At 37.4% G+C, this 57,671-nt stretch carries 49 protein-coding genes and 1 tRNA gene (2 of these 50 cut by a window edge); 27 read left to right on the top strand and 23 right to left on the bottom strand.

Features of this window, described 5'->3' with window-relative positions; all coding sequences use genetic code 11:
- Together GWJ05_RS15140 and GWJ05_RS15135 are read left to right on the top strand one after the other, a co-directional pair.
- Window positions 1-398, top strand: the 3' portion of a protein-coding gene (locus tag GWJ05_RS15140; RefSeq protein ID WP_036936294.1) for a hypothetical protein. The gene continues 256 nt to the left of window position 1, outside the view; only the last 398 of its 654 coding nucleotides appear in the window; its start codon lies beyond the left edge, outside the window; its stop codon occupies window positions 396-398.
- A 13-nt stretch (window positions 399-411) separates the two neighbouring features.
- The gene (locus tag GWJ05_RS15135; RefSeq protein ID WP_036936297.1) at window positions 412-1,026 is read left to right on the top strand and encodes a fimbrial protein; all 615 of its coding nucleotides are present in this window, start codon (window positions 412-414) and stop codon (window positions 1,024-1,026) included.
- Between the two features lie 2,326 nt (window positions 1,027-3,352).
- Here GWJ05_RS15135 and GWJ05_RS15130 read toward each other — a convergent pair.
- Window positions 3,353-4,417, bottom strand: coding sequence for an ABC transporter ATP-binding protein (locus GWJ05_RS15130; protein ID WP_036936300.1), 1,065 nt, complete (start codon window positions 4,415-4,417; stop codon window positions 3,353-3,355).
- Between the two features lie 260 nt (window positions 4,418-4,677).
- Between GWJ05_RS15130 and GWJ05_RS15125 the strand changes: the two genes are divergently transcribed.
- The 3 genes from GWJ05_RS15125 to GWJ05_RS15115 all read left to right on the top strand — a co-directional run bounded on the left by GWJ05_RS15125 (window position 4,678) and on the right by GWJ05_RS15115 (window position 7,886).
- Complete coding sequence (locus tag GWJ05_RS15125; protein ID WP_052038488.1) at window positions 4,678-5,694, top strand: extracellular solute-binding protein; 1,017 nt, start codon at window positions 4,678-4,680, stop codon at window positions 5,692-5,694.
- 49 nt (window positions 5,695-5,743) lie between these two features.
- Entirely contained in the window at window positions 5,744-7,285 is a 1,542-nt protein-coding gene (locus GWJ05_RS15120) for an ABC transporter permease (RefSeq protein WP_036936302.1), read from the top strand.
- A 238-nt stretch (window positions 7,286-7,523) separates the two neighbouring features.
- Entirely contained in the window at window positions 7,524-7,886 is a 363-nt protein-coding gene (locus GWJ05_RS15115) for a hypothetical protein (protein WP_087802271.1), read from the top strand.
- A gap of 416 nt (window positions 7,887-8,302) precedes the next feature.
- On the opposite strand, the gene GWJ05_RS15110 is transcribed toward GWJ05_RS15115, so the two are convergent.
- The 4 genes from GWJ05_RS15110 to copM all read right to left on the bottom strand — a co-directional run bounded on the left by GWJ05_RS15110 (window position 8,303) and on the right by copM (window position 12,485).
- The gene (locus GWJ05_RS15110; protein ID WP_036936306.1) at window positions 8,303-9,334 is read right to left on the bottom strand and encodes a glycosyltransferase family 9 protein; all 1,032 of its coding nucleotides are present in this window, start codon (window positions 9,332-9,334) and stop codon (window positions 8,303-8,305) included.
- 288 nt (window positions 9,335-9,622) lie between these two features.
- A complete protein-coding gene (locus tag GWJ05_RS15105) occupies window positions 9,623-10,792 on the bottom strand; it encodes an iron-containing alcohol dehydrogenase (RefSeq protein ID WP_036936307.1) in 1,170 nt (389 codons plus the stop codon).
- Between the two features lie 242 nt (window positions 10,793-11,034).
- Entirely contained in the window at window positions 11,035-11,946 is a 912-nt protein-coding gene (locus GWJ05_RS15100) for an AraC family transcriptional regulator (RefSeq protein WP_036936309.1), read from the bottom strand.
- A 164-nt stretch (window positions 11,947-12,110) separates the two neighbouring features.
- Window positions 12,111-12,485 carry a CopM family metallochaperone gene (gene copM / locus GWJ05_RS15095; protein ID WP_087802273.1) on the bottom strand — a complete coding sequence of 125 codons (375 nt, stop codon included), beginning with the start codon at window positions 12,483-12,485 and terminating at the stop codon, window positions 12,111-12,113.
- A 289-nt stretch (window positions 12,486-12,774) separates the two neighbouring features.
- On the opposite strand from copM, the gene GWJ05_RS15090 reads away from it, so the two are divergent.
- From GWJ05_RS15090 to GWJ05_RS15070, 5 genes are all read left to right on the top strand, one after another.
- Complete coding sequence (locus tag GWJ05_RS15090) at window positions 12,775-13,560, top strand: class I SAM-dependent methyltransferase (protein ID WP_161681476.1); 786 nt, start codon at window positions 12,775-12,777, stop codon at window positions 13,558-13,560.
- A 202-nt stretch (window positions 13,561-13,762) separates the two neighbouring features.
- Window positions 13,763-14,182: a hypothetical protein gene (locus GWJ05_RS15085; protein ID WP_036936317.1), complete on the top strand. Its 420-nt coding sequence runs from the start codon at window positions 13,763-13,765 to the stop codon at window positions 14,180-14,182.
- Between the two features lie 460 nt (window positions 14,183-14,642).
- On the top strand, window positions 14,643-15,872 hold the full coding sequence (locus tag GWJ05_RS15080; RefSeq protein WP_036936320.1) for a sugar transporter: 1,230 nt from the start codon (window positions 14,643-14,645) through the stop codon (window positions 15,870-15,872).
- A gap of 133 nt (window positions 15,873-16,005) precedes the next feature.
- Window positions 16,006-16,338, top strand: a complete 333-nt coding sequence (locus GWJ05_RS15075; protein WP_036936322.1) for an SMR family transporter — start codon at window positions 16,006-16,008, stop codon at window positions 16,336-16,338.
- 33 nt (window positions 16,339-16,371) lie between these two features.
- Complete coding sequence (locus GWJ05_RS15070; RefSeq protein ID WP_036936325.1) at window positions 16,372-16,680, top strand: putative hemolysin; 309 nt, start codon at window positions 16,372-16,374, stop codon at window positions 16,678-16,680.
- 65 nt (window positions 16,681-16,745) lie between these two features.
- Here GWJ05_RS15070 and dsbB read toward each other — a convergent pair whose 3' ends face one another.
- On the bottom strand, window positions 16,746-17,270 hold the full coding sequence (gene dsbB, locus GWJ05_RS15065) for a disulfide bond formation protein DsbB (RefSeq protein ID WP_103004690.1): 525 nt from the start codon (window positions 17,268-17,270) through the stop codon (window positions 16,746-16,748).
- Window positions 17,271-17,444: 174 nt separating this feature from the next.
- Window positions 17,445-18,989, bottom strand: coding sequence for a sodium/proton antiporter NhaB (gene nhaB, locus GWJ05_RS15060; protein WP_036936329.1), 1,545 nt, complete (start codon window positions 18,987-18,989; stop codon window positions 17,445-17,447).
- A 233-nt stretch (window positions 18,990-19,222) separates the two neighbouring features.
- On the opposite strand from nhaB, the gene fadR reads away from it, so the two are divergent.
- The 5 genes from fadR to GWJ05_RS15035 all read left to right on the top strand — a co-directional run bounded on the left by fadR (window position 19,223) and on the right by GWJ05_RS15035 (window position 26,045).
- The gene (gene fadR, locus GWJ05_RS15055) at window positions 19,223-19,942 is read left to right on the top strand and encodes a fatty acid metabolism transcriptional regulator FadR (RefSeq protein WP_036936331.1); all 720 of its coding nucleotides are present in this window, start codon (window positions 19,223-19,225) and stop codon (window positions 19,940-19,942) included.
- Window positions 19,943-20,415: 473 nt separating this feature from the next.
- Entirely contained in the window at window positions 20,416-21,720 is a 1,305-nt protein-coding gene (locus GWJ05_RS15050; protein WP_036936333.1) for a D-amino acid dehydrogenase, read from the top strand.
- Between the two features lie 13 nt (window positions 21,721-21,733).
- Complete coding sequence (gene alr / locus GWJ05_RS15045) at window positions 21,734-22,846, top strand: alanine racemase (RefSeq protein ID WP_036936336.1); 1,113 nt, start codon at window positions 21,734-21,736, stop codon at window positions 22,844-22,846.
- A 49-nt stretch (window positions 22,847-22,895) separates the two neighbouring features.
- Window positions 22,896-25,199, top strand: a complete 2,304-nt coding sequence (gene hypF, locus GWJ05_RS15040) for a carbamoyltransferase HypF (protein ID WP_036936338.1) — start codon at window positions 22,896-22,898, stop codon at window positions 25,197-25,199.
- 93 nt (window positions 25,200-25,292) lie between these two features.
- Entirely contained in the window at window positions 25,293-26,045 is a 753-nt protein-coding gene (locus tag GWJ05_RS15035) for a MipA/OmpV family protein (protein WP_036936340.1), read from the top strand.
- A gap of 104 nt (window positions 26,046-26,149) precedes the next feature.
- On the opposite strand, the gene GWJ05_RS15030 is transcribed toward GWJ05_RS15035, so the two are convergent.
- Window positions 26,150-27,034 (bottom strand): D-hexose-6-phosphate mutarotase, encoded by an 885-nt coding sequence (locus tag GWJ05_RS15030; protein ID WP_036936341.1) that lies wholly within the window; start codon window positions 27,032-27,034, stop codon window positions 26,150-26,152.
- Between the two features lie 113 nt (window positions 27,035-27,147).
- Complete coding sequence (gene gapA / locus GWJ05_RS15025) at window positions 27,148-28,143, bottom strand: glyceraldehyde-3-phosphate dehydrogenase (RefSeq protein ID WP_036936343.1); 996 nt, start codon at window positions 28,141-28,143, stop codon at window positions 27,148-27,150.
- A gap of 343 nt (window positions 28,144-28,486) precedes the next feature.
- Between gapA and msrB the strand changes: the two genes are divergently transcribed.
- Together msrB and GWJ05_RS15015 are read left to right on the top strand one after the other, a co-directional pair.
- Window positions 28,487-28,924 carry a peptide-methionine (R)-S-oxide reductase MsrB gene (msrB, locus tag GWJ05_RS15020; protein WP_036936345.1) on the top strand — a complete coding sequence of 146 codons (438 nt, stop codon included), beginning with the start codon at window positions 28,487-28,489 and terminating at the stop codon, window positions 28,922-28,924.
- Between the two features lie 82 nt (window positions 28,925-29,006).
- Window positions 29,007-29,288, top strand: a complete 282-nt coding sequence (locus tag GWJ05_RS15015) for a YeaC family protein (protein WP_161681475.1) — start codon at window positions 29,007-29,009, stop codon at window positions 29,286-29,288.
- 121 nt (window positions 29,289-29,409) lie between these two features.
- Here the strand turns inward: GWJ05_RS15015 and pncA are convergent, their stop codons facing one another.
- The 3 genes from pncA to sppA form a co-directional block, all read right to left on the bottom strand.
- Complete coding sequence (pncA, locus tag GWJ05_RS15010; RefSeq protein WP_036936350.1) at window positions 29,410-30,054, bottom strand: bifunctional nicotinamidase/pyrazinamidase; 645 nt, start codon at window positions 30,052-30,054, stop codon at window positions 29,410-29,412.
- Between the two features lie 22 nt (window positions 30,055-30,076).
- Window positions 30,077-31,099 carry an asparaginase gene (ansA, locus tag GWJ05_RS15005; protein WP_036936353.1) on the bottom strand — a complete coding sequence of 341 codons (1,023 nt, stop codon included), beginning with the start codon at window positions 31,097-31,099 and terminating at the stop codon, window positions 30,077-30,079.
- Between the two features lie 244 nt (window positions 31,100-31,343).
- Window positions 31,344-33,200 carry a signal peptide peptidase SppA gene (gene sppA, locus GWJ05_RS15000; RefSeq protein WP_036936357.1) on the bottom strand — a complete coding sequence of 619 codons (1,857 nt, stop codon included), beginning with the start codon at window positions 33,198-33,200 and terminating at the stop codon, window positions 31,344-31,346.
- Between the two features lie 543 nt (window positions 33,201-33,743).
- Between sppA and GWJ05_RS14995 the strand changes: the two genes are divergently transcribed.
- The 3 genes from GWJ05_RS14995 to GWJ05_RS14985 are packed head-to-tail and all read left to right on the top strand — an operon-like array spanning window position 33,744 to window position 37,320.
- On the top strand, window positions 33,744-34,295 hold the full coding sequence (locus GWJ05_RS14995; RefSeq protein WP_087802279.1) for an NAD(P)H nitroreductase: 552 nt from the start codon (window positions 33,744-33,746) through the stop codon (window positions 34,293-34,295).
- A 15-nt stretch (window positions 34,296-34,310) separates the two neighbouring features.
- Complete coding sequence (gene selD, locus GWJ05_RS14990) at window positions 34,311-35,354, top strand: selenide, water dikinase SelD (protein ID WP_036936362.1); 1,044 nt, start codon at window positions 34,311-34,313, stop codon at window positions 35,352-35,354.
- 4 nt (window positions 35,355-35,358) lie between these two features.
- A complete protein-coding gene (locus GWJ05_RS14985) occupies window positions 35,359-37,320 on the top strand; it encodes a DNA topoisomerase III (protein ID WP_036936365.1) in 1,962 nt (653 codons plus the stop codon).
- Window positions 37,321-37,387: 67 nt separating this feature from the next.
- Here the strand turns inward: GWJ05_RS14985 and xthA are convergent, their stop codons facing one another.
- On the bottom strand, window positions 37,388-38,194 hold the full coding sequence (gene xthA, locus GWJ05_RS14980) for an exodeoxyribonuclease III (protein WP_161681474.1): 807 nt from the start codon (window positions 38,192-38,194) through the stop codon (window positions 37,388-37,390).
- A 448-nt stretch (window positions 38,195-38,642) separates the two neighbouring features.
- On the opposite strand from xthA, the gene GWJ05_RS14975 reads away from it, so the two are divergent.
- Window positions 38,643-39,506, top strand: coding sequence for a helix-turn-helix domain-containing protein (locus tag GWJ05_RS14975; protein WP_036936371.1), 864 nt, complete (start codon window positions 38,643-38,645; stop codon window positions 39,504-39,506).
- Between the two features lie 32 nt (window positions 39,507-39,538).
- On the opposite strand, the gene GWJ05_RS14970 is transcribed toward GWJ05_RS14975, so the two are convergent.
- From GWJ05_RS14970 to GWJ05_RS14960, 3 genes are all read right to left on the bottom strand, one after another.
- A tRNA-Tyr gene (locus GWJ05_RS14970) sits at window positions 39,539-39,623 on the bottom strand.
- A gap of 254 nt (window positions 39,624-39,877) precedes the next feature.
- Window positions 39,878-40,726, bottom strand: coding sequence for a formyltetrahydrofolate deformylase (purU, locus tag GWJ05_RS14965; RefSeq protein ID WP_036936372.1), 849 nt, complete (start codon window positions 40,724-40,726; stop codon window positions 39,878-39,880).
- A 38-nt stretch (window positions 40,727-40,764) separates the two neighbouring features.
- On the bottom strand, window positions 40,765-41,238 hold the full coding sequence (locus GWJ05_RS14960; protein WP_036936375.1) for a YchJ family protein: 474 nt from the start codon (window positions 41,236-41,238) through the stop codon (window positions 40,765-40,767).
- A gap of 149 nt (window positions 41,239-41,387) precedes the next feature.
- Here GWJ05_RS14960 and rssB point away from each other — a divergent pair, with 149 nt between their 5' ends.
- The 3 genes from rssB to GWJ05_RS14945 all read left to right on the top strand — a co-directional run bounded on the left by rssB (window position 41,388) and on the right by GWJ05_RS14945 (window position 44,759).
- A complete protein-coding gene (rssB, locus tag GWJ05_RS14955) occupies window positions 41,388-42,407 on the top strand; it encodes a two-component system response regulator RssB (RefSeq protein WP_087802281.1) in 1,020 nt (339 codons plus the stop codon).
- A 178-nt stretch (window positions 42,408-42,585) separates the two neighbouring features.
- A complete protein-coding gene (gene galU / locus GWJ05_RS14950) occupies window positions 42,586-43,497 on the top strand; it encodes a UTP--glucose-1-phosphate uridylyltransferase GalU (protein WP_036936381.1) in 912 nt (303 codons plus the stop codon).
- Window positions 43,498-43,751: 254 nt separating this feature from the next.
- The gene (locus tag GWJ05_RS14945) at window positions 43,752-44,759 is read left to right on the top strand and encodes an NAD-dependent epimerase (protein WP_036936384.1); all 1,008 of its coding nucleotides are present in this window, start codon (window positions 43,752-43,754) and stop codon (window positions 44,757-44,759) included.
- A 233-nt stretch (window positions 44,760-44,992) separates the two neighbouring features.
- On the opposite strand, the gene hns is transcribed toward GWJ05_RS14945, so the two are convergent.
- Window positions 44,993-45,397 (bottom strand): histone-like nucleoid-structuring protein H-NS, encoded by a 405-nt coding sequence (gene hns, locus GWJ05_RS14940; protein WP_036936387.1) that lies wholly within the window; start codon window positions 45,395-45,397, stop codon window positions 44,993-44,995.
- Between the two features lie 509 nt (window positions 45,398-45,906).
- Between hns and GWJ05_RS14935 the strand changes: the two genes are divergently transcribed.
- Window positions 45,907-46,503, top strand: a complete 597-nt coding sequence (locus GWJ05_RS14935) for a thymidine kinase (RefSeq protein WP_036936390.1) — start codon at window positions 45,907-45,909, stop codon at window positions 46,501-46,503.
- 1,239 nt (window positions 46,504-47,742) lie between these two features.
- Here GWJ05_RS14935 and adhE read toward each other — a convergent pair.
- Window positions 47,743-50,409, bottom strand: coding sequence for a bifunctional acetaldehyde-CoA/alcohol dehydrogenase (gene adhE, locus GWJ05_RS14930; protein ID WP_036936393.1), 2,667 nt, complete (start codon window positions 50,407-50,409; stop codon window positions 47,743-47,745).
- Window positions 50,410-50,922: 513 nt separating this feature from the next.
- On the opposite strand from adhE, the gene GWJ05_RS14925 reads away from it, so the two are divergent.
- Window positions 50,923-51,567 carry a YchE family NAAT transporter gene (locus GWJ05_RS14925; RefSeq protein WP_036936397.1) on the top strand — a complete coding sequence of 215 codons (645 nt, stop codon included), beginning with the start codon at window positions 50,923-50,925 and terminating at the stop codon, window positions 51,565-51,567.
- Window positions 51,568-51,655: 88 nt separating this feature from the next.
- On the opposite strand, the gene GWJ05_RS14920 is transcribed toward GWJ05_RS14925, so the two are convergent.
- The 5 genes from GWJ05_RS14920 to GWJ05_RS14900 form a co-directional block, all read right to left on the bottom strand.
- Entirely contained in the window at window positions 51,656-52,369 is a 714-nt protein-coding gene (locus GWJ05_RS14920; RefSeq protein WP_036936400.1) for an ABC transporter ATP-binding protein, read from the bottom strand.
- Window positions 52,359-53,195 carry an ABC transporter ATP-binding protein gene (locus GWJ05_RS14915; protein ID WP_036936403.1) on the bottom strand — a complete coding sequence of 279 codons (837 nt, stop codon included), beginning with the start codon at window positions 53,193-53,195 and terminating at the stop codon, window positions 52,359-52,361. The genes GWJ05_RS14920 and GWJ05_RS14915 overlap by 11 nt, the downstream gene beginning before the upstream one ends.
- On the bottom strand, window positions 53,188-54,018 hold the full coding sequence (locus GWJ05_RS14910) for an ABC transporter permease (RefSeq protein WP_036936408.1): 831 nt from the start codon (window positions 54,016-54,018) through the stop codon (window positions 53,188-53,190). The genes GWJ05_RS14915 and GWJ05_RS14910 overlap by 8 nt, the downstream gene beginning before the upstream one ends.
- The gene (locus GWJ05_RS14905; RefSeq protein WP_036936411.1) at window positions 54,018-55,061 is read right to left on the bottom strand and encodes an ABC transporter permease; all 1,044 of its coding nucleotides are present in this window, start codon (window positions 55,059-55,061) and stop codon (window positions 54,018-54,020) included. Before GWJ05_RS14905 ends, GWJ05_RS14910 begins: the two co-directional genes overlap by 1 nt.
- A 77-nt stretch (window positions 55,062-55,138) precedes the next feature.
- Window positions 55,139-56,704: an ABC transporter substrate-binding protein gene (locus GWJ05_RS14900; RefSeq protein WP_036936414.1), complete on the bottom strand. Its 1,566-nt coding sequence runs from the start codon at window positions 56,702-56,704 to the stop codon at window positions 55,139-55,141.
- Window positions 56,705-57,032: 328 nt separating this feature from the next.
- Here GWJ05_RS14900 and nirB point away from each other — a divergent pair, with 328 nt between their 5' ends.
- Window positions 57,033-57,671, top strand: partial view of a nitrite reductase large subunit NirB gene (gene nirB / locus GWJ05_RS14895; protein ID WP_036936417.1) — the start only. The gene runs 1,908 nt beyond the window's last position; 639 of the gene's 2,547 nt are visible here — the first part of the coding sequence; it begins with the start codon at window positions 57,033-57,035; its stop codon lies beyond the right edge, outside the window.

The following is a 57,671-nucleotide window of genomic DNA, read 5'->3' as shown; positions in this document are numbered from 1 at the left end:
TCGGTACAAGCGATGTTACGGGCTACACAAAAAGCATGAAGACATTTGGTTTCAATATGAACTGTGATGGTGATATCTATCAGCCGAGGCTAACCATTACCGCCACAAATCCTCAATATGATGAGCCTTCTCATGTGATGTACACAACGGATACAACGAATTCAGCGATGGGATTTGCGATTCAATTTAATAACGATAATACCGACAGAACGCAATTAAATCCAAGCATAACCCCCACCAATGGAATGATGATTAATGTGTCTGAAGTTAACCCGGGTAACGTAAAAGTTATTCGACTGAATGCATGGCCCACATTAATGCCTGATAAATCAATTAGGGATATTACGGGTGGGATGGATGTCAGAGGAACCGTGACGATTGAAGTGCGGTATAACTGAGAGAGGGGGCACAATGAAGCTATCCATATTCCCTGTTATTCGGCTGACGTTGGGGTTGTTCTGTATCATCCCGGGAGTGAGCTCTGCTGAAACGGTCGCGACGGCAGTCTATCATTTAAGCGCAAAGGTGACAGCATCAACTTGTGAAACACAATTGGCGACATTTAATCACGTTAGTCCCGATATTGACTTCGGTCTTTTAACTGCAGAAAGTCCGGAAAAAACAAAGGAAATAACTTTAGTGCTTGACTGTAGAATTTCTCCTTTTATGCCCCAGACCATAAAGCTCTCATTTGAGCCCTCTGCCACGGGTTATGTTGACCCCAATAACGAAGGAAGACTCTATTCAAGGGTATCAGGAAGTTCGCCACAATCGGTAGGAACAGGACTGTACTACGACTGGCAATGGGGTAATAACCTTAGCATAGATAATACAATTTCGGTAAATAAAATATTTCCCTATACGGCCATAAACCTCAGAGAAAACTCAACGAACACGTATACTCTAGTAGAAGGAGGCGATGTTTACGATTTTTCTATTCTTATCACTCGGAGAGTGAATGATTTTTCTGAGGTAACAGCAGGAGAGTATGAGACATCGGTGACAGTGAATATCAGTTATCAATGACATATGAAGATATAAATAGCCTAAGCGTAGAAAAACGGAGGAATGATGAACATCTCTGGGCGTTATGGCAACAAGTAGCCTGTTGGTTGTGGAAACAACTCAAACCGCAGGTGGATACCCTGTTTTGCCGAAATGTTGGCGAACCGATACTGCGGGATCTGTTCAGGCAATACTTATACTACAGCATAGAAGATGGTGGTGAAATAGAGACGCCTAAAGTTGGGATAGCGAGGAGCTGTTCGCTCAGCCCCTTGGTAGGAGCGAGTTTATTATACCATTATGACAGCGATTTTGGATAACGAGAGGGGATTTATTATGCTCGCTATATGGATGATTTTATGGTGCTTGCGAAAACCCGTTGGCATCTGCGTCGGAGTATTCAGTAGCTTAATGAATACATGGATATCGGTAGTTTTGAAGTACATCCGGATAAAACCTATATAGGCCGGATACAACACGGATTTGACGGGTTAGGTGTGTATTTTGATAGAACGGGTATCACCGGACTCAGTGAAAGAGCAATAAAACGGCATCGAGAACGGTGTCTGCGACTTTACGAGCAAGCATGTTGTGATGGACTGCCTGAGGCAGAGATTAATGAACGTGTGCAGGCATATCGGGCCCGATGGAAAAATATGTATGGGGATTGTTGGATTCTCAATAACAACGTATCAGTACGTAGCTAGCAAAGCGGTATGAGAAAAGGGGTACGTCATAACCAGTCGTTTCCTTTTCAATTTTGTTACTCCTATACGATAATTCGCCAATTACTGAAGCGAACTTAATTGCACTTTATTACCCATGAAATTAATAACTAAACATGGTAAGGGCATGATGACCCTCCTAAGGCCCGACCCGATAATGTAAGTCCTGGGACGACACGTCCTGTCTTTTATTGCCGATCTAGATGATATTGCCGATCTAGATGACTCACTAACATAGCTCTCGACGATCTCCATGTGATTTCTCTTTCGTTAAATCATATGGTCATTCTTTCTATCTAGATCTAATGTTTGGTGAGATGTTACTATCTCTACTACTTATGGAATGTTAAAAATATGCAATCGATCCTTAATTTTCTTTTTATGACACTCTCGTTAACCACCGTCCCTGTCTATGGTGCCTCCGTGGTTTTCCAACCCGTTAAACCTAATTTTGTTATGTGTGGCTGCACAGGAGTATTTGCCGATACTCGTACCACATGGGGAACAGCATATATGTTACCTACCCGCGCCCTCAGTACACATACTGCATCAATTACCACACTATCTTTAACACAAACTTCTGTCTCGATCTCCCCTCAATATCGTAATTACGGTGTATTTATCAATACGGGGACATCAAAAGGCTGGATTGACCAATCCACATACTTCTACAACCGCTCAACAATCGAACTCCTATATGTCCTATCGCACGATTACAAGGTACCCGATGTAGTGGGTAGGGTGTTATCAGCTTGGTCTTCCGACGCTGTTTCATCCGGGTGTTCACCTTCAAACACCCCCTCCCCATTACTCAGTGCGGCTAATTTGACAGATCTTGTTTTCGAAAACATTAACTTTTCCGAACCCATTGAAACTCGATTACTTCCTGGTAGACATACCGGAATGTATCAAATTGAAATTCCTGAATCGCTAACTGATCAGACTTGTTCATCTATGAGTCACCATTACTTTTAATAGATCCCGTGATTCTACGCTAAATCAGAATTTGATGAGGAGAGCGTGAAGGATGAAATTATTGCTTGCAAAGAAAAGGGTATAACAGCGCTATCTGGTGCGATTCATGTCTGGTAGCGCTTGCTAAGTTAGATTAAACCCTGTCTGGATTTCGAAAATTTATATGTGTTAAACCTGTTTTTTTATCAGTTATCTTATGAACAACATCCCGAACGCTGAAGTAAACAACTTCGCAATTGGGACTACTTACAGCAGGAGGTTTATATGAACCGGAAAGAGAGGTGGCATAGCGTCATTTTATTACAATAGGCGGCAATTTCCTTGAAAAACAGAGTGATGTACTATCAATCATGTTCAATAATTATCCGTTGCTTATCTACGCCCAGAGGGAAGAGAGAACAGCAAGTGAATACTGCGCGATCACTACATCTCCTTAATGTTGCACCTCACATTCCCATCAACACTAAAGGGTCGCTATACTGTTTATCACCAATTATTCCACGGAATCTAAATATTTGTGCCAAAATAAAAAGAAGAACTATAAAAATTAATAACCGATAATCAGGTTGTTTGGGAAAAAATAATATTTAATAAAAAGCTTTTATAAATATATTACTAGCCAATAGCAACAATAATAAATGAATGTATTATTTTGTGTAAAATAACCCTTTTGAATGAATACATAATAGGTAATACTCACCTACTTGTAATGGGGTTGTATTAATGATAGTTAAATCAAGGTATTGACCGTTAATACTAATGACAACATCACTAGTCATACCTTTAAATTGGTATTTTTCTAATACAACCATCACGCCTCTATGAGAAGGAACGGAGTTAATTTGATTTAAGGTGATATTTTCTGGCCGTAATATTATTTTACCGTGATGACCATCATAAGTACCATCAGATGTAACCGTAATTTCACCCAACAGGGTTATTACCTTTCCTGAATGGTATTCACCTTTTAATATATTGACATCACCAATAGAGTAGGCGGTGGAAATATCTACTGGGTAACGATAGATGTTTTGTGGGGTATCAATCTGCACTAATCTGCCTTCACGTAATATTGCAATATAGTCAGAACATTGTATAGCCTCTTCCCGATCATGAGTCACGATAATTGCTGATTGTCCCGTTTCCCTCAAAATATTTATGATTTCAGCGCGTAACTCAACACGTAACGCACTATCCATTGCAGAGAAAGGTTCATCAAATAGGATTAGTTCAGGTGATGGAGCTAATGCTCTTGCCAATGCAACTCGTTGCTGTTGTCCTCCAGAAAGTTCATGGGGCATAGACTGAGCCAATTCAGGTATCTTCATTAAATGAAGAATAGAATTAATTCGATTTTGTTCTAATGGCAGTTGACCTTTGCCATTTCCTAAACCATAAGCTACGTTCTGATAAACATTGAGGTGTGGAAATAAGATACCTTCCTGTACAACATAACCAATATGGCGATCTTTGGCATGCACGAAAGTTCCTGATGATGATAGTATTCTGTTATATAAGGTAATTTCCCCACTGTCGGGTCTTTCAAATCCGGCAATTAATCGTAGCAGTGTCGTTTTTCCACAGCCAGAAGGACCCAGTAATGAAAGGATTTCTCCTTTATTTAAAGTAAAGCTAATATCTTCGCTGACTTTTACTTTTCCATCAAAGCTTTTGTTAATGTTATGTAATGACAATACCGTGTTTTTATTCATTTTTTCCATCCCTGTTATTGTTTTATCAGAAAGATAGTAATAACTTATCTATTTGATTTTTAAATATTCTAGAATAGTTAATCACCGCTCCTCAGTCATATTTCATTCTCTGTTTAGCGATAAAGTCTATGGGCTTATTTATTAAATCAGAAAAAAGATGAGAGGTACGCCCACTCATAAAGTAAATAATTTATATTCTCATTCCCATTCTCATTATGATAAAGTATTTTGGTTTACAAATCGATACATGAGGCTAATAAATGAAAAAAAGGTATCAGCTGCTTATTTCATCACTTACACTCAGTGGTGTTTTATTTTCAGAAATCGCTCAGGCTGACTTGTTAATTTATAATGGGCAACATAAGGATGGCGGAATAGAACAGGTTGCTGCGGAATTTACACAAAAAACAGGGATCCCGGTTAAGTTAAAATACGGTAAGTCTTCCGAACTTGCCGGTTTACTGAAGGAAGAACAGGATAAATCCCCGGCAGATATTTTTGTTGCGGAAAGTACAGGACCTTTCCTGTCATTAAGTGCTGAAAAATTATTAGTACCCATTAATGCCGATGCGTTAACCAATGTGAATTCTGAGACTATCCCTTCCGCATCGAAACAGGATTTTGTTCCCATTGGCGTTCGTAGCCGTGTTTTGGCCTATAATCCGGATAAAGTTAAAGAAAGTGACATTCCTAAAACATGGACAAAAATGGTAAATGATCCTGCGTGGAAAAATCGTTTTTCTTATCACCCGGGATCAGGTGCGCTTGTTGATCAAATAGCCGTTTATAAAAAATTACATGGATTAGAGGCGACAAAAGCGTTTTTAGCTGCGATGAAAGAAAATGGTCAATCAATCAAAGGGCATATGGCTGCGTTAAAGAAAATCGATCAGGGTGATTTGGATGTTGCAATGATCAACCAATACTATTTATACCGTCTTTATAAAGAAAAAGGCGGTGCAGACAATGTTAAGGCAAAAATTTACTACATGCGTAATGGCGATGCAGATTCAGCATTAAGTTTTTCTGCTGCCGGAATATTACGTTCATCACAACATCAATCGGAAGCACAACAGTTTATCACTTTCTTAACGAGCAAGGCAGGACAGGAACTGTATGTCCAAAATTCGGCAGAGTGGCCGGCCAATACTCAGGCAGTATCGCCAGTGAGCTACTTAGTGAAACTTGATAGCCTGGATCCGCCTAAAACGTCATTTACAACTAAGGAAGAAAGTGATGAGGCAAAAGCGTTAATAAAAGAGGCTGGGATCCAGTAATACAATTAATCAGAAAAATTATTTTTTCAATGAGATAAAAGGAGCTGGTGTGTTTTTTCATACCAGAAAAACAAAACAACCGCCGTTACTTCTGGCGGTTGTTATTGTGATTATTACATTACCAATGTTATTACCCATTCTCTATATTTTACAGTATGGAATAACGTTAGATATTCATCAGACTTATCACCTTATTTTTCGTGCAGAAACATTTTTACTTTTACGAAATACGTTACTTTTGTGTTTTACAGTGACATTGATAAGTGTGTTATTAGGGGGACTATGTGCATTTTTACTTGAACGTTGTCAGGTAAGAGGAAAGAACTTACTCAGTGTATTAATTAGTTTACCTCTTTGTATCCCGGGTATTGTCAGTGGCTTCACCTGGTTTAGCCTTAATACACGCATTTTTTCAGGCTTTTTAGGGGCAAGCCTTGTAATGACGCTCGTGTCTTTTCCATTAGCATTTTTACCTATATCAGCTGCATTAAAACGCATTGACTCAACGTGGGAGGAAGTGAGTTATTCATTAGGGCGTTCCCGGTTTTATACTTTTCTTCATGTCCTGTTACCGCAATTAAAACCCGCAATAGGCAGTGCTGTTCTTCTGATTGCTTTGCATTTACTGATTGAATTCGGTGTTATTGCGATTATGGGTTATGATACTTTCAGTACCGCTATTTTTGCAGAATTTGAGGCTTATTATAATACTCAGACGGCTGCGGTACTCTGTTTTGTCTTGGTGCTTTTATGTTTATGCATTATTGGTTTTGAATTAAAAATCCGAGGACAGGCAAATCGGGTTCGTTCAGGTAAGGGGGTTGTTCACCCACCAAAACTTATTTATTTAGGTTATGGAGAGTGGTTTGTCATTGGATTTGTTTCTTTAATTTTTATTTTAGGTGTTGTTGTACCTGTCATTGTGTTATGTCAGTGGATTTATGAAGGAACGGCCATTCATAGTGAGTATTTTTCCTGGAAAACCTATTTTAACGTCATTGCCGATACGATATTTATTTCGTTAATTTCTGCGGCAATAACAGTATTGGTTGCGTCCCCTTTAGTCTGGTTTTCTGTTCGTTATTCGAGTTTTCTCTCCCGGTGGCTGGAGCGCTTACCTTTTATTTTACACGCAATTCCATCGATTGTTGTTGGTTTGGCTATTGCACGATACACGGTCTTATATGCAGGTATTTTCTATCAGACCTATTATGTGTTAATTCCGGCCTATTTGATGCTTTATCTGCCATTAGCCCAGACAACACTGCGCTCTGCTGTGGAGCAACTTCCTTACCATATTGAAGAAGTTTCTGATTCTTTAGGGCAAAAAAGAGCCACTTTATTAATGCGGGTTATTTTACCCTCAGTCCGTCCTGGAGTCATTGCCGGGCTGGCACTGTGCTTTTTGCAAATGATGAAAGAATTAACTGCAACTCTTATTTTATCACCTGCGGGTATGTCAACAATCGCCATTGAGATTTGGCATGCTCAGGAAGGTTTATCTTATTCTATAGTTGCTGTTTATGGTCTGTCTTTAATTTTATTTTCAGGTATTCCGGTTTATTTATTGAAAAGACATTACTCAGGGTGAATAGGTTCGTGATACTATTTTTGTCACTTAAGATATCAACTGGTTGCCTATTTGGGTATTGCTACCTACTATTTTTACCACCTCAGAGTGCTGATAACCAAGCATGCTTGATAAGCACTCTGGATTTGATGAGCGCATTCACTGCCACTGACGACACTGAAACACCTGAAACGCTTTTCAGAAATGAAACTCGGCGTTAAACATCTGCTGTCCATCATCTTAATGGGGGCAGCAGGCGTTGCGGGATAAACCCAGTGAACATAACCCGTCGGTACGTGAAGTAGTGCTAGTGCAACGCTGTGAGATGGTGCAACTTTGCCCGCTGGATAATGACCTGGAGGACTTTATTACCTTTAAGTTTGACCGGGCAGGTAAAAAAGCCGGTGAGGCCATTAATGCTTCTGGTATTCAGATGATACGCGAAAAGATGACCATCAAAACCGGGCATCAGCCGTACACCAAGCAGGATGTGTATACCAGTAATCTGTATCCCCTGACCATTGGTAACCTGATGGTTGCGGCAATGAATACCGTGGCTGAAATGGGCGTCCTCGTCATTAATGGTGATATCATCAAAATTGTCACATCACAAACGCGCTGACCGCCTGATATCTGGGCATATTCCCATGCGAAATCGTTTCATTACACTAGGTGAAAACTGAAAGAGGCGGTCGTACAATACACCAATCGATATGACTATCACCGGGGTTAAGTACGAAAGCATGGCAAGCTCTGAGATTTACGTGTTTCTGCGGTTCAGATTGTCAGAACAGGGTTAAGACGTCCCCATAATGAACCTAGGGTGTCCGACAATAAAATTGGTGAGTAAATGTTTCTTACACATACTGAAAATTAGTGACAGTAACCTGTCTTTCTATATCCCCGAATTTATCGCGCGTTTCTATTTCAAATATCTTACGTCTAATCATGATAGTGTGTAAAATAAAAAATCACCTTATCAGTTGTGGCAATAAAGGTGATTTATATTTGATATTGTTTTGTCTAAGTGATCGCCGATTAACTTTTTGTGTCTAAGGCAATAATTCTATTTCTTAGTGTAATAAAACGAGTAAATACGTCGTCTACCGTAAGAAGCTCTACATTATTTTCAGGTGCTTTTAGTACTTCATTCGCAATATGCCACGGTCCCCAAAAATCAGCATCACTATTACCAAACATAGCTACTGTTGGTACACCAACACCTACTGAAATATGTAATGCTCCCCCATCACTAGTTAGCATTTGATCACATAAAGACATACCGGCCATTAATTCTCTAAGGTTTTGTGTAGGCACTGGTGTGATAGGAATATTTTTGCACTGTTCGAGAATAAATTGTGCTTTTTCGTCATCACCAGGGTGCAGTTTATTATCGCTCCTGCCTGGCGACCAAAAGAGAAGAATATGACATTTTTCGCGTTGTGTTAATTGGTGCGCTAACGCGATAAATTTTTCTGCTTGCCAACGTTGTTGTGGCTTGCGTGAACTAATTTGTAAGCCATAAATAGGAATATTTTCAGTTATTTTAATACGTTGGCGAATTGTAGCGATCTCTTCATCTTTGACGTACAACTTTAAAGGACCTGCTTTTTTCTCTATTCCAAGAGGATGGCTTAGTTGACAGAACAACTCAGCGATATGACCTCTATTAGACGGTGTTGGAATTGGATCTGTCACTGCTGAAGGTGTGTCATTGCCAATAGCGACAATACGCTTAGCACCTGATAATTTTGCCCATTGCAATGCTCTTTTGGCCCAATGATCACGAGCAATAATGGCAACGTCATAATGTTGACGACGCATATCAAGAATAATTTTCAAGCGACTAAGAATAAGTTTTAAAGATGATTGGCCTGATTTTTTATGATGTAACTTGCTGTAAACATGGATATTTCCGACAGAAGGGTTACCTTCTAGAATCGCTTGATTGTAAGAGTTTACGAGTAGATCTATTTTCGTATTATATTCATGGGCAAGAGAATCAATTAATGGTGTTGTAAGTATTAAATCACCAATGTTATCTCTTTGTATTATTAATATTTTAGGCATAGTTAGATTTATGTATATTCGAATGAGAGAAATTCATTGCTGAAAAGTATAACTTCAGCAGTAATCATATTATATATTTATGATTATAGGCTATTCGATATGTAGAGGCATCTTTATCAGAGAATTAATCTGCTTTTTGAAGAGAAAATAAGAGGTGGATAAGTTCAAATGTTGAGCTATTGATAATACGATGACTATTTCTTAGATAATCATCGTATTTATTACATGCCTAAATATGAAATTTATTTTAGTGGCTAAGCTGATGCTGACAAGGGTATTGATAGATAATTAGAAACACGCTTCTAAAATATCGAGAACATCTTCAGTTGTTAGCTTTTTATAACCCTTGCCAATAATTGTTGTGGATTGAGCAATACTTGGGAGCATCTCTTTTGTTGCACCTAGTGCTTCTAACGAAGTTACCATTCCGCACTCTTTTGTGAAACTTTCAAGTGCATCAATACCTTCAAGTGCAATTTGGTCTTGCGTTTTACCTTCTGTAGATACTCCCCATACCTGGGTGGCAAAGCGTACGAATTTTTCAATACCGAATTTATAGATAAAACGATAATAAGGCAGAGAAATTGCAGCAAGTCCCATTCCATGAGCACAATCGGTATAAGCCCCCAATTGATGTTCAATCATATGGACTTGCCAATCTTGCGTTTTTGATAGCCCCGTCAGTGTGTTTAGTGCCAGAGTTGCATTCCACATCAGATTGCTTCTTGCTTCATAATCAGACGGCTTTTTAAGCGCAATACGTAAATTATCAATAGAAGATTTTAATAAACTTTCAATTAAATAATCGGTTGTATTTGCACCTTGATCAGAAAAGTATTGTTCCATCAGATGAGACATTGTGTCATATACACCACTCACCATCTGATATTGAGAAACCGTAAAGGTATATTCTGGATTTAAGATTGAAAACTTAGGAAATACATTGGCAGGAAATACACGGCCAATTTTATATTTTGTTTTTTCATGCGTAATAACAGAACCGCCATTCATTTCGGAGCCAGTGCCTACCATAGTAAGAATTGAAGCAACAGGAATAATTTTATTTGCAATTTCTTGATATTCAACCCAGTACTTTTGGAAAGGATCTTCATTTTCACAATAAGCAGAAACAGAGATCCCTTTGGCACAATCAATAACAGAACCGCCACCAACAGCTAAAATTAAGCTGACGTTATGCTCACGAACTAATTGAGCACCTTCCATCATTTTTGCATAAGTTGGATTAGGCATCACACCTGATAACTCAACCACTTTTTTTCCTGCATGTTTGAGTATTGCCATCACTTCATCATAAAGGCCATTAGATTTGATTGCATTACGACCGTACATCAGCATGATGGTTTCGCCATAATGTGATAATTCATCATTTAATTTAGCAAGAGAGTTCTTACCAAAATGAATAGTTGTCGGGTTGTAGTAAGTAAAATCGAGTTGCATTTTGATATCCTATTGCAATATTAATTTGATAGCTATCTCATTGAAGTATAGTTTGTTCTTTTAACTTCAAGAAATATTGGTCTATTTTTGTTTAATAGAGATGCTATCGCTTCTGCATTGAGATATGAATGTCCGATCTTCTTAGTCTCTTGCCTAATTTTCCAAAAGATAACAAAGTGATAATAAATAATATAAATAGGTAAAAAAGATAAAACGATTGGATTTATAAAAAGCGGTTGTATTCAAATATTGTTAGATTCTTTGAGCATCTTAATATCGGTTGCTGGAGGCGATCCAAATAATCGACTATATTCACGACTGAATTGAGAAGGGCTTTCATAGCCAACACGAAAAGTGGTTGTTATTGCACCTAAGTTTTCAGTTAACATTAATCGGCGAGCTTCATTGAGGCGAAGTTTTTTCTGAAATTGAAGTGGTGTCATTGATGTCATTGTCCGAAAATGAGTATAGAAAGCAGATTTACTCATTCCAGTGCATGAGGCTAATTCATTGATATTAATTGGCTTTATAAAGTTGTTTTTTAACCAATCAACCGCTTTTGATATTTGATGGCTATGACTACCCGCTGTAACGATTTGATTTAAACGCTCACCTTGCTCAGTGATCAGCAAGCGATAAAAAATCTCACGTTTTATGCCTGGAGCAAGAATTTTAATACTATCAGGCTCATCAAGAAGTGTAAGCAATCGAATAAATGCATTTAATAAAGGTTCTGATAATTCACCGACGGCAATTCCTTTTTGAGCATTTGAGTTTAAATTAAATATTAACCCACTATCGACGATCAGTTGAGATATTTCTTGTAGATCTAATTCCATAACTAGCCCTAAAAAAGGCTTATCCTTGCTGGCTTTCATAATATTCGCCATAACAGGAAGTTCAATGGAAGAAATTAAAAAATGGTTGGCGTCATAAATAAAGCTTTCTTCTCCTAAAATTACTCTTTTTTCACCTTGAGCAATTAAGCATATGCCTGATTTATGTGTATGACTGGTAATAGGTGTGGGAGAACGCCAGTGTGTTAATGCCAATCCTGGGATTTGAGTATCAAAATAATGCGTATTGTGAGTCCATTTTGCAATTAGCATGGCAAGTTTTTGGTTTAATAACGCCATGTTTTCTCTATTATTCATGCAGACTCCATACTGGGGAAAAGGAAAATATTACTTTAGTAATAAAATTATAATGTATGAGACGAATATTAGACAATTAATTGATTTATCTTGGATAAGAAATTTTGCAGGAAATATTAAAAATGAGATAGGCTGTGCTACAAAAAATCACAGCCGATATCAATCTATTGTTGATGAGCTTTATTTTTTTCTAACCATTTTTGCATTTGTTCAATTTCTGGCCCTTGAGCATCAATAATGGCTTGAGCTAGCTTGCGCATTTCAGGATCTGTACCGTATTTCAATTCAATTTTAGCCATATCAATAGCGCCTAAATGGTGGGCAATCATTCCATCAGCAAAAGCAACATCTGCATTATCAGTGTTCATTCCTTTTGCCATATCAGCATGCATTTTATTCATGGAATCATTGAGTTCTTTCTGCATTGGTGAACTATTATGCGATGTATCCATATTCATGTTCATATGTGTATTGTTTGCCATTGCACCAAAAGAGATAGTACTCATTAAAATAACCGCAGCAGGTAAAATTTTTTTCATAACAGTTTCCTTGGATTTATTGTGAAATTGTTATTACTTTAAAGATTCCCCTTAGGGGAAGGTCAATGTTGTTATCTAAAGTTTAATATTCTTTACTTTTAATGACATAATTGCAGAGTGTTTTGATTAAGTCATTCTATCTTAATTAGTTTTATAGCAAAATTTAAAATTTATTTGTTGTGTACTTTAAGATTTTCTTTATAAAAATAGAAAAAGTAATGATAACTATTCCCATCAAATGTTTTTTACTATAAAGTTGTATTATTGATGCAACTTTATAGGTGGCGATATGGAAACTCAAACAACAACACAAACTTTATCTCAAGAACAGCCAAAAGCAGGACATACTTTTTTAGCCAGTTTAGGGAAAACGCGCTTAAGGCCAGGTGGTGTTGAGGCATCTGATTGGTTAATTAATAATGGGCATTTTACCTCTTCAAGCCAAGTTTTAGAGATTGCTTGCAATATGGCGACAACGTCAATCGAAATTGCACAAAAATATAGTTGTCATATTATTGCTGTTGATATGGATGAAAAAGCGTTAGCTAATGCACAACATAATGTTGAGAGTGCACAGTTATCACATTTAATTCAGTTAACAAAAGCCAATGCATTATCTCTCCCTTTTCCTGACAATAGTTTTGATGTGGTTTTAAATGAGGCCATGTTGACAATGTATGCGGATAAAGCCAAAGCTAAATTAGTAAAAGAGTATTATCGTGTTTTAAAACCGGGTGGCCTGTTATTAACACATGATATTATGAAAATAAATAATGATGTAGATAAAGACGATTTAATTGGGGTAGTAAAATCGAACGTAGCTCCTATGTTTAAGCAAGAATGGCATGACTTGTTTATTACTACTGGATTTTTAGAAGTAAAAATAAAATCAGGCAATATGAGCTTAATGTCACCTATAGGTTTAATTCATGATGAAGGGTTATTTAGAACAGCAAAAATAATTAAAAATGGGTTGAAGAACAAACAAAATAGGCAACGATTTTTATCTATGTTTCGTTTTTTTAGAGAAAATCGCCATAATTTAAATTATATTGCGTGTTGCTCTAAAAAATGATTTTTATCAAGATAATTTTATATATTGATTAATAGCACCTACGACTAGGTGCTTATTTTTATAAAAATAAAATAAGAATAATTAGAACTGTATACCTCCGTAATAAAATGTAAAAAATAAAAAGAATCGTAATCCAGATTGAACCTGATTTATTTAAACTATATATATTAAAAACAGAGATAACTAATATGCGGGGTTAAAGATGAAACAGGTATTTATTATTGCAGGAGGGCTTTTATCACTGACAATCATGCTGGCTATTTTTATTGCAATTTTAATGGTGTCTGTCTTTAAAGAAACGACGGCTGAAATTTGGAATGAAGGGCGTGAAGTAATTGAAAGTTCATCATCAAAAATGAGTGAAACTATTTCTACTGTAGAGGCAAAGCGCGATACATTTATGGCTGTCTATAGGTCAAAAGAGAATAATGGTAGTTGTCAGCAATTAGCTCAGAAGTTAAATGAGGTTGAAAGTGGGCTTTCTAATGGAAGTTTAATTTTACCTCGCTCAGCTGTTGAGCAAATTTCTACCATTAAAAATGCTTTTGATGAATCAACATCATCTACAAGAAACATTGCTTGTAAGCAAGCAATTCAAGTTATTGATAATTTAAGCCAGTAATTGATATATCCTTCCTGTTTTTATTCGTTTTTTATCCCAATATAAGAATGTTTTTAATAAATAAATTAATATTTCTTATCATAATCCAATGAATATACTGTGGATTTTCACTCATAATCGTTTATTTTTATTATTCTAAGTAGACTGAGAATATGCTATTTATATCTGTAATCTTACTATGCTTAGATTATGTTAACGTTAAAAAGAAGTTGCGTTAGGGATTTAAAGTTATGAGATGAATATGCTAAAATTGATAGCTGATTCGCTTTAGCTATGAAGTTTAGTCATAATTTGGTTTATTTTTTGTTTTTAACAAAATGCATTTTTGTATTATGCCATTTTTTATTATCAATAAAGTAAAACCTTTTTAAGGTAAGTGTACAAAGCGAGTCATATGGAAGCTTATATTATAAAGTAATGATATATACATCAATATTATTTAAGAAAACATTGACTAATTATGAATATCGTAGCACCAAACATAAACGAAGTAAGTCGCCAAACAGCGTGGATCAGGGTTATAATATTGTCGTTTGCAGCTTTCGTTTTTAATACAACAGAATTTGTTCCTGTTGCTCTGTTAAGTGATATTTCTGAAAGCTTTGGAATGCTCCCGGCTCAAACAGGTTTAATGATCACAATATATGCTTGGGTGGTCGCCTTAATGTCATTGCCCTTAATGATAATGACAAGTAAAGTTGAACGCCGTAAGTTACTTATTATCTTATTTATTCTTTTTATTTTAAGTCATATTTTGTCAGGTATTGCATGGAATTTTAAATCGCTGATAGCAGGGCGCATAGGTGTTGCTTTTTCTCATGCGGTTTTTTGGTCTATTACTGCCTCATTGGCAATTAGAGTGGCGCCTCCTGGTAAACGAGCACAAGCACTCGGTTTATTAGCAACAGGAACTGCATTAGCGACCGTTCTTGGTCTACCTATTGGGCGAGTTGTTGGGCAATGGTTAGGATGGCGTGCAACATTTATGGGTATTGGTGCTTTAGCTTTAATTACTATGTTTGCGCTAATGCGCTATTTGCCGTTATTACCGAGCGAGCATTCAGGATCATTAAAAAGTGTGCCTGTCTTATTAAGACGTGGACCATTAATGGGGATTTTCTTATTAACGGTCATTGCCGTTACGGCGCATTTTACGGCTTATAGTTATATCGAGCCTTTTGTCATTGATATCGCAAAATTAGATCAAAACTTTGCGACGTTAGTTTTACTTATTTTTGGTGGCGCTGGCATTATCGGTAGTGTGCTGTTTAGTCGTTACAGTGCCAAGATGCCAACTTCATTTTTATTTTTTGCTCTAATTTTACTGACTGCTTGCTTAAGTTTATTGATGGTAAGTAGCCAAAATTTAACGACATTTATTGTGTTGATTATATTTTGGGGGATTGGTTTTATGTGCATTGGTCTTGGTATGCAAGTTAAAGTGATCGATTTAGCGCCAGATGCAACAGATATTGCGATGTCTATTTATTCCGGTATTTTTAATATTGGTATTGGTGCAGGCGCTTTGATTGGTAATCAAGTTATTTTACATGCGGGCATGCCAAATGTGGGGTATGCAGGCACGATATTAAGTATTCTCGCCGTTATTTGGTGTGGTTTCATTTTTAGTCGTTATCGCGTTTCTATGGGAGGAGCGCCTCGTAAAAAGAATCAGCTTCACCAACACTAAATAAATATTTTCACTTTGAAAGGCATCTATTTTACATGAAAGGTGCCTTTTTTATTTGTTGTAAATGAATATCCCCAATATGGCTTGTGATAAAATTCACAAAATTGACTTTGTATAAGATTAAGGCGAAAAAATGAATGGATTAACTTACCTAATATTGGCGATCATATCGGAAGTGATTGCGACAACAATGCTAAAAGCTTCTGAGGGCTTTAGCCGATTATATCCATCAATTATTGTCGTTATCGGTTATTGTTTTTCTTTTTGGGCGCTTTCTCAAGTGGTAAAAGTGATGCCATTGGGTATTGCTTATGCAATATGGAGTGGTTTAGGGATAGTGTCAGTTTCTGTTGCGGCTGTTTTTATCTATCAACAGAAGCTTGATTTACCGGCAATTATTGGCATGGGATTGATTATTGCTGGTGTTTTAGTCATAAACTTACTCTCAAAAAGTGCTTCACATTAATAGGTATAGTAGGAAGAGATTAGGGTGCCTTTGATGCAAAAAAAATTTAAAACAACGTGTTATCTCTTTATGGTGGCTGGCTTTACTTTTATTGCAGGATGCAACAGTTCAACCCAGACACAATACTCATCAACACAAACAGTGAATAAAAGCAGAGCAATGCCAACGACAAGCCTTAGTGTCCCTTTAGATGAATCGGCTAAAGCAACGTGTGTCTTTTCTGGTGGAGTACCGTCTTTAAACTATGAGTTACATGGTGGGCAGACACCCGTGTGTCAGTTTGCTAATGGTAAGCGTTGCAGTGAACAGGCTTTAATTGACGGTGTTTGTATCCCAGGATAAGACTATAGCTTAAGTCTTATTTTCAACAATAAATGGCCCTTAGCAAAACGTTAAGGGCCATTTATTTATTCTTTTGATTTAAAAGAACTTGTGATTTGGCTCATTAAGACCAATAAACCCACAACAAAGTAAGCAGAGAAAATAATCAGCATCCACTGAGGCATTTCTAATGTTAAGAATTGCCATTGGCTGACAGAGCAGTCACCTGTTGCTTGGAATATGGAAGGAAACCAATTTTGTAATGCAAACCAAGAAGGTAATGTGACAAAAAAATCACATGTTGCAAAAGGTGATGGATTAAGAATAAGTTGCGTATGCTCCCAAGCCAGTTCAATACCCCGGTAAGCTGAGTAAAGCCATAAAAAACTACCTGCCATACGCATGAGTGTCATTTTAGGTGCGCTTGCACCAATGAGTGCGGCAACTAATATTCCTAATACTGCGATGCGTTGATAGACGCACATCACACAAGGCATTAATTCCATTCCGTACTGAAAATACAATGCGGCACCTTCAAGGCCTATTGCAGTTAATGCAAGCAATAGCCATGAAAAACGGCGTTGTGACCAGTGACGAAGAGCAGTCAGCATAATAATGTCCATTTAAATAGTAAAATAAGTGCCTATTTTGCCCAAAAATCAAGCGCAAAAAAAGTTAAAACCTTTTATTTCACAAATATTTACATTCAACCTTTTTTTAATGAAAAAAATAGGACTTTTACTTGATAAAAGTCCTATTTATGTGGTGTAACTGTAGAATTATTGTTATGGAATAGCCACTAAGCCTATTTCATAAAACCAATGTGTTGCAGGAACAAGCCAGAACTCAACCGCCAGCAAACCAAATAATGTCATTACGATAGTATATGGCAGTGCCATTACCACCATTCGTCCATAGGATAAACGGATAAGTGGAGATAATGCGGAGGTTAATAAAAATAAGAATGCAGCTTGGCCATTTGGTGTGGCGACAGAAGGTAAGTTTGTCCCTGTATTAATAGCAACACCAATATGTTCATATTGTGATTGACTAATTAGTCCATCTTGTAATGCCGTTAAGGCTTCACTGATATAAACCGTACCGACAAACACGTTATCTGAAATGGCAGACAATAGACCATTAAATAGATAGAAGAGTGAGAGTTGTGAGGACTCTGAAGCTTGGAGAACAAACTGAATAATTGGACCGAATAATTGTTGGTCAATAATGACGGCGACAATGGAAAAGAATACTGTCAATAATGCAGTGAACGGTAATGCTTCTTCAAATGCTTTACCGAGCGCATGTTCTTCTGTAATACCACAAAATGCTGTTGCAAGAATGATAACAGATAAACCGATAATACCGACTTCTGCTAAATGAAATGCTAAAGCAACAATTAACCAGATCCCAATTAGTGCTTGAACCATCAGTTGTGCTTTTTCTTGAGAAGTGCGTTTTTTACTGTTTTTCTTATCATACTCGGTTAGAACTTTACGAACTAAATCAGGTAGTTCAGCACCATAACCAAAAAGCTTAAAGCGCTCTACTAAATAGCACACAGCAAGACCTGCAAAGAAAACAGGAATAGTGACAGGTGACATTCGAATAAAGAAGGTCACAAAATCCCACTCTAAATGTTTTGCAATAATCAGGTTTTGGGGTTCACCTACCATGGTCATTACGCCACCTAATGCAGTACCTACACCAGCATGCATCATTAAGCTACGTAAAAAGGCACGGAATTGTTCTAATGTTTGTTTTTTCTCTGCGGTATCAATAAATCCATCATTATTTAGCTCTGTTCCTGCTTGGTTAGAAGCAAAATTATGATAAATAGAGTAAAAACCGAGAGAAACACTGATCACAACAGCGATAACGGTTAAAGCATCTAAAAAGGCAGATAAAAATGCACTTGCAAAGCAAAAGGCGATAGACAATATTCGTTTAGAACGAATGGATAAAAGCAATTTGGTAAAAGCAAAAAGCAATAATTGTTTCATAAAATAAATACCCGCAACCATAAAGACCAGAAGTAAAATAACTTCAAGGTTGTTGGCAATTTCATGACCAATTTGTTTTGGGCTAGTCATTCCAATAATGACGGCCTCAATGGCAAGTAATCCTCCGGGTTGTAATGGGTAACACTTTAACGCCATAGCTAGTGTAAAAATAAATTCTACAACTAATAGCCAACCGGCGACAAAAGGGTCAACAAAGAAAAAAATCAGTGGGTTGATAATTAAAAAAGTAAGAATAGCAAGCTTATACCAATCGGGAGAATTTCCCATAAAGTTCTTTAGTAATGCTTGTCTTATACTCATATCCATTAGGTTTCTCATCCTCCAAACAGAGATTTTAAGCGCTATCATGCGCGATCTAACCATAGTACGCGTTAATTGCTGTGAAATTAAGCGTGTTAGTAATAATAAATTGATAAAACTGCATCAGGTTTTATGATGCCACTCACTATTTAATGATGGTTGAGCTATATCAAAATTACGCATTCTGATATTATCTTTTTCATTATTAGCAGAAAAATCGCTACGGAAGAAATAAAAATATGGTTATTAAGGCTCAAAGCCCCGCAGGTTTTGCGGAAGAGTATATTGTTGAAAGCATCTGGAATAATCGTTTTCCTCCTGGTTCTATTTTACCAGCAGAACGTGAACTATCTGAATTAATAGGTGTAACAAGAACTACATTAAGAGAAGTATTACAACGCCTTGCTCGTGATGGATGGTTAACGATTCAACATGGAAAGCCAACGAAAGTAAACAATTTCTGGGAAACATCAGGCCTTAATATTCTTGAAACCGTGGCACGTCTCGATCACGATCGAGTACCGCAACTCATTGATAATTTATTAGCAGTACGAACTAATATTTCAGCTATTTTTATCCGTACTGCATTCAGAAGTAACCCTGAAAAATGTATCGAGGTTTTAAATCATCAGCTAACAACAGAAAATAGTGCTGATGAGTTTAGTGAGTTGGATTACAACATTTTTCGTGGTTTAGCTTTCGCTTCAGGAAATCCGATTTATGGTCTTATCTTAAATGGTTTGAAAGGTTTGTATACGCGTGTTGGCCGTTACTATTTTTCAAATATCCAAGCTAAAGAGCTTGCATTAGCATTCTATAAAAGACTTGCCACGTTGTGTGAACAAAAAGATGTTGAACATGTAATGGAATGTGTTCGTCAATATGGTAAAGACAGTGGGATTATTTGGCAAAGTTTACAATCACCACTCCCAAGTGATTTGGAAGAAGTTAAACGCTAATTTTTACTGTTTTTTCAGAATAGAAAAGACCAGTATCCTCATTGAGTTGTGATACTGGTTTTTTTATGTGGTTAAAAAGAACAATGTTTCATTTTTTAGGCAATGCTTTAAATAGGTTAATTTTAGTAAAAAGAGTTACCAAAGTGAGTTAATTAAAAAATTATAATCTACAATTCGATTTGTATTTAGGTTTTTATAAATTTTATATTCCCATCCTTTACAGATTAAATTCTCTTCAAAGTAAATTAATTTATTTATCAATATTTTTATAATTTATCGATAAAAACGTATCGTATTGATTTTAATTGTTAATTTAATAATACTTATTAAAAATTACTTACTTAATAATAGCTAAATGTGACTTAACTCTAAAATTTGCTTTTTTATTAGTCTAGATGATTATTCTATATTGGCTTTTTGTGTATGGAATATTATTCTTATGTTATATCAATGTAAATTATTGGAGTCTTGCCATGAAAGTAATTATCTTAGGTGGCGGCGTTATTGGTGTAACCAGTGCGTGGTATCTTGTGCAACAAGGTCATGAAGTCATTGTTGTTGATAGACAAAGTAGTGCGGCAGAAGAAACAAGTGCTGGCAATGCTGGTCAAATATCTCCAGGGTATGCAACTCCTTGGGGAGCACCAGGCATTCCGATAAAAGCGATAAAATGGATGTTTCAAAAGCATGCTCCCTTAGCCATTAAACCGGACGGTTCACTTTTCCAATTGCGTTGGATGTGGCAAATGTTACGTAATTGTGATGCATCACATTACACTATGAATAAAAGTCGCATGGTGCGTATTGCTGAATATAGCCGTGATTGCATCCGTCAGTTGCGTCAAGATACAGGAATTGAGTATGAAGGGCGCCAAGGCGGGACTCTTCAACTTTTCCGTGATCAAAAACAATTTGATAATGCAGCCAATGATATTGCAGTCTTAAAACAAGAAGGTGTTGCTTACGAATTATTGACGGCGGATCAACTTAAATTAGCAGAGCCTGCACTAGAGCATGTGAGCCATAAACTTACGGGTGGTTTGCGTTTGCCGAACGATGAAACAGGTGATTGCCAAATTTTTACGAAAAAGCTCGCTAAAATGGCAGAAGATGCCGGTGTGACATTCTTATTTAATAAAGAAATCAAACATTTGTTATTCGATGGTGATAAAGTAGCGGGCGTTCAATGTCACGATGGATTACTCACTGCAGATCACTATGTTGTTGCAATGGGCTCTTACTCAACAGAATTTTTGAGAAATAAAGTTGCCATTCCTGTTTATCCGCTTAAAGGTTATTCACTCACGATGCCGATTATTGATGCTTCAAGAGCACCAACATCAACTATTCTAGATGAAACCTATAAAATTGCAGTGACGCGTTTTGATGAACGAATTCGTGTCGGCGGAATGGCTGAAGTCGTCGGTTTTAATTTGAATGTTTTAAAATCACGCTGTGAAACATTAAAAATGGTTGTACAAGATCTCTATCAAGGTGGGGGGGATATAGAGAAAGCCACATTCTGGACAGGACTAAGACCTATGACACCAGATGGTACGCCTATTGTCGGGCCAACGGCTTATCGTAATTTATCTTTAAATACGGGGCATGGCACATTAGGTTGGACAATGGCATGTGGCTCCGGACAATTATTGGCTGATTTAATTTCAGGAAATAAACCTGCCATTGCCGCTGATGATCTTTCGGTATTTCGGTATATCGATGGCTTTAATACTAAATTGCTCTTACCTGGGCAAAAACTTGATGCAGCTTACTAATTGAGGAAAAAACATGTCCAGACCAGCAAAAGTAACCATTAACCTCGATGCATTAAGCCATAATCTGTCTGTTATTAAAGAGAGAGTAAAAGGCAGTAAGGTGTGGTCTGTTGTAAAAGCAGATGCTTATGGACATGGATTATCCTGTGTTTGGCCAGCATTAAGTCATACCGATGGCTTTGCATTAATTGAATTAGACAAAGCCATAATGTTAAGAGAGCAAGGGTGGGTCGGCCCTATTCTTTTACTTGAAGGTTTTTTTAAGCCAGAAGACGTTTATTTATTAGATCGTTATTCTCTAACGGCAACGATTCACTCAGATTGGCAATTTGATGCCATAGAAAAGGCACAATTAGAACGCCCCGTTAATATCTATCTTAAACTGAATAGTGGAATGAATCGGCTAGGTTATCGACCAGATGCTTATAAAGAAGCTATTGTTCGTGCAAAGAGTATTAAAAATATTGGCTCTATTATCCAAATGTCGCATTTTGCTAATGCAGATACAGGGCTGAATATGGACGCGCAAAAAGCGGTAATTAATCAAGCTATGATAGATGAATTACCCCGATGCTTAGCAAATTCGGCAGCAACGCTATTTAACCCTGAAACATATCAAGATTGGGTGCGTCCAGGCATTATTTTATATGGTGTTTCGCCGTCAGGTGTTTGGTTAGATATTGCTGATTTTAATTTACAGCCAGTAATGACATTTAATAGTGAAATCTTGGCAATTCAACAAGTGAAAAAAGGTGAGCAGATAGGCTATGGCAGCCGATATACCGCTGAACGTGATATGCGAATAGGGGTTGTTGCCTGTGGTTATGCCGATGGTTATCCAAGACATGCGCCAGATGGCACACCGGTTATTGTTAATGGACATAAAACACAATTGGTGGGACGTATTTCGATGGATATGTTAACTGTTGATATTACGGATTTACATGATGTTAATTATGGTAGCCCAGTTGAGTTATGGGGAGAGCAACTGCCTGTTGACGATGTTGCAACGGCATGTGGCACTATTGGTTATGAGTTACTGTGTGCTGTCGCTCCTCGAGTCGCTGTTGAAGTGATGATAAATCTACCTAATTCCACTTTTTCTGATCTAAATGAAAGTTGTTGATAATCACTAAACTAGAATAAGCTTAAATTTATTTTGATTTGGTGATCCTATGAGTAACGGCATTGCATTGCGTGTGAAAGGTAAGGTTCAAGGCGTTGGCTTTCGTCCATTTGTTTGGCAATTAGCACACCGCTTTGGTTTATTAGGGCAAGTGAGTAATGATAGTTTAGGTGTATTGGTACATTTAACCTCTTCACCTAAAAACGCACTGTTTATCGAAGCACTACAAGCAGAATGTCCCCCATTGGCACGCATTGAACGTATAGAAGAATCACCCTATCAATGGGAACAAATACCGACAGATTTTATTATTGTAAAAAGCGGTGGCGGTGAAATGGATACACAAGTGGTGCCTGATGCCACGACTTGCCAAGCGTGTATTGATGAATTGTTTGATCCTCAAAACCGTCGTTATCACTATCCTTTTATTAACTGCACACACTGTGGTCCCCGTTTCACTATTATAAAAAAAATGCCTTATGATAGGCCATTTACCTCAATGTCTGAATTTCCATTCTGTCCAGAATGTCAACATGAGTATGAAGATCCCGCGGATAGACGGTTTCATGCTCAGCCTAACGCATGTCCTGTTTGTGGCCCTCATATCTGGCTTGCGAATAATCTTGGTGATGAACTAGCAATAAAAGAGCATGCATTAGCTCAAGTTTGTGAAGCGCTACTCGCTGGAAAAATTGTTGCAGTTAAAGGCATTGGTGGTTTTCATTTAGTGTGTGATGCACGTAATAATGAGAGCGTTGCATTATTACGAAAACGTAAATATCGACCTGCTAAGCCATTAGCAGTGATGATAACGGATATTGAGCAAATTAAAGAAGATAAGCATGATCTGCATTTTCGTTTAGCTGCAATTAAAGCACTACAAAGCACTGCTGCACCGATTGTGTTAGTTCCGAAAACAGTTGCACCTCAATTGAGTGAGCTTATTGCTCCAGGCTTGTCTGAAATAGGTGTAATGTTACCAGCAAACCCATTGCAACACCTATTAGCGCGTGGTACGCATATTCCGCTTGTGATGACATCAGGAAATGCATCGGGTCACACCCCCGCATTAAGTAACGAAGAGGCCTTAATGCAATTGCGTGATATCGCAGATTTGTTCTTGATGCATAATAGAGAGATTATACAGCGAGCTGATGATTCATTAGTGCGTATTGAAGATAAACAGAGTGTTATGATCCGCCGTTCCCGAGGCTATGTTCCTGATGCGATTTCGTTACCTGATGGTTTTGAGTCACAACCCTCGGTACTTGCAATGGGAGGCGATCTTAAAAATGTATTTTGTTTATTACGTCAGCACCAAGCCATTATGGGACCCCATTTAGGGGATCTTGATGATTTAAGTGTGCGACAACAACTGATAAAATCATTAGATCTTTTCCAGCAAATTTATCGCTTTACACCCAAAGCCATTGCGATAGATGCACATCCTAACTACGTTAGTCATCAGTTAGGTAAACAATTCGCTCAAGCGCAAAATATCCCTGTTATTAACGTTTCTCACCATCATGCGCATATTGTTTCTTGCCTTGCCGAACATGGACATACTCATCAGCAAGGTGCTGTAGTAGGTATTGCACTTGATGGTTTAGGTTATGGGCAAGATGGCTCTTTATGGGGCGGAGAATGTTTGTTGGTGGATTACCAAAAATCACAACGGATTGGAGGGCTTCCTGCGGTTGCAATGCCAGGGGGAGATCTAGCTTCTATTCAACCTTGGCGAAACTGGTTCGCACATTTAGCTACTTTTTCTAAAAATTGGCAAGGTAGTGTTATCACCCAATTGATACCTAGTCATGATTTGCAAATATTAAGTAAAGCAGTTGAGCGCGGTTTGAATTCACCAAAAGCGTCTTCTTGTGGCCGCTTTTTTGATGCGGTTTCAGCATCTTTAGGATTAGCACCTAAAGAAATAAGTTGGGAAGGTGAAGCCGCATGTTACTTACAAACAGCAGCATTAGCGTGTCAAAAAGAAAAACAAACGGAAATTATTAAGCAATATGGGCATTTAATGCCTATAAAAAATAATGTGCTCGATCTATCTGTTTTTTGGTCACAATGGGAAAATGTAAAGCTTAATGTCAGTGAAAAGGCATGGCTATTTCATTATTTATTAGCTGAAAGTTTGGGCAATATTGCATTGCAATATGCTGATGAACATCAGATTGATACCATTGTACTTACGGGAGGTGTGTTAAATAACACATTACTCAAACATCTGTTTAAGAAAAAATTAAATAATAAAAAAGTACTTATCCCTATGATATTACCCGTTGGAGACGGTGGTATTGCATTAGGGCAAGCGTTGATTGCTACACATTTAATGCAAAACTAAAATGATTATAGGTAAAATAATACAAGTTTAGTTAATTGTGACTGAAATAGGTTTTTGGTTGCTACTTTATTAATGACAATATGGAAAATTATCGTGAGTAATAAGAAGATTATCATTTCTTTAGCCGTTATTGCAGGACTTAGTACACCAGTAGCATTCGCTGGAGAATGGTCACTTGGTGGTTCAGTCTTAGCGCAAATTACGCCTTATAAAGGGGCAAAATCAAAAGATTATTTATTACCAGTGCCACAAGTTAACTACCAATCAGAAAATTTTTATTTTGCGACATTAGCCGCAGGATATTACTTGTGGAATACCCCTAAAGACCAACTTTCTGTTGATTTACACTATTATCCTCAAGCCTATAAGCCAAGTGATAGTGATGACGAACAAATGAAAAAATTGAATCGTCGTCGTGATACTATGATGGGAGGCTTTACTTATAAACATCATGAATCATGGGGTAGCTTAAGAGCGATTGTGTCGGGTGATATGCTGGGTAAAAGTAACGGTATTATCGCTGATGCAGCCTATTTATATCCTTTCGAATTAGGTAATTGGTCTTTTCAACCTGGGGCGGGTGTTGTGTGGGAGAACAAAAAGCAAAACCGTTATGCTTATGGTATTACCCATGCAGAATCGCAACGTAGCGGTTTAGCTGAGTACCGTCCGAATGATAGTTGGAGACCTTATGTTGAGGTTTCTGCTAACTACAAATTTACCGAAAAATGGAACTTCTTTGCGATGGGGCGAGTTGACCACTTACCAAGCGAAGTGAAAGATAGCCCAATGGTGAATAAGTCTGTCACTGCGATTGTATGGACAGGTGTAACTTATACATTCTAATTAAAGTATGTTTAACGCAGTTAATATTAAATAGACTATCAAATAAAAAAAGCTTCGATTTAACCTCGAAGCTTTTTTTTATTTGTGTAATATGCGAGCAATATTTATTTTTCAGCAATATTCTTACGAACCCGTACCACCATCGATAAACGACCAGGATGAACATTATCTGGTTTTAATGGTTGGTGGATGCGAGCGGTTTCTACACAAGCCATTTTGCGATACCCACCAGCGCTCATATCTTTCATTGAGCTGGCGAGTTCTGCACCTGGATTCCAACATACCACATCACTATGGTGATAATGATGAACCTCAATTGTGCGCTCCCAACCATCGTCACGAATAAGATTGAAATCGTCAGGCTCTGTGTAAAGCCTGTCAGTGCGTCCATTAAAGCGCAATGCGGTTTCATCAGTATAAACTTCGTTGTCCGCTACCGTGTCAATGTAGTGGCCTCCTAAGCCAGTGACAGAGACATTATCAATATCACTTACATTAAAATAAGAGTGAAGGGCGGCTGTCGCTTCATAATCACCATAAGATTCTAATTCTATCTCGCAAGTGGCGCCTAATTTAAAACGCGCAATAACGGTGAACGGGTGAGGCCAATATTTTTGTGTTTGTTGGCTCTCTTTGAGGGTCATTGTAATGAGCACACCATCATCTTGTTCTGTGTGTGCGCTAAATTCCCAAGGCAGAATACGTGCAAATCCATGACTCGGTGTACCTGCTGAAGCAAACCAAGGCCAGCAAATAGGAACGCCACCTCGAATTGCAATACCGGGAGTGAAAAGAGACGCGTCGCTTACCCAAAAGACAGGATGTTCTTGTGCGGGTTGCCAAGCAATTAAATGTGCGCCTTGAAGGCTGATAGCAGCGCGTACTTTAGGATGCGAAATAACAAGGATAGGAAGCTCGCCTAATTGACGACGACTTAAGTAAGGTGATATTTGTTCAATAATCGGCAAAGAAAATATTTTCTCATTCATTATCTTATGACCTTATGTCACTGACTATTTCAATACAATAAACTGACTGGCTAAAAAATAAAAGAGCCACCCAAAGGTGGCTCTAAGCAATATCTTGATTTTCTAGGCTCTAATTATTTAGAGATATGAGAAATCAGATCCAGAACTTTGTTTGAATAACCAACTTCGTTATCGTACCAAGCTACTAATTTAACAAAGTTGTCGTTCAGTGCGATACCAGCTTTAGCATCAAATACTGAAGTCAGAACTTCGCCATTGAAGTCAGTTGAAACAACTGCATCTTCAGTGTAACCCAGAACGCCTTTCAGTTCGCCTTCAGCTGCTGCTTTGATAGCATCACAGATTTGTGCGTAAGATGCTGGTTTTTCCAGACGAGCAGTCAGGTCAACAACAGAAACGTTAGGAGTAGGAACACGGAAAGACATACCAGTCAGTTTGCCGTTCAGTTCAGGAATAACTTTACCTACAGCTTTAGCAGCACCAGTTGATGATGGGATGATGTTTTGAGAAGCACCACGACCACCACGCCAGTCTTTTGCAGAAGGACCGTCAACAGTACGTTGAGTTGCAGTTGTTGCGTGAACAGTAGTCATCAGACCTTCAACGATACCGAAGTTGTCGTTGATAACTTTAGCTAAAGGCGCTAAGCAGTTAGTAGTACAAGATGCGTTAGAAACGATATCTTGGCCTGCGTATGATTTATGGTTTACGCCCATTACGAACATAGGAGTGCTGTCTTTTGAAGGACCAGTCAGAACAACTTTTTTCGCGCCAGCTTGGATGTGTTTACGAGCAGTTTCGTCAGTTAAGAATAGGCCAGTTGCTTCTGCAACAACGTCAGCACCGACTTCGTTCCATTTCAGATTTGCTGGATCTCTTTCTGAAGTTACGCGGATGGTTTTACCATTAACAACGAGGTGGCCATCTTTTACTTCAACAGTACCGTTGAAACGGCCATGAGTTGAATCGTATTTCAGCATGTATGCCATGTAGTCTGCGTCTAACAGATCGTTAATACCTACGATTTCGATATCTGAACGTTCTTGAGCAGCACGGAAAACGATGCGGCCGATACGACCAAAACCATTAATACCTACTTTGATAGTCATATGTATTCCACCAGCTTTAATTTAGTGAATTAAAAAGTTGCTTCTAAAGTTACCAAAACCGCGCCAATCGTCAAGCGGAATCGTGTCAATAATTGCAAAAAATCAATTAAAAAAACACTTTTCGCTTAAAGAATGGTCGTTTTAGCTAAATGTTACGCTGTGTATTATCGGGATCAATGCCGATAAATGAAGTTACCTTTGCTCCGTTATGTGAAATTCATCACATTTCAAAAACTAAAGATTACTCTTGTTGATTTTAGACTATATTTTCCAGATTTGTTGTTAAATCTTTGTTATCATTCACTGTTGTTTTAAAAAGCATTTTTCTGAGATCGAGGTCCCTATGACAGATAATGAAAAGAAAGTGAATATTTCAAGCAATAACAATCACCTTGATTTATCAACACTCAATGAAATGCAACGTTATGTGACGCAACAACACGGCACAGAACCTCCGTTTAGTGGTAAGTTATTACATAATCGTCAAACAGGGATTTATCACTGTTTATGTTGTTCTGCTCCTTTATTTTATTCAGATACAAAATTTGATGCAGGATGTGGCTGGCCGAGTTTTTACCAACCCGTTAATAGTGATGCAATACGCTATCTTGATGATTTTTCTCATAATATGAAAAGAACGGAAATACGTTGTCAGCAATGTGATGCACATTTAGGTCATGTTTTTAATGATGGCCCAGCCCCTACAGGAGAGCGCTATTGTGTTAATTCTGCTTCACTGTCATTTACGAACAGTGAGACGGGTGAAGAGCAGAAAGGTTAATAATCATTAAGTTAACAAAATAATAACAAGTGAAAAAACGATTCAGCTATTTTAAGTAATTATTTAGCTTATGGAGTAATCAATGGAAGTTAATGAACTTATTTCGATGGTAACCCCTGAAATTTATCAGCGTATTTCAACAGCAGTTGAATTAGGCAAATGGTCTGACGGCGTGGCATTGACAGATGAACAAAAAGAGCATTGCATGCAGATCGTTTTATTATGGCAGGCAAAAAATAACCACACACCTGAACATATGACCGTGGGAACCAATGGGCAAATTACGATGAAAAGTAAGCAGGAATTAAAAGCCCAATTTCAAACTGAGCGCTTAGCCACATTAACCCCAATGGATGATGATTAATGCTGATAGTAATTGGAGAATTGGGTTGATAACCAAAGTGGTCATTTATTAATGATAATAATTAATAATCGCCACTTTTTTGCTTTGTCATTGTAAAAAAGTGGTCGTAAAAACCATAAATTTATTGATTGTTACGATTAAACCAAAGTGCTGAATCTATTAATGTCGCTCCCTTCGCTTGCATCTCTTCTAGCGCTACTTGGCTGTCGTTATCTTGAATATTGACACCACGGCAACCGTCAGTAATAACAGATACTTGATAACCTAGCTGTAAAGCATCCAGCACTGTAAATTTAACGCAGTAATCAGTAGCAATACCAAGAATATAAAGATGTTTTATATTAAGCGTTTGCAAAAGGGTATGTAAGCCAGTTTGATATTCATGGTCGTTATCAAAAAAGGCACTATAGCTGTCAATAAGGCGGTTTTGGCCTTTGTAAATAATGTGATTAATTAATGTGTGATTGAGCTCAGGGTGAAATGTAGCGCCGTGAGAGTTTTGCACGCAATGCACAGGCCACCAAACTTGGGGTAATCCGTTCAGTTTCCCAATTTCGCCTACAACGGTGCCTGAATTTTTAGCAAAGCTGAGATGATCGGCTGGATGCCAATCTAAACTTGCAATTATCGGGCTTTTAGTTTGCTTGAAACCATTAATGAGCTGATTGGCTATTTGAATAACCATCTCACTCTCGTTAACAGCTAAAGCACCCCCTGTACAAAAATCATTTTGTATATCAACCAGTAATAGCGCAGAGTTTTTCACTAAGTTTGCCCTTTTATTAAGCTTAGTCGTTATCGTTTAATGTCATTTCACCGCGAAGGTTTTGTTGCATTAAGCGACAAATTTCAGTGTAATCATATTGTTGGCTAAGGAGATAATGCAGTTTAGTTAATGTTGCCTCAAATGTCATATCATAACCACTAATAACGCCGACTTCAGCTAAGGCTTGACCTGTTGCATAACCTTCCATATTCACTCGACCAGAAATACATTGTGTAAGATTGATAACCACAATGCCACGCTCTGTTGCTTCGCGCAGTGTAGAAAGTAAAGCAGGGTGAGATGGTGCATTACCTACGCCATAAGAACGTAATATTAATGCTTTCACTGGTTGCATCAGAATATTTTTAACGATCTCATCTGAAAGGCCTGGATAAATTGTAACAACACCGATAGGTTGAGGCGTAATATTATGCGCAACAAATTTACCTTTTCCTTTTGGAAATGAATTAATTTTAAATTGCTTAATATTAATCCCAGCTTCTAAAAGAGGGGCGCTATTCGGCGATGCAAACGCATTAAAACCATCTGCATGTGCTTTTACTGTGCGGTTACCGCGATACAGCGTGTTATTAAAGAAGAGTGCGACTTCATTAATTGGATGATGTGCTGCGAGATAAAGTGCATTTAGCAGGTTTGTTTGTCCATCTGAACGTAGGGCTTCTAAAGGAATTTGAGATCCAGTGACAATAATGGGTTTGCTAAGATTCTCAAACATAAAAGAGAGTGCTGAGGCCGTAAATGCCATGGTATCAGTACCATGAAGAATAACGAATCCGTCATAGTTATGATAATTTTCATTAATATCGTCAGCAATAGATTGCCAGTCTTCAGGTGTGATATTTGAAGAATCAATTAAAGGAAGGTGCTCTTTGATTGTAAAATCGGGCATCTCTTCACGATGGAATTCTGGCATTTTAGCTAATTGGCGTTGTAAATGTCCTGATACAGGAATATAGCCATGTTCAGAATGTTGCATACCAATAGTACCGCCAGTATAAACAACGTAGATTGATTTCTTTTGCATCAGACAAAGCACTCTTATTAAGCTGTGAGAAATACCTGATTATAGGGAGTTTGCAGAATAAAAAAAGGAAAGGATGCTAAAAAAAGAAAATAGAGATTAACTAATATCTGCTTTAAATCATTGTGTTAAAAATCACTTATATGCAAATGAATAAAAAGTATTCATTAGAATATTGCGCTATAAACGAAGAGGGAAAGAGAGAAATACACCTACTCAGAGTGAGCAGGTGTATATACGAAACAGATTATTGAATATCACCACATGATAAACAATATGCATAGCGATTGAGTGGATCGTTCATATTGCGATAAAACTCTGTCTGTGTTTTAACTTCTTTTAAAACAGGTGCTGGCAAATAAGCTTGTAAAGGATCAGGAATAAGCGCTTTTGCGTTAGAGGATAAACTCATTATAATCTGTTCTGACAGACTTAATTCAGGTTTCATCCAATCAACAACCGGTTGGTCGATTTTTGCCATTTTAGCAACTGTATCAATTGCATCATCAAAATCACCGAACTCATCGACTAAACCGACATTTTTTGCATCTATTCCTACCCATACACGGCCTTGAGCAATCCGATCAATTTGAGCAGGTGTTTTCTTGCGTGATTCCGCCACTAAATTAAGAAATGTTTTATAACCACTTTCGATATTGAGCTGTAAAAGCTCTGCAAATTCTTCAGGTAGTTTATTAGTGACAGATAATCCGGCTAATGGTGAAGTTGTTACACCATCGGTATAAACACCAATCGACTCTAAGCTATTTTCAAATGTATTAATAACACCAAAGATACCGATAGAACCCGTTAATGTTGAAGGGCTAGCAATAATCTTATTTGCTGGTGTTGAGATCCAATATCCACCTGATGCAGCCATACCACCCATTGAGACAACTACATATTTTTTCTGTTGTTTAAAAGCGGCCACTTCACTGCGTATTTGCTCTGAGGCTGAAACGCTACCTCCAGGGCTATTTACGCGTAAAACAAGCGCTTTAATATTAGGATCCAGTCGTGCTTGACGAATTTGATTAGCAATAGTTAATCCCCCTGCAGAACCAGGGATACTTTCACCATCAATAATGGCACCTTGAACAACCACTACGGCAATATTACCTTCATCACTTGCTGGCAATGAGGAGGTTAACGTATCGGCATAATCATAAATGCTGATATTGTTAAATTGATTATTTTCTTTATCCCACTGGAAGGTTTCTGTCATATCGGTTTCAAACTGCGCGTAGGTGCTTACAGAATCCACTAATTTACGATTTAGGGCATAAGTTGCGTTATTGCCATCTGCATTGCGTAGCTGGACAATCATCTCTTTTGCACCAGGGAAAACATCTTCCTTTGTAATGCTACGATTTTCGGCCACTTGGGTTAAATAAGTAGACCATAATGCATTAACTAAACGTAATGATGCTTCACGAGACTCTGCTGACATATCATTGCGCATTAATGGCTCAACCGCAGATTTATATGTACCTACACGGAAAATATGGGTACTGATTTTTAAGTTTTCTAGCAGTGTTTTGTAATAGAGATTTTGGAAGCCAAAACCATAAACACCCACGGCGCCTTGAGGTGTGAGATATACTTTATCCGCATAAGAGGCGAGATAATATTGAGGTTGGGTATAATAACCACTTACTGCAAAAATAGGTTTGCCTGTTTTTTTAAATTCATTAAGCGCTTTGCCAATATAATTTAGTGACGGTTGATCAGCGCCGGCGAACTCATCAAGTTTGAGCACCATACCTTTAATTTTCGGATCTTGAGAGGCAAGGCGTAGCGTATCAACGACTTCAAATAATGAATTCTCTTGAAGTTGGCTACCAGAAACGCCTAAAAGCTCACGTCCAACTTCACCTAAAGGATTTTGTGTTGCGGTTTGATCAACAATCACGCCTTTAAGATCAACAAGAAGGGCACCCTCATAATCAACCGGTTTTTGTGCTTCTTTGGTAATTAAGAAAATACCAATGACCATAAAGAGAAGGAAAAAGAAAATAACGTTTAAGATTAATTTCCTGATAAAGTTAATGGCTTGCCAACTAAATTTTAATATCGCGCCAATTAACTCCATAATTTTATTCATATTATCTCCACATCATGTAAAGCTAAATTTTAATCCTAAACAGTCATGCTAGAATTATTGGTAAGCAGGCTACATCCACATAATCTCATACCATTAAAACAAAAAATGTTATTAACAATAGAGAGAATAGCAATAACAATGAAGGAGTATTCTAATATAGCTCTTATTGAATGTCTGTCACTGATTTTTAAGAAATCACTATTGATAACGTTTAGTTTAAGCTCTTATTAAGTCTATATTTATAGGATGTAAAAATAGCTAAACAATGTTACTTAATAAAACATTAATATTTGGCAGATAATCGTCAAGTTAAAAAAGAGATGTACGGTTAAAAAAGCTAATTAACCTCACCATACAAATATTAATCATTTTCTGAACAATAAATCACGATTAAATCGTGGCTCACCTTATTTTGAGAAAAATCCCCGCCTAAATCTATGGATGGTGGTAATATAACAGTTTGTTATACTGCGAATTGATAAGAACTGTCCATCCTCATAAGAATGGGATCTTGCTAAAATAAAATGCTGACAGGAGAATTAAATGGATGCATTAACACTGCTTTTGAACCGCCGTTCAGCTTCTCGACTGACTACGCCAGCCCCTGATAGTGAAGCCCTCAATACTATTTTACAAGCAGGTATGCGTGCACCTGATCATGGTGCGCTTAAGCCTTGGCACTTTATTGTGATGCAAAATGAAGGTATTGCACGTTTTAGCCAATTACTGCATAAAGCGGCTGTTGTTGGGAATTTAGGGCCAGAAGTTGAAGAAAAAGCAAAGAATGCACCTTTTCGAGCCCCACTGATCATCACTGTTATTGCGAAAGTGAAAGATCATCCTAAAGTACCTGAATGGGAGCAAATAGTTGCAGCCGGTTGTAGTGTACAAGCAATGCAAATGGCGGCTGTTGCACAAGGATTTGGGGGGATTTGGCGTTCAGGCTCTTGGACTCATGATGCTGTCGTAAGAGAAGGTCTTGGCTGTGGTGAACATGACCATATTGTGGGTTTTCTGTATTTAGGTACGCCAGCCTTGAAAGCGCCAAACACGGTTTCTCCTGCTGATTTAACTGATTTTGTGACTTATTTTTAAAAAGGATGGCATGTTATGTCTGAAGCAATTCGTTTAACACAATACAGTCATGGTGCAGGTTGTGGCTGTAAAATCTCGCCGAAAGTGTTAGAAACTATTTTGCACAGTGAGCAAGCTAAATTTCATGATCCTCATTTACTCGTGGGTAATGAAACCAAAGATGATGCTGCTGTTTATGATTTAGGAAATGGCACTGGGATTATTAGTACTACTGATTTCTTTATGCCTATCGTTGATAACCCTTATGATTTCGGGCGTATCGCAGCAACGAATGCGATTAGTGATATCTTTGCGATGGGCGGGAAACCCATTATGGCGATTGCTATTTTAGGTTGGCCTATCAATAAACTAGCACCTGAAATTGCGCGTGAAGTCATTGAAGGTGGACGAACTGCTTGCCAAGAAGCGGGCATTTCATTAGCAGGTGGACACTCAATTGATGCGCCAGAACCTATTTTTGGTCTTGCTGTAACAGGGGTTGTCCCTGTTAGTAAAGTAAAGAAAAACAGCGAAGCTAAAGCAGGATGTCAGCTATTTCTAACAAAACCTTTAGGTATAGGCGTGTTAACAACTGCTGAGAAAAAAGGTTTGTTAAAACCAGAACACCAAGGTTTAGCGACAGAAATTATGTGCCGTATGAACAAAGCCGGTGCTGATTTTTCTGATATCGAAGGTGTTACCGCAATGACCGACGTTACAGGGTTCGGTTTATTAGGCCATTTGAGCGAAATTTGTGATGGCTCCGACGTACAAGCGACGATTTATTTTTCACAAGTGCCAAGATTGCCAGAAGTCGAGTCATATATCGAACAAGGCTGTGTGCCAGGAGGGACCGGTCGTAATTTCGAAAGCTACGGACACTTGATTGGTGAATTGACTGAGATGCAACGCAAATTACTTTGCGATCCACAAACTTCAGGTGGTTTATTATTAGCGGTATTACCTGAGGCTGTGCAACAAGTGAAAGATGTCGCTGCTCGTTTTGATATTGAACTAACCTCTATCGGTCAGTTAACTGAGCCAGTGGCAGGAAAAGCGTTGATTGAAGTGATTAACTAACGTAATGAGATTATTTATTGCAGAAAAACCCAGCCTTGCTCGGGCTATTGCCGATGTATTGCCAAAACCGCATAAACGGGGGGATGGTTTTATTCTTTGTGGTGATAACCAGTATGTGACATGGTGTGTTGGTCACTTGCTTGAACAAGCTGAGCCGGATGCATACGACCCGCGGTACGCCCGCTGGTCGTTAGATGATTTGCCTATTATTCCTGAAAAATGGCAACTCAAGCCCCGAGCGGATGTAAAAAAGCAGTTGGAAACAATCAAAACGCTGCTTAAGCAGGCTAAAGAAGTGATCCACGCAGGTGACCCTGATCGTGAAGGGCAGTTATTAGTTGATGAAGTGCTTAACTATTTAAATATCAGCGAAGACCAAAGAAAACAGGCACGTCGTTGCTTAATTAATGACTTAAATCCAGCAGCAGTGACGCGTGCTATTGATAAGCTACGTTATAACCATGAATTTATTCCATTATGTGTATCTGCTTTAGCAAGAGCAAGAGCTGACTGGCTTTATGGTATAAATATGACTCGAGCGTATACACTCTTAGGTCAGCGTAATGGTTATCAAGGTGTGTTATCTGTTGGGCGAGTGCAAACACCTGTGCTTGGTTTAGTCGTTCGCCGTGATGAAGAAATTGAAAATTTTGTTCCCAAAGATTTTTTTGAAGTAAGAGCACATGTTATAACACCAGCTGATGAACGTTTTACCGCAATTTGGCAACCTAGTGAACATTGTGAGCCTTGGCAAGACGAAGAAGGGCGATTATTAAACCGTAAACTTGCAGAGCATGTTGTTAATAGAATTAAAAACAAGCCAGCCAATGTGACGGATTATCAAGATAAACAAGAATCTGAAGTCGCGCCATTACCGTTTTCGCTATCGGCATTACAAATTGAAGCGGCAAAACGCTTTGGTTTAAGCGCACAACAAGTCTTAGATACTTGCCAGCGATTATATGAAACACATAAATTAATCACATATCCTCGTTCAGATAGTCGTTATCTCCCGGATGAGCATTTTGCCGGTCGTCATGCTGTAATTAATGCTATTAGTGTGCATGATGGTAGCCTATTACCGCAAGAAACCTTAGATGTTGATAAAAAAAACCGTTGTTGGGATGACAAAAAAGTAGATGCACACCATGCTATTATTCCGACAGCAAAAACAGGTAATATTTCGTTAAATGAAAATGAAAAAAATATCTATTATCTCGTTGCTCGCCAATATTTAATGCAATTTATGCCTGATGCCGTTTATCGTAAATGCGTGATTGAACTTGATATTGAAAATGGCAAATTTATTGCTAAAGCACGATTTTTAGCTCAAGCAGGTTGGCGTGTATTATTAGGCGCCAAAGAACAAGATTCGGAAAATGATGGTTCTGCCTTGCCTATAGTAAAAAAAGGTGATGAGCTGTTGTGTGAAAAAGGTGAAATTGTTGAAAAGCAAACACAACCACCAAGACCTTTTACTGACGCAACATTGCTTTCAGCAATGACAGGCATTGCACGATTCGTCCAAGACAAAGAATTAAAAAAAATTCTAAGAGCGACAGATGGATTAGGTACTGAAGCGACAAGGGCAGGTATTATTGAATTACTGTTTAAACGCGGTTTCTTGCAAAAGAAAGGGCGTACTATTAATTCAACGCCAGCAGGTAGAGCATTGATCCATGTATTACCCGATATGGCAACTTTGCCAGATATGACAGCACATTGGGAATCGATACTCACACAAATTAGTGAGAAGCAGTTTAAATATCAAGATTTCATGATGCCATTAAATAATACATTGGTAGAGCTAATTACTCAGGCAAAACGTCGTCCGAATATTCAAGCTTTCAGAAATCTTCCTGCGCCAGCGCATAATAAAAAGCGCAAGACAGCAACTAAAGGAAGCAACAAAGCAAGCGTCACAAAAAATAAAGTGCAGAGTAAAGAAGTAACGACTGACAATTAAGTCATTAATAAAAAGCACTTCCTTTATTATTTAAGGAAGTGCTTTTTTGAATAATGATTAAATACGATTAGAGTTTAAATTCAGCCCATACTGGTGCGTGATCGGACGGTTTTTCCATTCCACGAATATCATAATCAATTCCTGTTGAAATACAATTATCTGCTAAACAACGGCTTGCTAAGAGTAAATCGATACGTAATCCACGATTGTCATCAAATCCTTTAGAACGATAATCAAACCACGAGAATTTATCCCCTGCTTCAGGATGTTGTTGGCGGAAAGTATCTGTTAATCCCCAGCCCATCAATGTTGCCAGCCATTCACGCTCTTCAGGTAGAAAAGAACATTTTCCTGTTTTTAACCAGCGTTTCATATTATTTTCGCCGATACCAATATCTTTGTCTGTTGGGCTAATATTCAAATCACCCATAATAAGGACTGGAGATGCAGGATTTAAGCGGGTGGTCAGATAATTTTGCAGGTCTGCATAAAACTTTTCTTTTGCCGGAAATTTTATTTCATGAGCACGGCTTTCACCTTGAGGAAAGTATCCATTCATTACGGTGAGTAATCCTGCTGGTGTTTCAATATCAGCCATGATCATTCGGCGTTGTGCATCATCGTCGTCGTCAGGGAAGCCTTTACGTACAGCAATGGGTTTTGCTTTTGTTAATAAGGCAACGCCATAGTGCCCTTTTTGACCATGATAAAAAACATGGTAACCCAAAGCTCCCACCGTTTCTAATGGGAACATATCATCATGAACTTTTGTTTCTTGAAGTCCGATAACATCAGGTTGGTGTTTTTCTATGATAGCTTCAAGTTGGTGAGGGCGAGCACGTAATCCATTAATATTGAAAGAGACAAATTTCATGTGACTGTAACCATTTATATATTGAATAATAGGATGCTTTATACTATCAGGATCATAAAATAAATGTAAGTAATTCACTTAAGTCATCCCATCGCTTATCAATAGAAAAATAAAAACCAAATAAAATAAAGATGGGTTAAAGAAAATACGATAAATTAATAAAAACAGTTAATGGTATAACAAAAAATATTAATTAAATAAAGTGGAAACATAAACTAATCTTTGATAGAAGAATGTAATTATTATTATTCTTTATATGTGAAGGATAATGACATAATAAAAATAACATTATAGTTATAAATTGTATTCATTAAAAGGAGGTAAGAGAATATTTATATAAAGCTATTTTTATAAAAAATTAATTTTTAAATTAATTAATTTATATTTTATTTACATTAAATGAATTAATGAAATTATTTTGTTCAACACAGCAAAGGAATGGTGAATTATGTTTTTTTCTCGTAAATTAGAAGCCTTTATGGCCGTGGTTGAAAATGGTTCATTAAGTAAAGCGGCTCGCGTAATGAATCGAACGACACCTCCAGTTGCTAAGTCTATAAAAGACTTTGAGGCAGTATTGGGAAAGCGTTTGTTCAAACGCGAGAAGTTCGGTATGAGCTTAACGCAAGAAGGGCTCGAGCTTTATAATGATTTAAAATCACTGTATCTTCAGGAAAAAGAGATAACTAAAAAACATATCTCAGGTATTATTAATAATAGTATTCATGTTTATTATGATTGGGGAAAAAGCCAGTATTTAACACAGTTTTATCAGGCTGCTAATAAAAATTATTCCCATATAAATATAGTGCGATTCTCAAAAGAAAATTTTGATGAAATACCTGATTATGATGGAAATACATTAATATTAAGCTCCGAAAAAATTATTAGTGAAAAATTTAGTCTTATTCATAAAATAGACAATAAATATTTAGGTATTTGTTGTCAGAAAGCGCTTGCTGATAGCGTTAATAATAATCTTGATAGACTCTTAAGTAAAAATATTTGGTTATGTGATCCTGCATTATACAAAACAGCAAAAATAAAAAAATTAGAGAATGAAATAAGAGAGGAGGGAAAATCCGTTTGTGTTAGAATAATGGATGATCTTAATTGTTGTTTACGTTTTATTCAGACGCACCATTCTCTTTTATTCACAGATGAAAATCCATTGAAAGATGAATATGACGGAGAACTCTGTTTTATTCCCTTAACTCAGCCTGCAATACTGTACAGCTGTTATATTTATAAATCTAAGTATCATTCAAGTGTATTGAATCGTTTTATTGATCTGATTGAGAAAATGGTATAGAGAAGATTTTAGAAGATGAAGCAAAGAAGAGATGGTGGTGGGAGAAGGATTCGAACCTTCGAAGTCTGTGACGGCAGATTTACAGTCTGCTCCCTTTGGCCGCTTGGGTATCCCACCAACATTAAATTGTTCTGCTGTCCGTGACAGCGGGCGCAATAATACCAAATACCGAAGATCTGTAAAGCGCTATTTTACTAAAAACAGACTGACTGCTGTAAAAATGTGCGCATTGTTCAGGTTTTATGCTCTATCATGTTGATTTTAAGTAAAAACGTGAAAATTAAGAGAAGATAAAATAAACCGCGATATGTTTTGTATCGCGGTTTATTTTTAGATAACCATGATATCTTCAATATTAATGGTTTGAAGACTTATAAAATAATTGTTCTGTTACCATACACGAAGACACGTTGTGAAAGCACCCAATATAAAGCATGGCTAAGGACATTTTTCTCAACATCACGACCTGCTCTCATCATATCTTCTGCTGAGAAGGTGTGGTCAACGTTAATCACGTTCTGTGTGATGATTGGGCCTTCATCTAAATTATCATTTACATAGTGAGCGGTAGCACCAATAATCTTCACACCACGCTCATAGGCTTGATGATAAGGGCGAGCACCAATAAAGGCAGGTAAGAATGAATGGTGGATATTAATAATTTGATTTGGAAAATTTTGTACAAATGCAGGTGTTAATACACGCATATATTTTGCAAGCACGACATAATCTGGTTTGTATTGATTGATTTGTGCAATTAATTTCTCATCGTGCTGGTCGCGGGTTAAACCTTCATGACTGACTAGATGGAAAGGAATATCAAATTGTTCGACTAGATGTTTTAAAGTGTCATGATTACCAATAACCGCGGCAATTTCTACATCCAGATCACCAAATGCGCTCTTCATTAATAAATCGCCAAGGCAATGTGCTTCTTTGGTCACCATAACCACAATGCGACGACGACCTGCGGTATTTAATTCACGCTGGGAACCTTGTGGTAATGCATCATCTAAATCAGCAAGAAAAGTCTCATCATTAAAGATGCCTTCAAGCTCAGTTCGCATAAAAAAGCGACCCGTGCGATGATCAACAAACTCACTATTTTGAACAATATTTAATTGATGTTTATAACAAATATTGGTGATTTTTGCGATTAGGCCTTTTGCATCAGGGCAAATAGTACGGAGTATTTTTTTTTGAGTATTTTGGTGTTGCATGTATGGATAAATCCTTTCATTTACTTCAATGTTTGCAGTTATCTGATGTTATTTTCACAACATTTTTTGTATTTACGTCCTGAGCCACAAAGGCAAGGATCGTTTCGTCCTACTTTGGGTTTTATGCCGTCAATATAAAACCAACAGTCGTCTATTTTTAAAAAACGTGAGCGTTCGTGTAGGTATTGTTTATCATCGGCATTTCTTTCAATAAAGCAAGCCGAGAATTCAACATAAGCTTCATTTTTTGTAAGATCTTCTTGAGTAGAAATAACATTCAGGCCAAGCCACTGCGTATTTGGAAAGCCGGCAACTAATTCATCGTGTAAAGAAGCTACTCGACAAGAGGGATGCCATGTCTTTATTAAGTACTCAGCCTTATGTTTAACAAAAGCACTGTAACGTGAACGCATTAAGGCCTCAGCTGTAGGGGCATTTTTTTGATCTTGGTGATAAGGTTCGCAGCAATCACGATAGAATAATTGACTATTACAGGGGCATAAACTTGACAAAATAATGTCCTAACTCTGGTTATCTGTATGACGGTTTCCCATTGATAGAAAAAAGTAACGATTGGGAATAATTAACGTCAATGTTGAACTAAACTAGTAATGTATCGCTAATTAATCGGCATGTGAAACGATAGTTGCTGGAGTAACCAATGAATAAAGCTTTAGTGGGTAAAAAAATCTTGATAATTGATGATGAGGTTGTTTTTCGCACTATGCTGACGGAATATTTCTCACATGAGAAAGCCTGTGTCTATACAACAGATAATGGTAGCCAAGCACTATCTTTATTAGATAAGGGATTATTACCTGATCTTATTTTATGTGATATTCGCATGCCAGTTATGAATGGCCCTACTTTTTTATGTCACCTTGAACAGCGTAAACTTGCTATTCCTGTTATTGCTATTTCATGTACAGATAATATGGCTGAAGTCGATGATATGTTGCGCTTAGGGGCACAAGAAATTTTTCTTAAGCCAATAACACATCTTGATAAATTAAAACAAAAAGTTATTGAAGTATTATGTCCTGGCTTTTTTGAATCGGTATTAATAGAAGGCATACATTTAGAACCTCTTTGGAATAGCTTACGAAAAGAGACACATTATATTCAGTCATTCATAAAACAGATGCAACCTCAGGTTAAGCAAATTGTGGCAGGATATTGTGTTAATTATCGTCAGTTAAATGATATTGCTAAAATGGGATTGTTATTTGATATTGCAGCCTTATCAGAAGATCAACTTATTTTTTATTGTGTTGATATATCACGAGACGATGAAAATGGGCTTTTAGTCGCTTTACTTTTAAGAGTGGTATTTAATGATGTATTAAAATCATCAGAAAAAAATCGCGCACTTCCAAGTATGTATAACATGCTGAATAAACTTAATAAAATGCTGAATGAAATAGGTGTGAAAGGGCAATTTCCTATCGCTTTAGGGTATTATCATACGCAGAAAAAAAATATATTATTGGCATCAGCAGGATTACGAGCTGAAATAAAAACAGAAAGTAAAAAATTCGAATTGAATAGCGGTGTTCCCTTAGGTACTTTGCAACTTTTATATATTAATCAAATAAAATGTGAAGGAACAAATTGGCAATGTAAAATTTGGGATAACACAAATCAGATTAAATTAATGTTTTCCCCTATCTATAAAAGTTAAATTTAGATTAAATAAATACAGAATATCGTGCATATATTAAACATAAATGAAGAACTATCTCAATTAAGCGGTAGGGCTCTGTTTATCATTAGATATTAGCTGGTATACTCTGGCGATTATTTTTAATGTACCCATTCATATATGAAAATAGAACGGTACGAATTGCAGGAGAAGTATCATGTCATCAGCAGTGCGTAAAGTAAGAAAAGCGGTGATCCCTGTTGCTGGTTTAGGGACAAGAATGTTACCTGCAACTAAGGCAATTCCAAAAGAGATGTTGCCTGTGGTTGATAAACCACTTATTCAATATGTGGTTAATGAATGTATTGCTGCAGGTATTAATGAAATTGTTCTTGTCACACATTCTTCTAAAAACTCTATTGAAAACCACTTTGATACCAGTTTTGAATTAGAAGCTATTTTAGAAAAACGGGTTAAACGTCAGCTACTAGAAGAAGTACAAAGCATTTGTCCAAGCCATGTTACTATCATGCAAACTCGTCAAGGGATAGCAAAAGGATTAGGCCACGCTATTTTATGTGCCAAACCTTTAATTGGTGATGAGCCTTTTGCAGTTATCCTGCCCGATGTCATTTTAGATAGATACAGCGCAGATTTAACCAAGGTTAACCTTAAAGAGATGCTTTCTCACTTTGAGCATTCCGGTGCCAGTCAAATTTTAGTTGAGCCAGTGCCTGAAGATGAAGTGTCTAATTATGGTATTGTGGATTGCATGGGAGAACATTTATGCCCAGGTGATAGCAAACCAATTACGCGTGTTGTCGAAAAACCGAAAAAAGAAGATGCGCCTTCGAATTTATCTATTGTGGGGCGTTATGTGTTATCTGAAAGTATTTGGCCATTATTAGCAAAAACTGCGCCAGGTGCTGGCGATGAAATTCAGTTAACAGATGCAATTGCGATGCTGATTGAAAAAGAAGCCGTTGAGGCTTATCACCTACAAGGGAAAAGCCACGATTGTGGTAATAAATTAGGGTATATGAAAGCATTCGTAGAATACGGAATACAGCACGAAGAGTTTGGTGAAGATTTCGCACAATGGTTAAAATCATTAAATGAGGCTAAGTAATCATCATTTTGTAAGGTGTTTTTTATCGTCTGGTTATTGTGAAAGTATTGTGTGCCATCGACAGATGATCTTGTGAGAAGTGCTAGATAAAGTGATAGTAAGAGATTAAGGTATGGCTCAATGCATTAAGTATTGAGCCATACTGATTTTTGTAAAGTATGATGATGTTAAGCGTTATGATGTTTAATCAAGGTGATATTAAGCATGATAACGTTGACGTGAATAATAATTAATTGGGTTATTTGAGTGATAATATGAAAATATTAGTAACAGGTGCTGCGGGGTTTATTGGCTCTCATTTAAGTCAGCGTTTAATTGAAATGGGTTATCATGTTGTTGGAATAGATAATCTTAATGATTATTATGATGTACGCTTAAAAGAAGCTCGATTAGCTAAATTACAACAGTTAGAAAAATTTGAATTTGAGAAAGTTGATATCGTTGATTCAACAAAAGTGGCTCAATTATTTGCTACTCATCAGTTTGATCGTGTTATTCACCTAGCTGCTCAGCCTGGCGTTCGTTATTCGATTGAAAATCCAATGGCCTATATTGATGCAAATATTGTTGGTCATATTAATATATTAGAAGGGTGTCGCCATAATAAAGTCGGACATCTTATCTATTCTTCTTCAAGCTCTGTATATGGTTTGAATCAAAAGCAACCGTTCTCAACGGAAGATAGTGTTGATCATCCTGTCTCATTATATGCAGCGACCAAAAAAGCCAATGAGCTAATGTCTCATAGTTATTCACATTTATACCAATTACCCACAACTGGATTACGTTTCTTTACCGTATATGGACCTTGGGGACGTCCAGATATGGCATTATTTAAATTCACAAAGGCAATGCTTGCTGGTGAACATATTGATGTTTATAACGGTGGAAATATGACACGTGATTTCACTTATGTAAGTGATATCGTAGAGTCCGTCGTTCGTTTAATTGATATTGTTCCTAAAGCGGATGAAAACTGGACGGTGGAAAAAGGCGAAACATCGTCCAGTTCAGCACCTTATAAAATTTATAATGTAGGTAATGGGCAACCAACAAAACTAATGGATTTTATTAAGGCAATTGAAAAGTCATTAAATATTAAAGCAAAATTGAATTTAATGCCGATGCAAGATGGTGATGTACTTTCTACCTGTGCCGATTGCCAAGACTTATCACAGGCTACCGGTTTCTCACCCAATACAAATGTAGAATACGGTGTGAAACAGTTTGTTGATTGGTATTTAAGCTATTATAAAAATTAATGTTGTTGGTTTAATTGAACCCAATAAAAAAAGGAGTTATAAAAAGCTCCTTTTCTCATTATAAATGAAAGTCAATAACGTAGTTATCTCACCCTCTATTTTTTGTCCCTGCTTTATATAAAAACAACATCAGCACATATTAAAATTAAACGCTTGTTTAATATAAGCGGTCAAACACGAAAATACCCTTTTAAATATTTAAAAGGGTATTTCAAATAGAGTATTGACTTAAATTAGATAAGGAAATCGTCTAATGATTTGCCTTCTTCGTCAATTGCACGTTTGATTACAGCTGGTGTACGACCTTGGCCTGTCCAAGTTTTAGTTTCACCATTTTCATCAACATAAGAATATTTAGCTGGGCGAGCGGCACGTTTAGCGCGTCCAGTTTTATTAACAGCACTTGCTTCAAGTAAATCTGTTGGATCAATACCGGCTTCTTCTAACATTTCACGGTATTTTTGTAATTTCTGAATACGCTCTTCTTCAGCTGCTTTTTCTAATGAGAATTCTTCACGACGCTCATTAACGACAACTTCGAGTTTTTCCAGCATTTCTTCTAAAGTTTCTAAAGAAGTTTCTCTTGCTTGTGCGCGGAGAGTACGGATGTTATTTAATATTTTTAAAGATTCGCTCATTTTCCTGGTCTCAAATAAATGTTGTTGGCTGATGTAATACTAATAATAGATTGCTATTTAAATTTCTGCAATACCTAAATACAAACCTTACGTAAAATTTCTTTTTTTTAAACTATTATCTCGACGAAAAAAATAATAAATGTTGAGGTATCTTTAGTCAATAAAGGAAATATGAGTAAGTAGATGCATCTTTTAACTGATGATAGCGCTAATGTAAAAGAATAGAAAGCTTTGTTCATTTTTTTATAATAACGGACTTTTTTCTAAAAATGAGTTGGGGTTAACTTTCATACTTTAATAAATGTATATCAAGACGTGTTTTAATATGTTAAGTACTTATTAAAGCTATTTATTTTTTAAGCAAAAATTAGCATTAACAATGACTCTCATCTTTGAATGGTATATCTAGAATAAAAATAAAGGCAATAAATACTTGTTATTGATAACTTGTAGATTGTTTATGTTAGACTGTCGCCCGTGAAAATAAACGCTATTTAAGGAGAGAGCTGATGGCTCAGCTTTACTTTTATTATTCAGCTATGAATGCTGGAAAATCAACATCTTTATTGCAATCCTCTTATAACTATAATGAGCGAGGAATGCGTACATTGATTTTCACGGCAGCGATTGATACACGTTTTGCAAAGGGGAAAGTGAGCTCAAGAATCGGTTTAAGTGCAGATGCATTGCTTTTCAGTGATGATATGAATATTCGCGATGTTATCGTTGCTGAGCATAACAAACAAACTATTCATTGTGTATTGATTGATGAATGCCAATTTTTAAGTAAGGCTCATGTAGAACAACTTTGTGAAATAACAGACAGCTATGATATTCCAGTTCTTACTTATGGCTTAAGAACCGATTTTAGAGGCGAATTATTTACAGGTAGTGCTTATTTATTAGCTTGGGCAGATAAGCTAGTGGAGCTTAAAACGGTGTGTTACTGCGGTAGAAAAGCAAATAAAGTATTACGCTTAGATGATAAAGGAAATGTGTTGAGTGATGGTGCTCAAGTTGAAATTGGCGGAAATGAAAAATATGTTTCAGTTTGTCGTAAGCATTATACTCAAGCAACGCTAAAAGGAAGTATCGAGCAAAAGTAACCTTTCTCTTCACCCTCTTTTGCGTATTTATAATGATAAAAGAGGGATTAAAATAAGTATTCAAATAAAACTTTATATTACGAAATACTAAAAAATGTTTATCTGTTTTTTAAATTTAGCCAAATTATTGGCTTTTTTTATATCAAACGAGGGGCAGCTTGATTTCCTTATGTAAAGAAATATCCTTTTTTTAAGAGGAGATTTATTTATTTCATAGATTTCATTATCATTAATCAAAAAAAACATAATCAAATATACGTAGGTTGCCTATTTTGTGATGCTGATATTGTTTTTGACAAATGATAAGACGTAAAAACATTTGATACTCTAGTGTTATTCATAGTTTAATAAAATTGAATAAAGATAGTTATAGTAGGAGGTGAATCTATTTCTTTTATCTATGGTTAACAGAGTGAAACATTTATACTGTGTCTTATTGATACTGCTTATTGGTTTGGTTGAATCATTATCTAATAAATAAGCTGCCTTTCTCTCTGGATTTTAATACCAGAAAGGATCTGCATTTTTTATACTCCATAAGGAGTATGTTTCCTAGTGTAATGTACAAATAGCGACCTTTTATCAGGTTATTACTTTAATCAAAACACATACAATATTTTGATAATATTTTATTGAAATTATGTACATTATAAAATGAATATTATTAATGTCGTTGATGTGGGAATATTTTATATCAATATTTTTTTATCGTTATTTAAAAGCTAAACGGATCAAAATGATTCACCTTTCTCCTTTTCTAAAGAGAATAAAACTTACTATGAACGAAAAAACGATAATCTTGGTTTTAAAAACCGTTGTTTATATTTACCTGATTAAGACAAATTAGTTTGAAATGAAATAATTATGCTAACTAATGAAGAGGGTGAGGAGTTAGACGGGCGCTGTAATCCACATAAAGCGTTTTTTTGAAGGTAAGTAATGTAAATGGGTGAATGAAAGAGAAAAGGGCTTAGCGTCTCAATGAAGGCCATATAGGGTTAAATAAAGTAAGCTCCATTCTTTATTAAAAGATAATACCCACTTTTTAGGCGTAAATACGTATATTTCGTGATTAAAAAACCACCAGTGCATATCTGATTACAAAAGCTAAGATGATAGAAAAGTGAGCAGATATAAAGAGAAAATAATAGCAATAAAAAAACCCAGCATTTAGGCTGGGTTTCTATTAACAATAAATAATCGATAATTTGAGGATCAAACTAACACAGTGTATCTCGATTATTTTTTACTGCTTTTTTTAGCAGGTTTTGATGCTTCTTTTACTTCCACAACAGGATGTTCATTAAATTCACGACCGTAATAAGAATCTAATAACAGTTGTTTCAGTTCAGAAATCAGTGGATAGCGTGGGTTAGCACCAGTACATTGATCATCAAATGCATCTTCAGATAACTTATCAACTCTTGCTAAGAAATCACTCTCTTGGACACCGGCTTCACGAATAGAAGCCGGTATGCCTAATGAAGATTTCATTTCTTCTAACCATGCTAATAGTTTTTCAATCTTAGCCGCAGTACGATCGCCAGGTGCTGAAAGTTCTAAGTGGTCAGCAATTTCTGCATAGCGACGGCGTGCTTGAGGACGGTCATATTGGCTAAATGCAGTCTGTTTTGTTGGGTTGTCATTTGCGTTATAACGAATCACGTTTGAGATTAATAACGCATTAGCTAAACCATGAGGAATATGGAACTCAGAGCCTAATTTATGCGCCATTGAGTGACAAACACCTAAGAATGCGTTAGCAAAAGCAATACCAGCAATAGTTGCAGCATTATGCACTCGTTCACGAGCTACTGGGTTTTTAGCCCCTTCATGATAACTTGCTGGCAGATATTCTTTCAGTAATTTCAATGCTTGTAGTGCTTGTCCGTCAGAATACTCGTTCGCTAATACAGAAACATAAGCTTCTAATGCGTGAGTCACGGCATCTAAACCACCAAATGCACACAATGATTTCGGCATATTCATAACAAGGTTTGCGTCAACAATGGCCATATCTGGTGTTAATGCATAGTCTGCTAATGGGTATTTTTGGCCAGTTTCATCATCCGTTACTACTGCAAAAGGTGTGACTTCAGAGCCTGTACCCGATGTTGTGGTAATAGCGACCATTTGTGCTTTGACACCCATTTTCGGGAATTTATAGATACGTTTACGGATATCCATAAAGCGTAATGCTAATTCTTCAAAGTGTGTTTCTGGATGCTCATACATAACCCACATGATTTTAGCCGCATCCATTGGTGAACCACCACCTAATGCGATGATCACGTCAGGTTTAAAGCTGTTCATCTGCTCTGCGCCTTTACGCACAACGCTTAATGTTGGATCTGCTTCAACTTCAAAGAAGACTTCTGTTTCAACACCAAATTTTTTCAGTACACGAGTAACTTCATCAACATAACCGTTATTGAATAAGAAACCGTCAGTGACGATAAAAGCACGTTTCTTACCGTCAGTCGCGATCTCTTCCAGTGCGATAGGTAAACAACCACGGCGGAAGTAAATAGATTTAGGAAGTTTATGCCACAACATATTTTCTGCTCTTTTCGCCACGGTTTTAGTGTTGATAAGGTGTTTTGGTCCTACGTTTTCAGAAATGGAGTTACCACCCCATGAACCACAACCTAATGTTAGAGAAGGAGCAAGTTTAAAGTTGTATAAGTCACCAATACCACCTTGAGATGCTGGAGTATTGATTAAAATACGAGATGTTTTCATCTTGTCGCCGAAGTAGGCAACATGTTCAGGGCAGTTATCTTGGTCTGTGTATAAGCAAGAAGTATGACCGATACCACCCATCTCAACTAATTTTTCAGCTTTTAGTACTGCATCTTCAAATGATTGAGCATGATACATTGCTAATAGTGGAGATAATTTCTCGTGAGCAAACGGCTCTGCTTCTGTTGTTTCTTTTACTTCACCAATTAAAATTTTGGTGTTTACTGGTACTTCAATGCCGGCCATTTCAGCAATTTTTGTTGCAGGTTGACCCACAATAGCTGCGTTTAAGTTACCGTCTTTTAAGATGATATCTTGAACTGCTTTTAATTCTTTACCTGTCAGCATATAACCGCCGTGAGTAGAGAAACGCTCACGAACTTGTTTATAAATGCTGTCAACAACGATAACAGATTGCTCTGATGCACAAATTACGCCGTTATCGAAAGTTTTAGACATTAAGATTGAAGCTACGGCACGTTTGATATCCGCAGAGTCATCAATAACAACTGGCGTATTACCTGCACCAACACCGATAGCTGGTTTACCAGAACTATACGCTGCTTTAACCATGCCTGGACCACCTGTCGCTAAGATCAGGTTAATATCATCATGGTGCATTAATGCGTTAGATAGAGCGACTGAAGGCTCATCAATCCAACCGATAATATCTTTTGGTGCGCCTGCTGCGATAGCCGCATTTAAAACGATTTCTGCAGCGCGATTTGTCGCTTCTTTAGCGCGTGGATGTGGCGAGAAAATAATACCGTTACGTGTTTTTAAGCTAATTAATGCTTTAAAAATTGCAGTAGAAGTCGGGTTAGTTGTTGGTACGATACCACAGATGATCCCAATAGGTTCAGCGATGGTCATTGTGCCGTAAGTCAGATCTTCTGATAAGATCCCGCAGGTTTTTTCGTCTTTATACGCATTATAGATATACTCAGAAGCAAAGTGGTTTTTAATCACTTTATCTTCGACGATACCCATACCAGACTCTTTCACAGCTAATTTTGCTAGAGGGATACGGGCGTCAGCGGCCGCTAATGCAGCAGCGCGGAAAATTGCATCAACTTGTTCTTGAGAGAAGTTAGCAAATTCACGTTGAGCTTTTTTTACACGAGCAACCAAATCATTGAGTTCAGTAACGTTAGTTACAGACATAAAGAGACTCCTGATAAAATGTTAAATTTTTTAAGCAAATTAGCCGTTTTGATCATCATTAATAAGAATAGTCTAGATAGATGACAATGTACTTATTTCAGTAATAATAATTAGAAGCCTTAATTTGCTTAAAAAACTTAAAAAAAACAATAATAAACGTAAATATATTTTCGAAGACACTCTCTTTTTCGAATGATAACAGCTTACCATCTTTCTAATTAATTAACGTGATTTAAATCACAAAATTGACAAGCTGACACCTTTCAGCAAGCCATTTAATGAGAATGATAATCATATGCAAAAAATCATCAACGATTTTTTTGTTGTATTCAATATTTCGATATAAAATTAAACCACTAGGTTTTTCTCAGTTTACAAGAGAATATTTTAGGTAAAAACTTGTTAACTAATAGAATTAACTGGTTTATTGATTTAAAGTAACGCGGATTTTTTAGGGTTACTCTATCTTTTATAGAATAATTCGCATGTTTATTAGCCAAGAAGGGGCTTTTCATGGGGTCACTGCTGGATTTATCCGGTTATATTAAATTTTTTGTTGGTCTTTTTGCGATTGTAAACCCGATTGGTATTTTACCTGTCTTTATTAGTATGACGAGTTATCAAACTGATGCAGGGCGAAACAAAACAAACTTAATTGCAAATGGCTCCGTTGCAATTATTTTGGTTTCTTCTCTATTAATCGGTGATTCTATACTGAGTATTTTCGGTATTTCTATCGATTCGTTTCGTATCGCGGGAGGTATGCTGATTGTTACTATTGCGATGACGATGATAAATGGGCGTTTAGGGGAAGATAAACAAAACAATCAAGAACGAAATGAATCTGCAGTACGTAGTAGTGTTGCTGTTGTGCCTTTAGCATTACCCTTAATGGCAGGGCCTGGAGCTATTAGTTCTTGTATTGTGTGGAGTTCTCGCTGGGAAGGTTTTACTAACTTTTTAGGATTAGCTGCAACCAGTATCTTTTTTGCATTCTGTTGTTGGTTGCTTTTTCGTAGTGCAACATTATTAGTGAAATACTTAGGGCAAACGGGAATTAACGTGGTAACCCGTATAATGGGATTATTATTAATGTCCTTAGGTATTGAATTTATTGTGACCGGCTTGCGTTCTATTTTTCCAGGCTTGTTAGTTTAAATATTGTCAACACAGTCGTATTTTTAAAAATCGCAGTATTTTATTGAATACTGCGATTTTTTATGTTTATAAAATCACTTTTTTCATGTTAATCAAGACGATGAATGCCTTTTGATAACGCTTCTCTATCATAGTGTTGCGTTAATTCGCCATTTTCCATTAATGCGGCTCTATCAGACATATGAGCGATAACATCCGCATCATGACTTACTAATAAATAAGTCATATTATGTTGTTTTTTTAGTGTATTAAGAAGATTTAAGATCTCGGCTTGTACTGACATATCTAGTGCTGAAGTCGGCTCATCTAAAAGCAATAACTGAGGTTGGAGTAAAAGGGCTCTCGCAATAGCGACTCGCTGACGCTGTCCGCCAGAAAGTTGATGAGGATAGCGATTTATCACATCAGCAGATAAACCGACTTGGGCTAATGCTTGTTCAATTGTACTGTTATCAAAAGGAATGTGATGAATTTTCAATGGCTCAGAAAAAGCGCGCTTAATACGGTGTTGAGGGTGTAAGGATGCGTAGGGATCTTGAAATACCATCTGTACATTACGGCGCAAAGCACCTTGAAAATGCTGTTGTGGTTTAATTATTTGCCCTAAAAGTGACATGTTACCTTGCCAATGAGTTAATAATCCGGCAATCACACGTAAAACGGTCGATTTTCCACAGCCAGAACGACCTATTAAGCTAAAGGTTTCACCTTGTTGGACATGTAAGTTGATCCCTTTCACCACCTGTTTTGCTCGTTTGCCTTGCTCAAACTGAACGTGTAAATCATGGATATCAATTAGCATGATGTAGCCCCTTGAAACTAAGCGTTCTATCTAATACTGGCAATTGCGAGCCATAAGTGCTCGCATTGGGTCTACATGTCCAAAGTGTGCGTGTATAAGGGTGCGTAGCTGTAGGCAAGGCTTTTGCACTGAGCTCATCCACTTGTTCTCCTTGGTACATCACCATAACGCGTTCGCAGTATTCCGCAACAAGAGGCAAATCATGACTAATGAGCAGTAAGCCCATCTTACGTTGTTCACATTGAGTGGTAATGAGTTCAAGAATTTGATGACGTAATTGGGCATCAAGTGCAGATGTCGGTTCATCGGCGATTAAAATCGTTGGATTATTAATTAGTGCAATAGCAATCATAGCCCGTTGCCCCATTCCTCCTGATAATTCACCTGGATAGCGGTAAATACTTTGTTCCGGTAAGCCAACAGATAATAGTGTTTCGATAATCAATTGACGTCTATCTTGACGTGAAAGCGCTTGATGGCGTTTTACCGTTTCTTCTACTTGCTGATAAATCGTTTTTACAGGATTTAATGCGTAACGGGGATCTTGCAATACCATTGATAGGGTATTACCTCGAATGTTATTCCATTGGCGAGATGAAAAATTCAATAAATTATTTCCCTGCAAGTTGAGCTTTTCGGCACTGACTTTTCCTGGCTGACGAACAAGTCCCATTAATGCGCGTGCGGTCATTGATTTTCCTGAACCGGATTCACCCACCAAAGCTAAACGTTCTTGACCTAAAGTGAAAGAGACATGATTAACAACTCTCGCAGTCGGATAATCAATACAGAGTTTTTTCACTTCGATTAAAGGCGTCTTATTCATGGGTATCTCCTAATACATCCCGAAGCCCATCACCTAATAAATTAAAGGTGAGACTACTAATTAAAATTGCAGTACCTGGAATAGCGGCTACCCACCATTGGTCAAAAATAACAGGCATACCTTCCGCAATCATCGCCCCCCATTCAGCCATAGGTGGTCGAGCGCCTAATCCAAGAAAACCCAAACCTGCAGCGGCAAGAATAATGACGGCCAAGTTAAGTGCTAAACGTACAATGGCAGACGGTAAGCACAGAGGTAAAATATGTCCCCATAAAAGCCGAACACCTTTAATACCCATCATTTCAGCTGCAGCCAGGTAATCGCTATTGCGCAAGTGTTGAATTTCACTACGAGATTGTCGCGCATAAGCAGGCCATGCAGTTAAAGCCAGCGCTAAAGCACCATTTAATAAGCCTGGGCCTAACATTGCCACAAACGCAAAAGCTAAGATCAATGAGGGCATAGACATCACAACGTCAGTGAATCGCATTAAAATACGTTCAGTCCATCCACCGTAATACCCCGATAAAATTCCGACCAATAATCCTAATGGTAAGGTGATAAGTGCTACAAGACCCACTAAACCTAGCATCGGGCGCGTGCCATAAATAATACGAGAAAGAATATCTCGCCCATAATTATCTGTACCTAACCAGTGTTCAGCATTAGGTGCTAATAAGCGTTGAGCTGCATGTTGCCAATTTGGATCATAAGGGGCTAACCAAGGGGCAAACAGGGCGATAATTAACAATAATATGAGTAACGATAAACCTATAAAAGCTGAAGGCGATCGCACTATTTTTCTTAAAAATGGGGAAGACATTAGCGAAGCCTCGGATCAGTCAAACGAATAACAATATCTGTCATATTATTAATAAAGACAAAACATAAACCTATAACTAACGTTCCACCCATAATGGCAGTAGTATCGCCAGCAAAAAGTGCAGTGGTAAGATATCGACCAATACCCGGCCAAGAGAATACGGTTTCTGTTAGTACCGCACCTTCTAACATGCCAGTGTAAGACAGGGCGATAATCGTCATTAACACACCGCGAATATTAGGCAGTACGTGATAAAAAAGAATACGTAACTCACCAATACCTTTTGCTCTCGCTAAGGTGACATACTCTTTATTCATTTCGTTTAAACAGGCCGAGCGTGTTAATCGAGTAATCGAGGCTAAAGCAAAATAGGCTAATAAAGAGACGGGCAAAATAAGATGCGACAATGCATTTAAAAAGGCGTCTTTATCACCTGCTAATAAGGTGTCGATTAATGCAAAGCCCGTTACAGGCTCAATCGTAAATTGATAGATATCGTCTAAGCGCCCAGGACCTGCAGTCCATTGTAATGTGGCATAGAAAATAAGTAGCAAAATCAAACCTAGCCAGAAAATAGGAACTGAGCTACCTAATAGCGTCAAAATGCGTAAAACAAAATCGAGAGGTGTACCGACAAAACGAGCACATAATACGCCAAATAAAATGCCCAAACTGGCACCAATGATCAATGCAACGGTTGCTAATTCCAGTGTGGCGGGGAAAGTCGCTAATAAGTCATCAAACACAGGTTGTCCTGTCGAGGTTGCAGTTCCTAAATCCCCTTGCAATAGTGCTTCAACATAATGAAAAAACTGCATGTAGAGCGGTAAATCTAACCCTAACTCATGTTTGACTTGGTTATAGGTTTCAAGGCTTGCATGATCACCAACAATTTGCAGAACAGGATCAACCGGAGAAAGTGCAGAAAGCGTGAAAGTAATCACAAGAAGCCCAAGAAGCGTGAGTACTAATGTCAATATTCCTTGAGCAAAAGTCATTAACTGACCTTTTAGACGAATAGGTAACGTCATAGCAGTATTCATACAACAATAGCCTAGTGAAATGGCAAAAAATAGACCATCCACAGTAACATGACTGTGGATGGTTTCAGGAAGAAATATTATTTGGTCACTTTATCGTAATAGACCATATCTGCATTTAGACCTTGAGCATAACCTTTAACATTATCGCGCATCACAATTTGGTTTTTACCTTGATCGATAAAAACATAAGGTGAGCTACGTTGTAACTCTTTTTGCATTTCAGTATAGAGTGATTGACGTTTTGTCTTATCAGCTTCATTAAGTGCCACCAACGTTTGTTGGCTTAATTCAGGAATTTTCCAGCCATTTAGCCAAGCAACGGTATTGGATTGTCCATCGTTATAAGCAAAGGCGCTCGCATTAGAGTGCGCATCAAAATAATCAGGGATCCAAAAACGAATGGCCGCTTGGTGCTGTTTAGCGCGTACACGGCTATACACTTGGCTGCCTGCTGCAGGTAATAAATCCACTTGCACGCCTGCTTGAGCAAAGCTTGCTTGAATGGATTGCGCCACAGTAATGTAAGGAACTTTGTTCTCAACATCTAACGTAAAACGTGCATTAGTAATGCCAGCTTTGGCTAAAATTGCTTTGGCTTTTTCGGGATCAAAAGTAAAAGGATTATCTTTTAATGCACCAGGCAAACCTACAGGCAAGAAGCTTTGGTGAATAAAATACTGACCACGCATTAAATCTTCAGTAATGCCTTTGTAGTCAATTAAGTAGCGGGAGGCTTCCCAAAATGCTGGGTTACTGAGAGCTGGATTGCCACTGGCGGTATTAAAAGCCATATAGACTTGTTCAGCAGAAGGGATATCTAAGATTTTGATACCCGATTTTCCTGCTAGTGCGGCGGTTTGGTCTGTTCCCAGTCCTCGAGCAATATCTGCATCGCCTTTTTCAATCAGTAAACGGCGGGATGCTGGGTCAGGGACATTTTTAATAATGATATTTGCCATTTTAGGCGCGCCCGTTGGAGAAAGGGGATTAGCTTCTAATACAATGGCTTGACGTGGTTGGTAAGCTCGCATCTTATATGCGCCACTTCCTGCTGAGTTCATTTTCAGCCAGCTATTACCAAAGTCATTATTTTTAACATGAGCAGAAACCAGCTTTTCATCAACAATAGAAGCAATTGGGGTTGAGAGGATATTGAGCACAACATCAGGGCTGACATCGGCGGTCCAACGCACTTCTAATTCATTATCACTGACTTTTTTCAGTAATGAATTAATGTTATCTGCTTTCCAACCTAAGACATTTAGAATAAAGGCAGGTGATTTATTCATTGTGATTGCACGCTGATAAGAGAAGATAATATCTTCAGGGCGCACCGGATTACCAGACGCGAATTTTGCATCGGGTTTAATTTTAAATATGATCGTTTTTTGTTCAGGGGTCGCTTGCCAACTTTCAACTAAAATCGGCTCATTAATTTCGGGGTTATCACGATTAGGCTGAACAATACGCTGATATAAACTTGGTACAGTCTGAATGCTAGAGAGTTCATTACTTTCAGCGGGGTCTAGGCTGACAATATCATCAAGTCCTTGTACCACAATTAATGTATTGGCTGGTGTGGCTGCAAATGCTGGTATGGAAAGGGCACCCACAACGAATAATGATAATAATTTTGCTTTCATAAGACGCTCCCTGAAACGGTGTCGCTAAAATCGTTATGTCAATAACTTATTAGTTATTACTTTGTGAAATTAACTTAGGCAAAACGTGACCGATGCGCAAAGTTTTAATTACGCTTACATATAACGCTTTGTTATAAGCAATCAAGATTAATTATGGTGGAAGAATAATTAACCGCAAGAATATGAGAGCGGAATACTCCTTTAGTAGTAACTGATTGACTATTAAGTTGTAGTAGCTGAATTGATTAAGCTGTATTTGATATTCATCAATATCCCTTATGAGTAGTTTCGTATTTTAGCTTTAGAAATCTTTAAATCTGAGGCAAAAATGAGCAAGAAAACACTCGCAATCATCGGTAACGGTATGGTGGGGCACCGTTATATCGAAGAGTTGATTGATAAAGGTGGCAATGAAGAATTTAATATTGTTGTCTTTTGTGAAGAACCTCGCGTTGCATATGATAGAGTCCATCTCTCCTCTTATTTTTCACATCACACCGCTGAAGAGCTCTCCTTAGTTAAACAAGGTTATTATGAAAAACACCAAATAGAAGTATTAATTGGTGAGCGCGTGATAACCATTAATCGTGACGAAAAAGTGGTACACACTAATACCGGACGTTGTGTCAGTTACGATAAATTAGTGATGGCAACAGGCTCTTATCCGTGGGTTCCTCCAATTAAGGGAAATAACTCGCCGGACTGTTTTGTCTATCGAACTATTGAAGATTTAAACGCTATTGAATCTTGCGCACGTATTAGTCGTAAAGGGGCGGTGATTGGTGGTGGGTTGTTAGGTTTAGAAGCAGCCGGTGCGTTAAAAAGCTTAGGTATTGAAACTCACGTTATCGAGTTTGCTCCAACCTTAATGGCAGAGCAGCTGGATACATTAGGTGGTGAGCAACTTAAGCGAAAAATAGAGCGTATGGGGGTAAAAGTGCATACCTCTAAAAACACCCAAGAAATA

The sequence above is a fragment of the Proteus sp. G2626 genome (assembly GCF_009915985.1).
Classification (GTDB): domain Bacteria; phylum Pseudomonadota; class Gammaproteobacteria; order Enterobacterales; family Enterobacteriaceae; genus Proteus; species Proteus vulgaris.
Note: the sequence above shows the minus strand (reverse complement) of the source record. Positions and strands in the feature narration are given on the sequence as shown.

What these genes read in the sequence shown, in the direction of transcription:
- GWJ05_RS15135 (WP_036936297.1), top strand. Translation starts at nt 412, where the DNA reads ATGAAGCTATCCATATTCCCTGTTATTCGGCTGACGTTGGGGTTGTTC.
- GWJ05_RS15130 (WP_036936300.1), bottom strand. Translation starts at nt 4,417, where the DNA reads ATGAATAAAAACACGGTATTGTCATTACATAACATTAACAAAAGCTTT.
- GWJ05_RS15125 (WP_052038488.1), top strand. Translation starts at nt 4,678, where the DNA reads ATGAAAAAAAGGTATCAGCTGCTTATTTCATCACTTACACTCAGTGGT.
- GWJ05_RS15110 (WP_036936306.1), bottom strand. Translation starts at nt 9,334, where the DNA reads ATGCCTAAAATATTAATAATACAAAGAGATAACATTGGTGATTTAATA.
- GWJ05_RS15105 (WP_036936307.1), bottom strand. Translation starts at nt 10,792, where the DNA reads ATGCAACTCGATTTTACTTACTACAACCCGACAACTATTCATTTTGGT.
- GWJ05_RS15100 (WP_036936309.1), bottom strand. Translation starts at nt 11,946, where the DNA reads ATGAATAATAGAGAAAACATGGCGTTATTAAACCAAAAACTTGCCATG.
- copM (WP_087802273.1), bottom strand. Translation starts at nt 12,485, where the DNA reads ATGAAAAAAATTTTACCTGCTGCGGTTATTTTAATGAGTACTATCTCT.
- GWJ05_RS15090 (WP_161681476.1), top strand. Translation starts at nt 12,775, where the DNA reads ATGGAAACTCAAACAACAACACAAACTTTATCTCAAGAACAGCCAAAA.
- GWJ05_RS15085 (WP_036936317.1), top strand. Translation starts at nt 13,763, where the DNA reads ATGAAACAGGTATTTATTATTGCAGGAGGGCTTTTATCACTGACAATC.
- GWJ05_RS15080 (WP_036936320.1), top strand. Translation starts at nt 14,643, where the DNA reads ATGAATATCGTAGCACCAAACATAAACGAAGTAAGTCGCCAAACAGCG.
- GWJ05_RS15075 (WP_036936322.1), top strand. Translation starts at nt 16,006, where the DNA reads ATGAATGGATTAACTTACCTAATATTGGCGATCATATCGGAAGTGATT.
- GWJ05_RS15070 (WP_036936325.1), top strand. Translation starts at nt 16,372, where the DNA reads ATGCAAAAAAAATTTAAAACAACGTGTTATCTCTTTATGGTGGCTGGC.
- dsbB (WP_103004690.1), bottom strand. Translation starts at nt 17,270, where the DNA reads ATGCTGACTGCTCTTCGTCACTGGTCACAACGCCGTTTTTCATGGCTA.
- nhaB (WP_036936329.1), bottom strand. Translation starts at nt 18,989, where the DNA reads ATGGATATGAGTATAAGACAAGCATTACTAAAGAACTTTATGGGAAAT.
- fadR (WP_036936331.1), top strand. Translation starts at nt 19,223, where the DNA reads ATGGTTATTAAGGCTCAAAGCCCCGCAGGTTTTGCGGAAGAGTATATT.
- GWJ05_RS15050 (WP_036936333.1), top strand. Translation starts at nt 20,416, where the DNA reads ATGAAAGTAATTATCTTAGGTGGCGGCGTTATTGGTGTAACCAGTGCG.
- alr (WP_036936336.1), top strand. Translation starts at nt 21,734, where the DNA reads ATGTCCAGACCAGCAAAAGTAACCATTAACCTCGATGCATTAAGCCAT.
- hypF (WP_036936338.1), top strand. Translation starts at nt 22,896, where the DNA reads ATGAGTAACGGCATTGCATTGCGTGTGAAAGGTAAGGTTCAAGGCGTT.
- GWJ05_RS15030 (WP_036936341.1), bottom strand. Translation starts at nt 27,034, where the DNA reads ATGAATGAGAAAATATTTTCTTTGCCGATTATTGAACAAATATCACCT.
- gapA (WP_036936343.1), bottom strand. Translation starts at nt 28,143, where the DNA reads ATGACTATCAAAGTAGGTATTAATGGTTTTGGTCGTATCGGCCGCATC.
- msrB (WP_036936345.1), top strand. Translation starts at nt 28,487, where the DNA reads ATGACAGATAATGAAAAGAAAGTGAATATTTCAAGCAATAACAATCAC.
- GWJ05_RS15015 (WP_161681475.1), top strand. Translation starts at nt 29,007, where the DNA reads ATGGAAGTTAATGAACTTATTTCGATGGTAACCCCTGAAATTTATCAG.
- ansA (WP_036936353.1), bottom strand. Translation starts at nt 31,099, where the DNA reads ATGCAAAAGAAATCAATCTACGTTGTTTATACTGGCGGTACTATTGGT.
- sppA (WP_036936357.1), bottom strand. Translation starts at nt 33,200, where the DNA reads ATGAATAAAATTATGGAGTTAATTGGCGCGATATTAAAATTTAGTTGG.
- GWJ05_RS14995 (WP_087802279.1), top strand. Translation starts at nt 33,744, where the DNA reads ATGGATGCATTAACACTGCTTTTGAACCGCCGTTCAGCTTCTCGACTG.
- selD (WP_036936362.1), top strand. Translation starts at nt 34,311, where the DNA reads ATGTCTGAAGCAATTCGTTTAACACAATACAGTCATGGTGCAGGTTGT.
- GWJ05_RS14985 (WP_036936365.1), top strand. Translation starts at nt 35,359, where the DNA reads ATGAGATTATTTATTGCAGAAAAACCCAGCCTTGCTCGGGCTATTGCC.
- xthA (WP_161681474.1), bottom strand. Translation starts at nt 38,194, where the DNA reads ATGAAATTTGTCTCTTTCAATATTAATGGATTACGTGCTCGCCCTCAC.
- GWJ05_RS14975 (WP_036936371.1), top strand. Translation starts at nt 38,643, where the DNA reads ATGTTTTTTTCTCGTAAATTAGAAGCCTTTATGGCCGTGGTTGAAAAT.
- purU (WP_036936372.1), bottom strand. Translation starts at nt 40,726, where the DNA reads ATGCAACACCAAAATACTCAAAAAAAAATACTCCGTACTATTTGCCCT.
- rssB (WP_087802281.1), top strand. Translation starts at nt 41,388, where the DNA reads ATGAATAAAGCTTTAGTGGGTAAAAAAATCTTGATAATTGATGATGAG.
- galU (WP_036936381.1), top strand. Translation starts at nt 42,586, where the DNA reads ATGTCATCAGCAGTGCGTAAAGTAAGAAAAGCGGTGATCCCTGTTGCT.
- GWJ05_RS14945 (WP_036936384.1), top strand. Translation starts at nt 43,752, where the DNA reads ATGAAAATATTAGTAACAGGTGCTGCGGGGTTTATTGGCTCTCATTTA.
- hns (WP_036936387.1), bottom strand. Translation starts at nt 45,397, where the DNA reads ATGAGCGAATCTTTAAAAATATTAAATAACATCCGTACTCTCCGCGCA.
- GWJ05_RS14935 (WP_036936390.1), top strand. Translation starts at nt 45,907, where the DNA reads ATGGCTCAGCTTTACTTTTATTATTCAGCTATGAATGCTGGAAAATCA.
- adhE (WP_036936393.1), bottom strand. Translation starts at nt 50,409, where the DNA reads ATGTCTGTAACTAACGTTACTGAACTCAATGATTTGGTTGCTCGTGTA.
- GWJ05_RS14925 (WP_036936397.1), top strand. Translation starts at nt 50,923, where the DNA reads ATGGGGTCACTGCTGGATTTATCCGGTTATATTAAATTTTTTGTTGGT.
- GWJ05_RS14920 (WP_036936400.1), bottom strand. Translation starts at nt 52,369, where the DNA reads ATGCTAATTGATATCCATGATTTACACGTTCAGTTTGAGCAAGGCAAA.
- GWJ05_RS14915 (WP_036936403.1), bottom strand. Translation starts at nt 53,195, where the DNA reads ATGAATAAGACGCCTTTAATCGAAGTGAAAAAACTCTGTATTGATTAT.
- GWJ05_RS14910 (WP_036936408.1), bottom strand. Translation starts at nt 54,018, where the DNA reads ATGTCTTCCCCATTTTTAAGAAAAATAGTGCGATCGCCTTCAGCTTTT.
- GWJ05_RS14905 (WP_036936411.1), bottom strand. Translation starts at nt 55,061, where the DNA reads ATGAATACTGCTATGACGTTACCTATTCGTCTAAAAGGTCAGTTAATG.
- GWJ05_RS14900 (WP_036936414.1), bottom strand. Translation starts at nt 56,704, where the DNA reads ATGAAAGCAAAATTATTATCATTATTCGTTGTGGGTGCCCTTTCCATA.